Annotated in this window: 59 protein-coding genes and 3 tRNA genes (2 of these 62 only partly in view); 24 read left to right on the plus strand and 38 right to left on the minus strand. The window is 38.3% G+C overall.

What is annotated here, in order from left to right; translation table 11 throughout:
- The 6 genes from AC1M89_RS01370 to AC1M89_RS01395 form a co-directional block, all read left to right on the plus strand.
- Window positions 1-1,110: the 3' portion of a M48 family metalloprotease gene (locus tag AC1M89_RS01370; protein ID WP_481613744.1), read on the plus strand. Its footprint begins 780 nt before the window's first position; only the last 1,110 of its 1,890 coding nucleotides appear in the window; its start codon lies beyond the left edge, outside the window; the stop codon is at window positions 1,108-1,110.
- 106 nt (window positions 1,111-1,216) lie between these two features.
- Window positions 1,217-1,945, plus strand: coding sequence for a hypothetical protein (locus AC1M89_RS01375; RefSeq protein ID WP_481613745.1), 729 nt, complete (start codon window positions 1,217-1,219; stop codon window positions 1,943-1,945).
- Between the two features lie 29 nt (window positions 1,946-1,974).
- Entirely contained in the window at window positions 1,975-2,934 is a 960-nt protein-coding gene (locus AC1M89_RS01380; RefSeq protein ID WP_481613746.1) for a 2-hydroxyacid dehydrogenase, read from the plus strand.
- A 96-nt stretch (window positions 2,935-3,030) separates the two neighbouring features.
- The gene (locus AC1M89_RS01385; protein WP_481608367.1) at window positions 3,031-4,470 is read left to right on the plus strand and encodes a M48 family metalloprotease; all 1,440 of its coding nucleotides are present in this window, start codon (window positions 3,031-3,033) and stop codon (window positions 4,468-4,470) included.
- A gap of 9 nt (window positions 4,471-4,479) precedes the next feature.
- On the plus strand, window positions 4,480-4,851 hold the full coding sequence (locus tag AC1M89_RS01390; protein ID WP_481613747.1) for a GFA family protein: 372 nt from the start codon (window positions 4,480-4,482) through the stop codon (window positions 4,849-4,851).
- A gap of 63 nt (window positions 4,852-4,914) precedes the next feature.
- Window positions 4,915-5,277, plus strand: a complete 363-nt coding sequence (locus tag AC1M89_RS01395) for a hypothetical protein (protein WP_481613748.1) — start codon at window positions 4,915-4,917, stop codon at window positions 5,275-5,277.
- A gap of 113 nt (window positions 5,278-5,390) precedes the next feature.
- Here AC1M89_RS01395 and AC1M89_RS01400 read toward each other — a convergent pair whose 3' ends face one another.
- A complete protein-coding gene (locus AC1M89_RS01400) occupies window positions 5,391-5,837 on the minus strand; it encodes a GatB/YqeY domain-containing protein (protein WP_481595494.1) in 447 nt (148 codons plus the stop codon).
- Window positions 5,838-5,870: 33 nt separating this feature from the next.
- Window positions 5,871-6,086: a 30S ribosomal protein S21 gene (gene rpsU / locus AC1M89_RS01405; RefSeq protein WP_001136722.1), complete on the minus strand. Its 216-nt coding sequence runs from the start codon at window positions 6,084-6,086 to the stop codon at window positions 5,871-5,873.
- Window positions 6,087-6,230: 144 nt separating this feature from the next.
- On the opposite strand from rpsU, the gene tsaD reads away from it, so the two are divergent.
- Entirely contained in the window at window positions 6,231-7,247 is a 1,017-nt protein-coding gene (gene tsaD, locus AC1M89_RS01410; RefSeq protein ID WP_481595493.1) for a tRNA (adenosine(37)-N6)-threonylcarbamoyltransferase complex transferase subunit TsaD, read from the plus strand.
- Window positions 7,248-7,294: 47 nt separating this feature from the next.
- Here the strand turns inward: tsaD and AC1M89_RS01415 are convergent, their stop codons facing one another.
- The 3 genes from AC1M89_RS01415 to AC1M89_RS01425 all read right to left on the minus strand — a co-directional run bounded on the left by AC1M89_RS01415 (window position 7,295) and on the right by AC1M89_RS01425 (window position 9,628).
- A complete protein-coding gene (locus AC1M89_RS01415; RefSeq protein WP_481596882.1) occupies window positions 7,295-8,242 on the minus strand; it encodes an aldo/keto reductase in 948 nt (315 codons plus the stop codon).
- A gap of 151 nt (window positions 8,243-8,393) precedes the next feature.
- On the minus strand, window positions 8,394-8,921 hold the full coding sequence (locus tag AC1M89_RS01420; protein WP_481613749.1) for an Ail/Lom family outer membrane beta-barrel protein: 528 nt from the start codon (window positions 8,919-8,921) through the stop codon (window positions 8,394-8,396).
- Between the two features lie 152 nt (window positions 8,922-9,073).
- The gene (locus AC1M89_RS01425) at window positions 9,074-9,628 is read right to left on the minus strand and encodes a DUF4385 domain-containing protein (protein WP_481613750.1); all 555 of its coding nucleotides are present in this window, start codon (window positions 9,626-9,628) and stop codon (window positions 9,074-9,076) included.
- Window positions 9,629-9,956: 328 nt separating this feature from the next.
- Here AC1M89_RS01425 and AC1M89_RS01430 point away from each other — a divergent pair, with 328 nt between their 5' ends.
- Entirely contained in the window at window positions 9,957-10,835 is an 879-nt protein-coding gene (locus AC1M89_RS01430; RefSeq protein WP_481613751.1) for a LysO family transporter, read from the plus strand.
- On the opposite strand, the gene AC1M89_RS01435 is transcribed toward AC1M89_RS01430, so the two are convergent.
- Both AC1M89_RS01435 and AC1M89_RS01440 read right to left on the minus strand, forming a co-directional pair.
- The gene (locus AC1M89_RS01435) at window positions 10,764-11,528 is read right to left on the minus strand and encodes a hypothetical protein (RefSeq protein ID WP_481613752.1); all 765 of its coding nucleotides are present in this window, start codon (window positions 11,526-11,528) and stop codon (window positions 10,764-10,766) included. The two genes, AC1M89_RS01430 and AC1M89_RS01435, sit on opposite strands and share 72 nt — an antisense overlap.
- A gap of 389 nt (window positions 11,529-11,917) precedes the next feature.
- Entirely contained in the window at window positions 11,918-12,790 is an 873-nt protein-coding gene (locus AC1M89_RS01440) for an ATP-binding protein (protein WP_481591202.1), read from the minus strand.
- Window positions 12,791-12,995: 205 nt separating this feature from the next.
- On the opposite strand from AC1M89_RS01440, the gene AC1M89_RS01445 reads away from it, so the two are divergent.
- From AC1M89_RS01445 to AC1M89_RS01465, 5 genes are all read left to right on the plus strand, one after another.
- Window positions 12,996-14,540 carry a DUF3336 domain-containing protein gene (locus tag AC1M89_RS01445; protein WP_481596886.1) on the plus strand — a complete coding sequence of 515 codons (1,545 nt, stop codon included), beginning with the start codon at window positions 12,996-12,998 and terminating at the stop codon, window positions 14,538-14,540.
- Entirely contained in the window at window positions 14,485-15,333 is an 849-nt protein-coding gene (locus AC1M89_RS01450; protein WP_481613753.1) for a protein kinase domain-containing protein, read from the plus strand. Before AC1M89_RS01445 ends, AC1M89_RS01450 begins: the two co-directional genes overlap by 56 nt.
- A 108-nt stretch (window positions 15,334-15,441) precedes the next feature.
- Window positions 15,442-15,526: transfer RNA gene (locus AC1M89_RS01455), tRNA-Leu, on the plus strand.
- 38 nt (window positions 15,527-15,564) lie between these two features.
- Window positions 15,565-15,638 (plus strand) — tRNA-Trp (locus tag AC1M89_RS01460).
- 38 nt (window positions 15,639-15,676) lie between these two features.
- A tRNA-Leu gene (locus AC1M89_RS01465) sits at window positions 15,677-15,761 on the plus strand.
- Window positions 15,762-15,916: 155 nt separating this feature from the next.
- Here AC1M89_RS01465 and AC1M89_RS01470 read toward each other — a convergent pair.
- Window positions 15,917-16,120, minus strand: coding sequence for a hypothetical protein (locus AC1M89_RS01470; protein ID WP_035267651.1), 204 nt, complete (start codon window positions 16,118-16,120; stop codon window positions 15,917-15,919).
- 255 nt (window positions 16,121-16,375) lie between these two features.
- On the minus strand, window positions 16,376-17,107 hold the full coding sequence (gloB, locus tag AC1M89_RS01475) for a hydroxyacylglutathione hydrolase (protein WP_481613754.1): 732 nt from the start codon (window positions 17,105-17,107) through the stop codon (window positions 16,376-16,378).
- Window positions 17,108-17,332: 225 nt separating this feature from the next.
- Here gloB and AC1M89_RS01480 point away from each other — a divergent pair, with 225 nt between their 5' ends.
- Window positions 17,333-17,719, plus strand: a complete 387-nt coding sequence (locus tag AC1M89_RS01480) for a DUF4951 domain-containing protein (protein ID WP_143047387.1) — start codon at window positions 17,333-17,335, stop codon at window positions 17,717-17,719.
- A 40-nt stretch (window positions 17,720-17,759) separates the two neighbouring features.
- On the opposite strand, the gene AC1M89_RS01485 is transcribed toward AC1M89_RS01480, so the two are convergent.
- From AC1M89_RS01485 to AC1M89_RS01500, 4 genes are all read right to left on the minus strand, one after another.
- A complete protein-coding gene (locus AC1M89_RS01485; RefSeq protein ID WP_481591197.1) occupies window positions 17,760-18,455 on the minus strand; it encodes a methionine ABC transporter permease in 696 nt (231 codons plus the stop codon).
- Window positions 18,452-19,477 carry a methionine ABC transporter ATP-binding protein gene (locus AC1M89_RS01490; RefSeq protein ID WP_179998301.1) on the minus strand — a complete coding sequence of 342 codons (1,026 nt, stop codon included), beginning with the start codon at window positions 19,475-19,477 and terminating at the stop codon, window positions 18,452-18,454. Before AC1M89_RS01490 ends, AC1M89_RS01485 begins: the two co-directional genes overlap by 4 nt.
- A gap of 71 nt (window positions 19,478-19,548) precedes the next feature.
- Window positions 19,549-20,418: a MetQ/NlpA family ABC transporter substrate-binding protein gene (locus AC1M89_RS01495; RefSeq protein ID WP_035267639.1), complete on the minus strand. Its 870-nt coding sequence runs from the start codon at window positions 20,416-20,418 to the stop codon at window positions 19,549-19,551.
- Between the two features lie 363 nt (window positions 20,419-20,781).
- Window positions 20,782-21,867: an AraC family transcriptional regulator gene (locus AC1M89_RS01500; RefSeq protein WP_481613755.1), complete on the minus strand. Its 1,086-nt coding sequence runs from the start codon at window positions 21,865-21,867 to the stop codon at window positions 20,782-20,784.
- A gap of 216 nt (window positions 21,868-22,083) precedes the next feature.
- On the opposite strand from AC1M89_RS01500, the gene AC1M89_RS01505 reads away from it, so the two are divergent.
- Window positions 22,084-23,493, plus strand: coding sequence for a cytochrome P450 (locus AC1M89_RS01505; RefSeq protein ID WP_481613756.1), 1,410 nt, complete (start codon window positions 22,084-22,086; stop codon window positions 23,491-23,493).
- 191 nt (window positions 23,494-23,684) lie between these two features.
- Complete coding sequence (locus AC1M89_RS01510) at window positions 23,685-23,927, plus strand: hypothetical protein (RefSeq protein WP_481613757.1); 243 nt, start codon at window positions 23,685-23,687, stop codon at window positions 23,925-23,927.
- A 76-nt stretch (window positions 23,928-24,003) separates the two neighbouring features.
- Here the strand turns inward: AC1M89_RS01510 and purD are convergent, their stop codons facing one another.
- From purD to AC1M89_RS01545, 7 genes are all read right to left on the minus strand, one after another.
- Window positions 24,004-25,287: a phosphoribosylamine--glycine ligase gene (gene purD / locus AC1M89_RS01515; protein ID WP_481613758.1), complete on the minus strand. Its 1,284-nt coding sequence runs from the start codon at window positions 25,285-25,287 to the stop codon at window positions 24,004-24,006.
- Between the two features lie 136 nt (window positions 25,288-25,423).
- Window positions 25,424-26,998 carry a bifunctional phosphoribosylaminoimidazolecarboxamide formyltransferase/IMP cyclohydrolase gene (gene purH, locus AC1M89_RS01520; protein WP_092766164.1) on the minus strand — a complete coding sequence of 525 codons (1,575 nt, stop codon included), beginning with the start codon at window positions 26,996-26,998 and terminating at the stop codon, window positions 25,424-25,426.
- An 88-nt stretch (window positions 26,999-27,086) separates the two neighbouring features.
- Window positions 27,087-27,356, minus strand: coding sequence for a DNA-binding transcriptional regulator Fis (gene fis / locus AC1M89_RS01525; protein ID WP_001086304.1), 270 nt, complete (start codon window positions 27,354-27,356; stop codon window positions 27,087-27,089).
- A 375-nt stretch (window positions 27,357-27,731) separates the two neighbouring features.
- Window positions 27,732-28,586 (minus strand): DUF3426 domain-containing protein, encoded by an 855-nt coding sequence (locus AC1M89_RS01530; RefSeq protein WP_481596893.1) that lies wholly within the window; start codon window positions 28,584-28,586, stop codon window positions 27,732-27,734.
- 19 nt (window positions 28,587-28,605) lie between these two features.
- On the minus strand, window positions 28,606-29,505 hold the full coding sequence (gene prmA, locus AC1M89_RS01535; RefSeq protein ID WP_035267660.1) for a 50S ribosomal protein L11 methyltransferase: 900 nt from the start codon (window positions 29,503-29,505) through the stop codon (window positions 28,606-28,608).
- A 135-nt stretch (window positions 29,506-29,640) separates the two neighbouring features.
- The gene (locus AC1M89_RS01540; protein WP_092766166.1) at window positions 29,641-30,540 is read right to left on the minus strand and encodes a bile acid:sodium symporter family protein; all 900 of its coding nucleotides are present in this window, start codon (window positions 30,538-30,540) and stop codon (window positions 29,641-29,643) included.
- 132 nt (window positions 30,541-30,672) lie between these two features.
- Window positions 30,673-31,029: a hypothetical protein gene (locus AC1M89_RS01545; RefSeq protein ID WP_035267631.1), complete on the minus strand. Its 357-nt coding sequence runs from the start codon at window positions 31,027-31,029 to the stop codon at window positions 30,673-30,675.
- A gap of 258 nt (window positions 31,030-31,287) precedes the next feature.
- On the opposite strand from AC1M89_RS01545, the gene mnmG reads away from it, so the two are divergent.
- A complete protein-coding gene (gene mnmG / locus AC1M89_RS01550) occupies window positions 31,288-33,168 on the plus strand; it encodes a tRNA uridine-5-carboxymethylaminomethyl(34) synthesis enzyme MnmG (protein ID WP_481613759.1) in 1,881 nt (626 codons plus the stop codon).
- Window positions 33,169-33,560: 392 nt separating this feature from the next.
- Here the strand turns inward: mnmG and AC1M89_RS01555 are convergent, their stop codons facing one another.
- Complete coding sequence (locus AC1M89_RS01555) at window positions 33,561-34,559, minus strand: helix-turn-helix transcriptional regulator (RefSeq protein ID WP_035267629.1); 999 nt, start codon at window positions 34,557-34,559, stop codon at window positions 33,561-33,563.
- Between the two features lie 226 nt (window positions 34,560-34,785).
- Between AC1M89_RS01555 and AC1M89_RS01560 the strand changes: the two genes are divergently transcribed.
- The 5 genes from AC1M89_RS01560 (at window position 34,786) to AC1M89_RS01580 (ending at window position 39,018) form a co-directional block, all read left to right on the plus strand.
- Complete coding sequence (locus AC1M89_RS01560; RefSeq protein ID WP_481613760.1) at window positions 34,786-36,336, plus strand: circularly permuted type 2 ATP-grasp protein; 1,551 nt, start codon at window positions 34,786-34,788, stop codon at window positions 36,334-36,336.
- A gap of 21 nt (window positions 36,337-36,357) precedes the next feature.
- Window positions 36,358-36,960, plus strand: coding sequence for a hypothetical protein (locus AC1M89_RS01565; protein WP_481613761.1), 603 nt, complete (start codon window positions 36,358-36,360; stop codon window positions 36,958-36,960).
- Window positions 36,957-37,736 carry a transglutaminase family protein gene (locus AC1M89_RS01570; protein WP_481613762.1) on the plus strand — a complete coding sequence of 260 codons (780 nt, stop codon included), beginning with the start codon at window positions 36,957-36,959 and terminating at the stop codon, window positions 37,734-37,736. The genes AC1M89_RS01565 and AC1M89_RS01570 overlap by 4 nt, the downstream gene beginning before the upstream one ends.
- A 25-nt stretch (window positions 37,737-37,761) precedes the next feature.
- Window positions 37,762-38,496, plus strand: coding sequence for a proteasome-type protease (locus tag AC1M89_RS01575; RefSeq protein WP_481613763.1), 735 nt, complete (start codon window positions 37,762-37,764; stop codon window positions 38,494-38,496).
- 78 nt (window positions 38,497-38,574) lie between these two features.
- Window positions 38,575-39,018, plus strand: a complete 444-nt coding sequence (locus AC1M89_RS01580; RefSeq protein WP_179998266.1) for a BLUF domain-containing protein — start codon at window positions 38,575-38,577, stop codon at window positions 39,016-39,018.
- Window positions 39,019-39,042: 24 nt separating this feature from the next.
- On the opposite strand, the gene alr is transcribed toward AC1M89_RS01580, so the two are convergent.
- From alr to ppsA, 12 genes are all read right to left on the minus strand, one after another.
- Window positions 39,043-40,113, minus strand: coding sequence for an alanine racemase (gene alr, locus AC1M89_RS01585; protein ID WP_481613764.1), 1,071 nt, complete (start codon window positions 40,111-40,113; stop codon window positions 39,043-39,045).
- 111 nt (window positions 40,114-40,224) lie between these two features.
- A complete protein-coding gene (dnaB, locus tag AC1M89_RS01590; protein WP_035267619.1) occupies window positions 40,225-41,670 on the minus strand; it encodes a replicative DNA helicase in 1,446 nt (481 codons plus the stop codon).
- Window positions 41,671-41,873: 203 nt separating this feature from the next.
- Window positions 41,874-42,320: a 50S ribosomal protein L9 gene (gene rplI, locus AC1M89_RS01595; RefSeq protein WP_035267617.1), complete on the minus strand. Its 447-nt coding sequence runs from the start codon at window positions 42,318-42,320 to the stop codon at window positions 41,874-41,876.
- Between the two features lie 9 nt (window positions 42,321-42,329).
- Entirely contained in the window at window positions 42,330-42,557 is a 228-nt protein-coding gene (rpsR, locus tag AC1M89_RS01600; protein WP_004719336.1) for a 30S ribosomal protein S18, read from the minus strand.
- Between the two features lie 11 nt (window positions 42,558-42,568).
- Complete coding sequence (rpsF, locus tag AC1M89_RS01605) at window positions 42,569-42,955, minus strand: 30S ribosomal protein S6 (RefSeq protein WP_035267614.1); 387 nt, start codon at window positions 42,953-42,955, stop codon at window positions 42,569-42,571.
- Window positions 42,956-43,259: 304 nt separating this feature from the next.
- Window positions 43,260-44,138, minus strand: a complete 879-nt coding sequence (gene cyoE / locus AC1M89_RS01610) for a heme o synthase (protein ID WP_481613765.1) — start codon at window positions 44,136-44,138, stop codon at window positions 43,260-43,262.
- Between the two features lie 10 nt (window positions 44,139-44,148).
- Window positions 44,149-44,481, minus strand: coding sequence for a cytochrome o ubiquinol oxidase subunit IV (gene cyoD, locus AC1M89_RS01615; protein ID WP_171076771.1), 333 nt, complete (start codon window positions 44,479-44,481; stop codon window positions 44,149-44,151).
- Window positions 44,478-45,095 carry a cytochrome o ubiquinol oxidase subunit III gene (gene cyoC / locus AC1M89_RS01620; protein ID WP_035267060.1) on the minus strand — a complete coding sequence of 206 codons (618 nt, stop codon included), beginning with the start codon at window positions 45,093-45,095 and terminating at the stop codon, window positions 44,478-44,480. Before cyoC ends, cyoD begins: the two co-directional genes overlap by 4 nt.
- Window positions 45,096-45,099: 4 nt before the next feature.
- Window positions 45,100-47,088, minus strand: a complete 1,989-nt coding sequence (gene cyoB / locus AC1M89_RS01625) for a cytochrome o ubiquinol oxidase subunit I (RefSeq protein ID WP_035267062.1) — start codon at window positions 47,086-47,088, stop codon at window positions 45,100-45,102.
- A 3-nt stretch (window positions 47,089-47,091) separates the two neighbouring features.
- The gene (gene cyoA, locus AC1M89_RS01630) at window positions 47,092-48,156 is read right to left on the minus strand and encodes a ubiquinol oxidase subunit II (RefSeq protein ID WP_481595475.1); all 1,065 of its coding nucleotides are present in this window, start codon (window positions 48,154-48,156) and stop codon (window positions 47,092-47,094) included.
- Window positions 48,157-48,445: 289 nt separating this feature from the next.
- Window positions 48,446-49,207, minus strand: a complete 762-nt coding sequence (locus AC1M89_RS01635; RefSeq protein WP_481613766.1) for an RDD family protein — start codon at window positions 49,205-49,207, stop codon at window positions 48,446-48,448.
- Between the two features lie 82 nt (window positions 49,208-49,289).
- Window positions 49,290-51,668, minus strand: a complete 2,379-nt coding sequence (gene ppsA, locus AC1M89_RS01640; RefSeq protein WP_035267067.1) for a phosphoenolpyruvate synthase — start codon at window positions 51,666-51,668, stop codon at window positions 49,290-49,292.
- Window positions 51,669-51,823: 155 nt separating this feature from the next.
- Between ppsA and ppsR the strand changes: the two genes are divergently transcribed.
- Window positions 51,824-52,660, plus strand: coding sequence for a posphoenolpyruvate synthetase regulatory kinase/phosphorylase PpsR (gene ppsR, locus AC1M89_RS01645; protein WP_035267069.1), 837 nt, complete (start codon window positions 51,824-51,826; stop codon window positions 52,658-52,660).
- 167 nt (window positions 52,661-52,827) lie between these two features.
- Here ppsR and AC1M89_RS01650 read toward each other — a convergent pair whose 3' ends face one another.
- The 5 genes from AC1M89_RS01650 to AC1M89_RS01670 all read right to left on the minus strand — a co-directional run bounded on the left by AC1M89_RS01650 (window position 52,828) and on the right by AC1M89_RS01670 (window position 56,897).
- Complete coding sequence (locus tag AC1M89_RS01650) at window positions 52,828-53,385, minus strand: NAD(P)/FAD-dependent oxidoreductase (protein ID WP_092766179.1); 558 nt, start codon at window positions 53,383-53,385, stop codon at window positions 52,828-52,830.
- Between the two features lie 20 nt (window positions 53,386-53,405).
- Window positions 53,406-54,335, minus strand: a complete 930-nt coding sequence (locus tag AC1M89_RS01655; RefSeq protein ID WP_481608388.1) for a ferritin-like domain-containing protein — start codon at window positions 54,333-54,335, stop codon at window positions 53,406-53,408.
- Window positions 54,336-54,624: 289 nt separating this feature from the next.
- Window positions 54,625-55,629 carry an LLM class flavin-dependent oxidoreductase gene (locus tag AC1M89_RS01660; protein WP_481608389.1) on the minus strand — a complete coding sequence of 335 codons (1,005 nt, stop codon included), beginning with the start codon at window positions 55,627-55,629 and terminating at the stop codon, window positions 54,625-54,627.
- Between the two features lie 131 nt (window positions 55,630-55,760).
- Entirely contained in the window at window positions 55,761-56,267 is a 507-nt protein-coding gene (locus tag AC1M89_RS01665) for a hypothetical protein (RefSeq protein WP_092766182.1), read from the minus strand.
- Between the two features lie 201 nt (window positions 56,268-56,468).
- Complete coding sequence (locus AC1M89_RS01670; RefSeq protein WP_092766183.1) at window positions 56,469-56,897, minus strand: glycine zipper domain-containing protein; 429 nt, start codon at window positions 56,895-56,897, stop codon at window positions 56,469-56,471.
- Window positions 56,898-57,297: 400 nt separating this feature from the next.
- Between AC1M89_RS01670 and prfA the strand changes: the two genes are divergently transcribed.
- Window positions 57,298-57,671: the beginning of a peptide chain release factor 1 gene (gene prfA / locus AC1M89_RS01675; RefSeq protein ID WP_035267080.1), read on the plus strand. 715 nt of this gene lie beyond the right edge of the window; the window shows 374 of its 1,089 coding nt (coding positions 1-374); it begins with the start codon at window positions 57,298-57,300; its stop codon lies beyond the right edge, outside the window.

Raw genomic sequence — 57,671 nt, forward strand, 5'->3', positions numbered from 1 at the left:
TTGAGTAGTAATGCAAATATTCAAACCTTATTAAGAATCTATGTTCATCACGCAGGATCACAGATTCATAGTGAATATTCTGAAGCTATTTCTCATATGTGCTTTGCTAACTCACTTAGTCCTCAAAGTTGGTTGAATATCCAACCTTGTATTCAAGATCGTATATATGAATTAAATCCGAATTTACTTGAAGATATTCAATTAGAAAATTTACAAAAATTACGAAATCAACCACTATTTAGTTTAATGCGTTCTTTAGAGGAGTCTATTGCTGAAGAATATAATCCATGGATGTCACCACAGCCACTTCCATTATTAAGATTATCACCGATCAGCTTTGCAATTAAGGATGCCATCAAACCCTTAAATAGTGAAGTTAGACAGCAGATGAAACGTCCAGAACTCATTCAAAGGGCTTTGCAAACTTCGACTGGTGCGCGTGAAGTGATGGTTGCGATTTTAATGATTCGGCAGTACCGTGAATTTATTCCTTCTGATGCGCCTGTGAGTCGTGCAATTGTCGACTCACTGTTAAATATAGATGGTCGAGTGCATATTCAAATTTTTCATGAGGCATGTAAGCAGTTGGGAAATATGCCTGCTACAAGTGCGCGTCAGTTTATTACTAAATTGGCTAAAATTATTCAAGAAGATGGTGAAATTGGGCTTTTGGATGCTTTACTGATTGAAAAGGTGAAGTCTCAACTGGATTTATTGCCAATACATCGTCCAACCTCAATTGAGGATGCTAAGCCGCAAATTGTTAGGCTAATAGATGCGTTATTACATGTTCAGCAGTTAAATACTGCTAATCAGCTTGAAGTTAGAACCCAAATCTTAGAACGAATTTTAACTCGTGATGAAATTGAGTTTTATGAAGAAATTTCAGACGAACCTATCGACTTAGGTGAAATTCTTAATGATATTGCTGGATTGTTGCTGAGAGATCGGTTGAGTATTTTGGGTGTTGCTGAATTATGTTTATGGAATGATCGAATCATTACACAAGATGAGTTAGATGTACTTGAATTATTATATTGGCGACTTGGATTTGAAAGTGATGAAATAGTGGATCAAATGCATAAGAAAAATAGCGTCATTATTGTTTAGCTATCAATGTATTCTGAATTTAAAAGGTGCAAGGATATTAATGCGTCAGAAATGAAATTAAGTTATGATTGTTAGCGGATTAAAAGTTCAGTAAAAGATTAAAAAAGTGGGTAGAATACCCAGCCCTCATGCCAGTCCATCTGTAATGAATGTGAATATGTTAGAGCATCAAAGAAGCCTCTTAGCTGTGATGGGAATCGATATATGGATTCCACAAAATACGGCACAAACACGTCATTACAAACCTTCCTTATATCGCGATCAAGTTGAAGAAAATCATCCAACAGATGTATCTTTTCCTGAATTTGCGCAAGCTCAATTAGAACAGTTCATCACAAAACCAGCTTCACAAGCTGAACAGCTAAATAAAGATGATTCTTCGCTTCAGTTAAAAAGTAATCCAGACGGTGTGCAGCTTCCTCGAGAGTTTGTGGAAAATGACAAACAGTCTCAAGATGAAGTTGTTGAGCGTCAACCGCTTGTAATCGATGCTTTTGAAATTCAAGCGATGATCACTAAAACACATACTATTCTGCTAGATGCTACAGCGCTCACCACAGAACAAGAAAAATTATGGGTGAATATCCAGCGTAGTGTGAGTTCACAGTTTTACGATTTAAAATGGCCATTTAATTTCGCACAATTCCAAGATGGAAGAGGTGCTCAAGTATTTATACAGGGTTTTATCGATGCATTATCTGTTGATAAAAAAATATTGAGCTTAGGGTATTTGCCGCATATATCGACGACGCAGTATATGCAGATTGCAAGCTTAAAAGACATGATTGAGCAGCCATTGTTAAAGCGTCGCTTGTGGAACTTAATTAAAAATTAAATCGATACTGGATCTAAAGAGGGAGTTTTATGAATAAAAAGGTTGTGGTATTTAGTCAGATAGATCCGAAAATATTAAATCAATTAGAATCGAAATATCAGGTCGTTCAAATTAATCCAAAACAGGGTGACATTAATGAGCAACTTTTAAGAGAAGTTGCGGATGCAGATGGGATGATAGGCGCTGGGCGTCGTTTAAATCAAGACAACTTACAGACCGCAAAAAAACTTAAAATTATTTCTTCGGTCAGTGTGGGCTATGATAATTACGACGTTGAATATTTAAAACAACAGGGTATTTGGTTGACCAATACGCCTCATGTGTTGACAGAGACGACTGCTGATTTGGCTTTTACCTTATTGATGAGTGCGGCTCGTAAAGTGACACATTTAGATTCTTGGACAAAGCATGGACATTGGACGCGTACCGCTGGTGTTGCACAATTTGGTCAAGATTTTTATGGGAAAACGCTCGGTATCATTGGCTTAGGTCATATCGGTGCTGCGATAGCTCGACGTGGTTTTTATGGATTTAATATGAATATTCAATACCATAATCGAAAACCATGTATAGAGCGAGCTGAGCCTTTAAAGGCGAAATATTGTGATCTTGATACTTTACTTTCAACGTCTGATTTTATCGTCATTGCAGTCGATTTAAATGAGCAATCGAAAGCGCTGATCGGTCAAGCTCAATTTGAGAAAATGCAAAAACATGCTGTGTTTGTGAATATTGCCAGAGGATCAGTTGTGGATGAGTCGGCCTTGATTGAGGCGCTTGAAAATCACAAAATTTTTGCTGCTGGTTTAGATGTTTATCAGAAAGAGCCGCTCCAAGAATCACCATTGTTTCAATTGGAAAATGTAGTGACATTGCCGCACGTAGGTTCGGCGACAGCAGAAACCAGAATGAAAATGGCAAATCTTGCTTATGATAATCTGGTAAAAGCCTTAGATGGGGATGAGCCTCAATATATTGTGAATAAGTAAAGTCTGTTGAGCATGATAATAAACGTAACAGTTCATCATTAATCTTCACATTATTCAATGTTATAGTCGATGAAGTACACGTTTAGGAATACAGGTTTGAAGAAGATCATTTTGGCTTTATTGATAGCGAGTTCGAGTTTTTCAGCGGCGGCTGATGAACTCTACAATGCCAATAAAATTCAATTTGAAGTGCCTGATATTAATAGTGGTGTTGGATTTATCGATCAACAAAAAGAAAAAATGATCGGTGAAAAAGTCTATCGTCAAGTACAGCAACAACTTCCAGTGTTAAACAATGTTTGGTTGGAAGATCAATTTATGGCTGTATTCCGAAAAATTATTGCGCAAACACAGTTGGGTCAACCAATTGCTTTGGTGATTGTAAACGATCCGCAAATTAATGCCTTTGCTGTACCTGGCGGTTTATTTGCATTGAATAGCGGATTAATTACGTCGGCAAAGAACATGGATGAAGTTGCGGGTGTAGTTGCTCATGAGGTGGCACACGTCTCGCAAAGACACTACAGTCGTTCTCAAGAGGCTTTTAAAGGGCAGGGATTGCTTGCACTCGCTGGTATCATTGTGGGTGCTGCAATTGCATCACAAGCTGATGGTAATGCAGGTGCTGCCCTGATGATGGGAACTCAAGCTGCATTGGTGGATCGACAGTTAAGTTATAGTCGTAATCAAGAGCGTGAAGCAGACCGTATTGGAATGCAATTGATGTATCGTGCTGGATATAACCCGTACAGTATGTCTGAGTTTTTTGAAACCATGAATCGTGCGACTCCAAAAATTAGTTATCTTCCTGATTTTTGGTTAACACATCCTTTGACTACTCAGCGTATGAGTGAGGCTCGATTACGTGCAGATCAACTTCCTAAAGTTCCATATAGCAACACACTCTCTGAGTTTGATCAGATCAAGTGGTATACCGCAGTTGTGACCAATCAAACCAACGAGGAACAGTTAAAGGGAGTGGTGAGAGCAAATGCATTGGCTGGAAGAATTGCACTGTCTGCTTTTTATTTAAAGCGTGGTGATTTTGATCTAGCACAAAAAGAAATTGAGCTTGCTAAGAAAGTCCAGCCAAATCATCAGCTTATCGCGCTTATTCAAGCAGATATCTACTTGGCGACCAATCAATTTGATTCTGCGCAGGAAACGATATTGGTGCGTCAACGAATAACGCCTGAAAATCGCGCTCTAAGCTATAAATTAGCTGAAATTTATATTCGACAGGGAAATTTTGTTGCTGCTGAAAGGTTGGCGAATAAATTTATCCAAATCAATAATCGTGATGCGCAAGCATGGTTCATCCGACAACAAGCGGCAAATTTAGATATTAAAAATCCTTTACGTACTGTAAATGTTTTGCGATATCGGGCTGAAGTTGAATATTGGAAGGGGGCGGAAGAGAATGCGATACGCTCACTCATTCATGCTCAGCGTTTAGCTAAGGAAAATAACTCTATGAGTGCAATCATCAATCAAAGACTGCGGATGATGCAGGATGAACGTCAACAAAAATTATAAGAGGTTTAAATGATAAAAGGTCAATGCTTATGTGGGAAGATACAATATATTTATCATGGCGTTCTTGAGAAAAGTATTTTGTGCTATTGCAAGCACTGTCAGTTGGCTCAAGGCGGTTTTGCTGCATGGAATAGCCCGATCCCGCTTGAAAACTTCGAGTTAATTTCTGGTGAAGATGTGCTTAAGTCTTATTTTCATACCGAGTTAAAGGCAAGAGTATTTTGTGGTGAATGTGGAAGTCCTTTATATTCACATCGACTTGATTTACCAGGAGTTATACGTTTAAGGCTCGGTTCTGTGGTTGAAGGGAAAATACCGCCACCTTATGAAGATTTTTTCCAGGAATATAAACCTAACTTTATTGAAATTATTCACTCTTAATGGTTAGATTGTTTGAGAATGATGAATGAATAAATATTTTAAATTATGTGATTGAATCTAATAATGAAATTGCCACTATTTTTTATGATGTTGTTTGGGGTAGGTGTGTTCACTCATGCGGAAACACTTCCTGTTAAATTTACACAAGAAATTGAAGTTGTATCACAAAAATATAATGCCGATATGAGGCATTTTCTAAAAATGCTAGCACCAAATACAACACATTTTAGCGATGATCAGACTCAAAGATATTGTGTCATTGTTGGAACTTATGTCGATGGCTTTTATCAGGTGGTGGATAAATATCGAAAGGATTTACCATTTTCCTACTCTAGAATGAGTAAGCAGGATGTTGTTGTGAAAGTGAAGCAATCGAAAGAAATGCAGATTTTACAAAGATATAATATTCAATGTGAGCTTAAATAATCAGAAAGTGAAAAACTAAAAAGTATTGTTGTAATAATATCGGGGATACGTGATTTAGACTGGACTATTTAATGACATTATTAAATAGACCAAATCAAACATAATACGAAAACTTAAGAAAGTTGAGCTTTAATTTTACTCGAAACTTGTGCAGGATCGGCACGTCCGGCTATGATCGGACGTAGAGAATTCATCACCTTACCCATATCTTTCATGCTAGTAGCTTGTTGCGCAGCAATCGTTTGCGCAATAATTGAATCAAGTTCTTCCTCAGTCATAGCTGCTGGTAGAAATTGAGATAAAACCTCAACCTCGGCTTGTTCCTTACTAGCTAAGTCTTGTCGATTAGCGCTTTCAAAAGCTTTAATCGATTCTTTACGTTGCTTGATTTGTTTTTCAATGACCGCGAGAACTCGATTATCATCTAGCTCTACGCGTTCATCGACTTCGATTTGCTTAATTGCTGCTTGGAGACTACGAATCACCGTTAACTTATCCATTTCTTTAGCACGCATTGTTGCTTTCAAAACGTCAGTAATTTGGTTTTTTAAAGTAGTCATTTATATATCCGAGCAGTCAATCACAAATTAATCTTAGTAAAGGCGAGTAGTACGTACTGATTCACGCGCCAATTTCTTTTGGTAGCGTTTAACAGCAGCAGCTTTTTTGCGCTTACGTTCTTGAGTTGGTTTCTCGTAGAATTCACGTTTACGAACGTCAGCTAAAACACCCGCTTTTTCGCATGAACGTTTGAAACGACGGATAGCTACGTCTACTGGTTCGCCTTCTTTCAATTTAACTTGTGGCATGAAGAATCCTCTAGTTTATGGATAAGACTAAGCGCCGAATTGCGCTGAGTCACAAGTGAAGGTCAGTATTTTACTCATTTACATCTCATATCACAAGTCTATAATAGCTTTAGCAATATTTTGAAATGGGTTAAAGGCAATTTAATGATCGTTTTAGGCTTAGAAACGTCGTGTGATGAAACTGGTCTCGCACTCTATGACAGCGAAGTCGGCTTAAGAGGACAGGTGTTATATAGTCAGATTAAATTGCATGCTGAATATGGTGGAGTGGTACCTGAATTGGCATCACGCGATCATGTTCGTAAATTAATTCCTTTAATCAATCAATTGCTTGAAGAAAGTCAAATCAAAAAATCTGAGATTGATGCGGTGGCTTATACACGTGGTCCAGGCCTAATGGGTGCACTCATGACTGGAGCATTATTTGGTCGTACGCTTGCATTTGCGTTAAATAAACCAGCGATTGGTGTGCATCATATGGAAGGGCATATGTTGGCGCCTCTTTTATCAGCCACTCCACCGGAATTTCCGTTTGTCGCCTTGTTAGTCTCGGGTGGGCATACACAATTAATGGCGGCATATGATATTGGACATTATGAAATCTTAGGTGAATCGATCGATGATGCAGCGGGTGAAGCATTCGATAAAGTTGCTAAGATGATGGGGCTGCCTTATCCAGGTGGTCCAAATATCTCTAAACTTGCTGAGCAAGGTGATGCCACTGCTTTTGAATTTCCACGCCCTATGTTGCATCAAGGTTTGGAATTTTCATTTAGTGGCTTAAAAACAGCGGTTTCTGTCCAAATGAAAAAATTAGGTGATGAAAACCGAGACGCTGATATTGCTGCGAGTTTTCAAGAGGCTATTGTTGATACATTGGTCAAAAAATCAGTTAAAGCATTAAAGCAAAGTGGTCTTAAGCGTTTGGTTATTGCTGGTGGTGTGAGTGCCAATAAGCGTCTTCGTGAACGTCTTGAAGCAGATTTAGCTAAAATAAAAGCTCAAGTATATTATGCTGAACCGGCTTTATGTACGGATAATGGCGCCATGATTGCTTTTGCTGGATATCAACGCTTAAAAGCAGGACAGCATGATGGCTTAGCCGTGACAACGACGCCACGTTGGCCGATGACGGAACTCAAAAAACCGACTGAAGCATAGATGTTTGGTCACGAGAAAAAAGAGGCTTATAGCCTCTTTTTTTATATTTACATTATTGAAAGAATTTGCATGTCTTCTGGTGAGAGTTGAAGATTCACTGCATTTGAAAATTGGGTAATTTGTTCAAGGTTTGTTGCACTGGCGATTGGTGCTGAAATATGCTTTTGCGCAAGTAACCAAGCCAAAGCTACCTCAGCAGGTGCCGCATTGTGGCGCGATGCCACTTCTCTGAGCTTATCTAAAAGGTTTAAGCCTCGCTCATCAAAATATTTTACAAGCGTATCTGCACGTTGACGCCCTTGAATATTGTCTAATGACGAATATTTCCCAGATAGAAATCCACTAGCCAGACTATAAAAACTTACGACACCAATTTGATGGCGTTCACAAATGGGTTGCAGTGTTTGTTCGAATACATCGCGATCGTAAAGATTATATTCAGGTTGAAGAACCTGATAATGTTGCACACCAATCTTTTGTGCAGCTTGAATAGAAGCGTCTAATTGATCAGCTGAAAAATTAGAAGTGCCATAGGCACGAATTTTTCCTTGATCTTTGAGCTTTGAAAATGCTGATAATGTTTCCTCATGAGGTGTGTTTTCATCAGGCCAGTGTGCAAAATAAAGATCAAGATAATCTGTTTTTAAACGACTAAGTGAGTCTTCAACTGCTTGCATAATCCATCGTTCAGATAAACCTTGATGGCCGGGAATCCCCATATCTAAACCGACTTTAGTAAATAGCACGATGTCTTCACGTTTACTTGGATTTTGTTTTAACCAATTACCAATGATTGTTTCTGACTCGCCACCATGATTGCCTGGTGCCCAAATGGAATAGAAGTCTGCTGTATCAATGGTGTTAAATCCACGCTCATACAGTGCATCTAAAATTTTGAAACTTTGTTTTTCATCAACCGTCCAACCGAATACATTTCCTCCGAATACGATGGGTGCGATGAATAAATCAGTTTGTCCAAGTTTTCTTTTTTGCATGAAACATCCTAAGTAGAATAATAAGACTTACTCTAGCTATATAGGATTTGTCTATTTATCGCTATCCAAATAATGTATAAACATTATCCAATGATTTTGACAAAAAAGAGGCAAAAAGCCTCTTATTAATTCTCTATGTATTCAAGCAGAATCAGAAACGGTAACCTGCGCTGATGTTGAACCCATCAAATTTAGCCCCATCAACTTTAGTACCTTCATAACCGATATTGATCGCATATTGCGGAGCAGGATTAATATTAATACCAACACCATACGCAAACGCTGTTTCACTTAGATCCATGTTTTCGTATATGTTCAAGGCGCGATATGAACTTTCAACTTTTGAATGCGCGAACCCGACAACACCATAAACACTGAAATTCTCATTAAGACGATATGCAGGGCCTGCTAGCAAAGAAAAATGCTTTACATCTGTATCTTGGCGTTCACCTGGTTCAATCCAAGTTTCATCACCAGTTTGATACGACATTGTTGCCATAACGCTTAAAGGAGTCTCTAGTTCATAGCGATATTGAGCGTGAACACCACGAATATCAAACGCATTTTCAATTTCAGACTGAGCATAACCCAATGAAACGGTGTGTTGTTGGGCAAAAGTTGTCGTTGTTAAAGTGGTCATTGAGAGGATTAAACCCAATTTAAAAAATTTAGTTATCATGGCGCATGCTCATTATTTGTGATTTATTTATCATTAAATGCTAAAAATGGCGATCATTTTTTGGCAAACTTTATTGTACTGTCTATTTTATTATTGTAAATAAAAACTAAACAAATAATATTATTTGTATTATAAATGGTGTGAGAATGTATTTATTGACTCGCAATTGAGTTTTTAAATCGTTCTTTTAATGCAATATAGTGGGAATGCTGTTTAGCTTCATCCCATTTCACTTTAAAAATTCGTGCTGCTGCAGCCTTAATAGGGTCTTCTTGTTGGCGTGGTAGTTCTTCACGCCCGTGAGCACCACTTAAACCTTTTTTGTCATTAGGTACAGGACCTTTATATTTTTTTCCACCTTTATGGTTTGCATAGCGTCTCGCTCGGGTATAACCCATTTGTAAAAATTTACGAGCCATATCTGCACCAACAAAATCATCGACTGCTAAATATTCAAGAAAGAGTTGATAAATCTTATTAGAACTTTCTCTAGCTTTATCTTCATCTGCAAATTTCCAAAAGGGCAGAATTTCAGATTTGTAAGGTTCGACGAGTAATACACCCTGTTCACCACGACCAATTCGATAGAGTTCCGGTCTCTCTCTGAAATTAATTTTTTTAAAGTCCAAAGAGTAGTCAAAACTTTGAGAATAAACACGAGTGCTTCTATGTGGGATGGTATCAAGGTCTTTATGATTGTAAGCCATCACGTTCTCTTTAGTACTTTTAAAAATATATTAGGTGATTTGAAATGAAAAACGATTATAGAATTGTGAGTGAAATTTTAAAAATCTGATTAGTTGTTTTAAAGAGATGCGCTAGCACGCTGAAAGATTGAAATTGAACTTTATTAGAATTCAACGCCACGAAGTCAACTATGGTCGATAGTTGGGCGAAATTAAGTTTTAAAATTAAAACCTAGCAGCCAAAAGTGATGAGACATGACGATGCTCTATAAGAAACATATTGTCATATTAATTTTATATCTATGGATTAATCTAAGCGATACGTATAAAAATAATTTTGGAAGTCTGATTGGATCTTATCATCATCATTTTTGGCTATCTATATGGTCGTAAATTTCATCCCAACAAGTACATTGAACAAATATTTTTTTTAGCCCTGATTTTATTTATATTTTTTTGCACTGTTTACGCAGCGCCAAACCTACTCGCATTAGAAAATCCTAAAGCTGTTTTGAGCAAGTTAGTTATTCTCGCACTCGGGGTATGCGCATTTACTTACTGGTTTAGTTCACTATTTTATAAGAAGAAACAGCAGGAAAACAGCAAACGTAAAACAATCCAAATTAAGGATATCATTAAAATATTGACAGTATATCTTTTGCTTATTTTGGTGTTTGTGGGAGGGATCTTCACTTATCGAATGGATTTAATAGATGAGCAAATAGCTTTAAGTATTCAAAACGTTCTGATCTACATTATTCTATTTTTGATCGGAGTCTTTATATCAGCATTTAACATCAAAACATTGCAATGGCATGATTTTAAACTCCCAATCATAATGGTATTGGCAAATACAATATTTGCCTGCTTTATGCTGATAATTTGGAAGGAAAGTGCTGTATTGCTTTCTGGATTCGGTTGGGCAAGTCTGTCTGCTGCTATGATTTCACAAAAACTAAATCCCTTATTGGCAGTTCAAGCTTTAATTGTGGATATGATTCGAGGGATGTTTTCCATCATTTTTCTACAGCTTTTTGGAAGACATCAACCACAAGCAGCCATTAGCACCACAGGTGTACTGTCCTGTGATGCATTCTTACCGATTATTAAGCAACATTGTGGTGAGCAATATGTGCTAGATGCGTTTAAAGCGGGACTATTGTTGTCGCTGTTTTGTCCATTGAATATATTTATTGCGATTCATTTTACCCAAAGTGTGACAAGTTAAACGGTAAAACACCTCAAAGACAGTGATTTTGGCAATCACTAACATACCATCACCATTGATATATCCGGCATTGTGATTCAAAAAAAATGCAGCATCCTCATTCATATTATCGTGTTCGTGCTTACAACCGCGTGTTCCTCCAAGACCATCGTTATAAATAAAAACATGGCCAGATTTTGAAAGTTGATAATTGAATTGCTGAGAGAATAGGGTGCAAAGGTCTTGCATTTCTGTATTGTTATCGAGGTTTAGGCGAGTAGGCCATGTATTTTTTTTGAAAGCATAACGTGTAATTGCACGATAACTTGAGGGATGTAAACACACAGCAAAAAAATATGATGGAGCTGGGTGGCGGATCATTTGAGAAATGATGAAGTAAATATATTGGAATTTTAATAGATTTGATTTTCGATAGGCGCTAAGAAGACCTGCTTGACCACGAAAAACATTCATTGTCTTGTCATTCTTTTTGACTTCATAACGTTGCATACATAAAAATCCAACAGGTTTTTTTTCATCAAAATAGATCAAAACCCGTTTGCTTGCAGCATCATCGGGGGCATAGGCTTGAGCAATGTCATTCAAATCACAACCCTCTGGTGTCATGAAGATCGCTTGATGAAGCGTTTTTAATATATTTTGAACTTCTGGGAATTGTGTATGTTGGTTACTATATTTTTTAATTTGAAGCATGGATGCAGCCTTTTTCTATAATTATTTGCGTCCCTCATACTATTTTTGAATTGTTAAGTTTGGGTTACATTAATTTTTTTGAAAAGCAAAAAATGGTTGTTATGTTATATTGTTTTAAATTTAAATTATTTTTTTAATTCTTATTTAGTTAATAAATTTTATTTAAATTAATAACCTAAAGTAATATTTGAGCTTTTTTTTATTTAAAATTTTTTGATATCGATAGAGAGCAATGAGTTAAATTATTAATTTTATCTTTATAATTATTCATGAATAATTTATCAACTTTTATCGTAATAAAAGCTAATAACTTAGATTAAAGAGTGAAAGTCGAGAAACTAAGACGTTATTCCATCTTAGTTTCTTATTGCAGAAGCTGATGTAAATGCTTAATCACGCTTTAATTGAGTAGAGCCGATCCAATGTTTTGAAAATTGGAATGCAGAACGACCTGAGCGTTGACCTCTGGCTTGGCACCAACGTAGCGCTTCAGCACGTACTTCAGGTGTCATTTCAATACCAGATTTTTTTAAATAGTGCTCTACAATCTCTAAATAAAGATTTTGATCCATCGGGTAGAATGAAAGCCAAAGACCAAAACGATCAGACAATGAGATTTTTTCTTCGATCGCTTCTTGCGGATGTAATTCAGTATATTGAGGCACGTCCACTTTTGTGATCGGGGTGTTTTCATGCATAAATTCCGGGAGTAGGTGGCGGCGGTTACTGGTCGCATAAATAATAAAGTTGCCAGAACCTGACTCTAGTGAACCATCTAACACACTTTTTAAACTACGATAATTTTCGTCTTCAGCATTAAAGGCTAAGTCATCGCAATACACGATAAATTTTTCAGGACGACCTTCAATAATTTTTTGTATTTCTGGTAGGTCTGACAGATTATCACGCTCAATTTCAATGATGCGTAAACCACGGTCAGCATATTTTGACAGTAAAGATCTTACAATAGATGATTTTCCGGTTCCACGAGATCCAGTCAATAAAATATCGTTTGCAGGTAAACCTTGTAAAAATTGTTCAGTGTTTTGCAGTATTTTTTCTTTTTGTTTTTCGATACCTTTTAAATCATCAAGATGAATTATTTTAGGTTTTTGAATGGGGATCAGCCGTTTATTTTGCCATTTGTATCCTAGTGCTGAGAAATCAATTTCCTGACTCGGTTCAGATAATGTGTGATTAAGTTGGTCAATAAGTTGAGAAATTTTTGTTAACAGTTGATCTGGTAGTTCTAGAGTCGCCATAGTTGTTTGTGAAATACAATTCAATAAAATCAAGTTTAATCTACATGATGACGATAGCGATGTGAACTGATCTAAGGGATAAATCTATGATGACTGGTCGATACAAGAAATAAATTTTATTAAGTTGATTATTTTGTGCTTTTTTTGCATAGTTTAAAAACTGAATAAAACTAATTGAACTAATAAAAATCAAAGGACTAGCTCAATGATTTTAGGCAATCGTAGTCAAATTAATCCGCATCAAGCGTATCGAATTAAAAAAATGCAACATGAGCTTGAACGTGCGGAGAGCTATGAAGAGTGGAAAGACATTGCCTTAAAGCTGGATGAGGAAACGGGCGCTCAGGAATGGAAGTTTAATAATACTTCACCGTATTTTGATGCTGAAATTATATCGCATCGTTTAAATCTCTTACGCCGTTACAAGCTGAATCATCGTGTAATTGATCTTATCTATATTTTGCGAGAAGGCCTGAGTCATGATGTCGCTAATATTGGTCATCCTATGCTGTTCACACAAACATATATTGGCACTAAAAAACTTATTGAGGACTATATTGAAGAGGTTTCACAGAGTTTAATTTATATCGCTTCAGATGAATGTTCGGGTTTGACGCATCAAGAAAAATTTGATTTTTTTAAAAATTGTCAACTGACCTATGGTCAACCAGCAATGATGTTTTCTGGTGGGGCCTCATTAGGTTTGTTTCATACAGGCGTGTGTAAGGCGCTGATGGAACAAGATTTGATGCCGAAAGTTTTATCAGGTTCGAGTGCTGGTGCGTTGATGACGGCGATGTTAGGCGTTTCTGATCAAAAAGATATTGATCAGCTGCTGACAGGAGAGAGCTTTTATAGTGAAGCATTCCATTTTAGAAGTTTCAAAGAGTTGCTTAGAGGAAATGGTGGTATTGCTGATGTGCGATATCTTAAGAAATTTTTAGTGGAAAATTTAGGGGACTTAACGTTTCAAGAAGCGTATGAAAAGTCTGGACTTGATATCAATATCAGTGTTGCACCTTATGATGTCGCTCAGGAAGATGCTCGTATCATGAATAAATATACTGCGCCAGATTTACTGGTGTGGAGTGCAGTTTTGGCATCATGTGCCGTTCCCATCTTATTTCCTCCAGTTCGACTGACCAGTAAGCGTTATGATGGAGTGCATACACCATACTTGGCAAGTATTCGTTGGGTGGATGGCAGTGTGAGAAGTGATTTTCCACAAGAGAAAATGGCTCGTCTTTACAATATTAATTACACCATTGCCAGTCAGGTGAATCCACATATTGTGCCATTCATGCAAAGTGATGCGGAACGTTTTAGAACAGATTTGCTCAGCTGGCCGCAACGTTTAGTGCGTAAACATGGTAAAACGATTGCGATGGATGTCATGAATTTCACTCGTGACCGAATGGGCAGTGTGCCGACGATTAGACGACTATTGGATCACGGTTATGGTATTGTTGATCAGCGTTATTATGGGGATTTAAATATTGTAGGTAATTATAGTCTGCGACATTATCATTATATGTTACAAAATCCGCGACCTCATTTGTTTAAAGTCCTTCAAAGAGAAGGGGAACGGGCAACTTGGTCAAAACTGTCCAGTATTGAAACACATGCGCGTATAGGAAAAACCATTGAACATTGTTTGGATATGCTGACGCAACTGAAACAGCAAAATGAATCTCTTGAAAAACAATCTACAGTGGCAAACCATTCAGCCTCTGCTCAGGCAACCAGTTAATTCTCAACAAAGTCAGCAGTATGGTCGTCTAATTTATTGTATCGAAATAGATGACCAAACTTATTGGGTTAAGCGACAACAGCAGGGTATCAGTTCACAGCATGAGCAGTGGTTCGACAATGAGATAAAACACTACCAATCACTCAGTACTCGCTCTTCAAAGATCTTAGTGCCGTTTGAGATCGTGTATGACGAAAACAGTAGATTCAATACCCGTATATCAAAACATGATTCTTCATCATTGATTCTGATAGAAAATGCGGCGCCGTTATTTGAAGTAGAAAATTCTGTCTATATTCAAATGCAGACCTTCCCACACAATGAGTTTTCAAATGTGGTCAATTTATTATTACATAGTCTAGATGCATTACTATCGATTCATGAGCAAGGATTGGTCCATGCAGATCTCAAAAGAGAACATTTTAGAATATTGAATGGTCAACCCAAATTAATTGATTTTGAACAGATGTTTCACTTGGAGTGCCATCCTAAAGTTTCTACACATGGAACACCAAGGTATATGGCGCCTGAGTTGTTTCATGGTGAGTCAAAATCACAAGCATCAGATATATATGCACTCGGTATTATTTGGTTAGAATGGTTAAATCAGTACTCAATCCGTAAAAAAAGCTATATAGATTGGGCAAAATGGCATTGTCAGCAATTAAAAGTTGAAATTATTAGGCCTTTTTCTGACTTAACACCAGTACTCCAGCAGATGTTGATGAAAAATAAATCACAAAGATTGAACAATATTTATCAATTAAAACAGTTATTAAGCGAACTTGTTTAAAGAAAAACCAGTAAAATGGATAATTGTTTTATATTTAGTCAAACAATAAGGTTTTTCAAAAAAAGGGCTTGTCATGAGATAATGATCTCTATAATATACACAGCCATCGGGGACGTGGCGAAATTGGTAGACGCACTGGATTTAGGTTCCAGCGCCGCAAGGTGTGAGAGTTCGAGTCTCTCCGTCCCCACCAAGTAATTTACTAGGTGGAACGACCGAAGTAGGTGAAATAGAGGATTGGTGTAATGGTAGCATGACGGTCTCCAAAACCGTTCGTCAAGGTTCGAATCCTTGATCCTCTGCCAAGTTTTATGAAGCTCAGTAATATGATTGAGTATTCAAAGGGGACGTGGCGAAATTGGTAGACGCACTGGATTTAGGTTCCAGCGCCGCAAGGTGTGAGAGTTCGAGTCTCTCCGTCCCCACCATATTAAGGCAAGGTTTGATACCTTGCTTTTTTATTGCCTATATTTTTATATAAAAACAGACTGAAATATATAAATATAAAAAAATCGCCTACAAAGAGGCGATGTTAATATTTAGATGATCTATTTAGTATTCATTCCGTTGAATTAAGGTGAGATTAAGCTTTTAAGTGATCCTCGAATTCTTCACCTAATTGCATTGCCAGAGTATTTCCAGATAAGTCACATGTCACTAAACCATATTCTTTTTTAAAGCTGAAAGTGAAGCCTTGGTTATCCTTTAAATTTCGAACGGAATAACCTAATTTTTCTAACCAAATTCTGAATGCGATTAAATTTTTTGCTTTGACCACTTTCTTCATGAGACAACTCCTTTGACTAATGAAATATTAATAAGGTTAATGATGGTCTTTTTAAAGGGCTTGACCATAAATTAATGTAAATTTATTGTATTTTAATAAAAATGTATATATTTCATGCGATTGAAAGAAAAAATTTGATCAATTTTTTATGAAGTGTTGAAGTAAAGAATAGAAAATTTTATCTGAAAGGGATAAAAAACTGAGCGAATGTCGCTCAGTAATAAACATCTGTAATTTGAATAGATAATGCTAAATTTAGAAATTATCTTTCATTTCCCGAATACGTTTAAATTCTTCAGCACTGTTGACGCGCAAGAAAGGATTGGTCTCAAGTTCAATTTCAATGGTGGAAGGTAAGGTTATTTGATTTTGATCTCGAAGTTTCTGAACTTGCTCAAATCGTTCTTGCAGTGCCTTATTCTCAGGTTCTACATGTAAAGCGAATTGGGCATTTGAGAGCGTGTATTCATGGGTACAGTAGACTTGAGTTCTTGGAGGGAGCGCTGACAGTCGGTTAAGTGATTGATACATTTGTTCAGCCGTTCCTTCAAAAAGGCGTCCGCATCCCATTGCAAATAAGGTATCTCCGCAGAATAAACTGTCGATTTCATCTGCAAATATTGCGATATGACCTAAGGTGTGGCCAGGAACAGCGATGACGTCAAGCTTTAAGTCATTAAAATAAAATTCATCATCATGATTGAGTGGACAACTGATAAATGGAATTTTAGATAATTCTTCGCGTGGACCATAAACTTCAATATTTTTTTCCGCGATTAACTCTGGTACACCACCAATATGGTCTTTATGCCAGTGGGTAAGCCATATTTGCTTAAGTGTTAAACCATTCGAGTCACAATAATTGACCACCAAATTGGCTTCTGTAGGGTCTACCACTGCAATTTCTTGGGTTTCAGTATCTTCAATAATCCATATATAGTTTTGTAGCGCATTGTTAACATCAATTACGCGAACTTGATAACGCATCCTAAACGATCCTAAAGCATGTGACTTATTTGATCTCATCCTAGATCAAGCTTATCAAATTGTAAAATTCACCCAAATTTTAAACAGCGATGTATTGTAAATATTGATTTCGAATTTGATGAGGTGCATTGTTGTTAGCTTAAGATTGTCTGATCTGATGAACTAATTTCGAGTAAAAAGTAAATGATGATAAAAGTGAGATTGAGTGCTTGCATCAGCGCAGTGATGAGTTCGATTGTTCTTGTTGGTTGTATGCAGAACTCTCAAGTTGGTCAACTGCAAAAGTCTCAATTATACGAGCGTCCAAGCAGCTGTAAGGTCAATGAGACAATCGAACGTAAAGCGGTTCCTCAAACACCCAACCAAATGAGCCTTCCGAGTTTTGGGCAAGGAGTTATTGGTTGGGCAACAGGGCCAGAAGGTGCTCAAGCACGCTTAGAAAGTGTATCTAAGCAAGACATCCATCAGTTTAAAGCTCAAGGTGTTAGTTTGGAAATGATACGCGAATGGCAAGCGTTTTATAAGCATGAAGCAAAGCGTAATCCATGCAATCCAACTGCGCCGTTACGTGCGCAATTAATGGAAAAAATCGCTTCACTCTGGATGGATTGATATTAAAAAAGATCTCAGTTGAGATCTTTTTTTAAATTTACTATCGCATTTTGGCGAGTTTTTCACCTGACATTTGCACCAATTGAACTAATACTAAAAGCACAATAACGGTGAGTATAACGACACTGGTATCAAAGCGTTGATAACCATAGGAGATCGCAAGATCACCAATGCCACCTGCACCGACAGCGCCAGCCATGGCTGTTGCACCAATTAAGCTGATTGCAGCTGTAGTTAAATTGAGAATGAGAGAGCTACGTGCCTCAGGCAGAATAAATTTGAAAATAATTTGCAGGGGTGTTGCGCCCATAGCTTGCGCTGACTCCACGATACCTTCATTGACTTCAAGGAGTGAAGTTTCAACCAGACGACCAATATAAGGTCCTACATAAATGGTTAAAGGAACAATAGCTGCCCATGTCCCAATAGAAGTACCCACAATCATTTTTGTCAGTGGAATAACCGCGATCAGGAGGATAATAAACGGGAGGGAACGTAATGCATTCACAATAGGGTTTAATCCATAGTAAATCACACGATTGGCTAAAATCCCGTTTGGTCGTGTAACAAGTAGGGTTATCCCTTGAATTAAACCCCAAATCGTACCGAATAGCATTGCAAAGAAAACCATATGAAAAGTTTCTTGCAGGGCTGTCACAAATTGATCAATTGAAAGTGAGCTTTTCCAAAAAGGTTCAGTAATTTCTGTTAGCCATTGAACAATCATATCTCTCATGCACGTACTCCTGATTGCTCAACTTTAACGCCATGTTGTTGGAAAAAGCTGATGGTTTCTTGAATAATGTCTGGATCACCCAGTAATTGCACAAACATTTGTCCAATCACAGCGCCATTAATTTCGGTCATGTTGGCAAATAAAATATTGAGACTAATATCAAATCGTTTGATGGCAGCTTGTACAACAGTTTCTTGTGCTGAAGTACCTAAGAACTGCAAGCTATAAATACTGTGGTGATTTTGATTTTCTAAGTTATTTAAAATATTGATAGGTAACTGCTGCTGTAAAACAGTTTGAATAAATGTTTTGGTCGTCGGGTGTTGAGGTTGACTAAAGATATCGAGAGTACTGCCGTGTTCAATCACTTTGCCTTGCTCCATAACTGCAACAAAGTCGCAAATCGACTCAATAACATCCATTTCATGCGTAACCATAACAATGGTGATTCCTTGCTCTTGATTAATTTTTTTCAAAAGGGCAAGTACAGACTTTGTCGTTTGAGGATCAAGCGCTGATGTTGCTTCGTCACAGAGTAGAATTTTTGGATGATTGGCAAGTGCCCGAGCGATACCTACACGCTGTTTTTGACCACCAGAAAGCTCATCTGGAAAAGCATCGCGTTTATGTTTTAAATCGATAAACTCAAGTAGCTCATCTAAGCGTTTTAGACGCTCAGCTTTACTCCAGCCAAGGAGTTTCATTGGCATTTCAATATTGGCTGCAACGGTTTTGGTTTGTAGTAAATTGAAATGCTGGAAAATCATACCAATATTGGCGCGTTCTTGACGTAATTTTGAAGCGCTCAAAGCAGTGAAATCTTGACCGTGGATGATCATTTGACCTTGATTGGGTCTTTCTAGTAAATTGATCAAACGGATCAGTGTACTTTTACCTGCACCACTATAGCCTATAATTCCGAAGATACTTCCATCTGGAATCGTCAGATTAATATTGTCTAAGGCGTGAATAGTTTGGCCTTTAAGCTGATAATGTTTACTAATATTTTTAAATTCAATCATAACGTCAAGAACTATTAAAAATGAAAAACAGGCAAATTAAATTTGCCTGTTAAAAATACAGAAGTCTAGAGTTATTGAGCTTCTGTGAGATATGTCGTTGGTTTATCAACATTAACTTTAGTGCCACCAAAGTTCTCTTTCACATATTGCTTAACCGCATCTGTATGATATAGCTGACCTACCTTTTGCAATACAGGATCATTCTGACGGCCTTCAGCTACAGCCAGTACATTCACATTCATTTTTGTACTTTGATCGATTGGCTCGTAGTAGATCGCATCTTTTAATACGTTCAAACCACCTTCCATTGCTAAGGTGTTGCCTAATACAATGGCATCCACTTCATCTTTCACACGTACCGCAGTTGCCATTTGAATCGGTTTGATGGTGATTTGTTTAGGATTCTCAGTTACATCAGAAGTAGTGCCTTTGACATTGTCAAATTGAGGTTTTAACTTTACTAAACCAGCAGATTGCAATAATAAAAGGGCACGTGATTCATTAGCACCATCGTTTGGAATTGCAATGGTCGAACCTGTTTTGAAATCATTTAAATTTTTAACTTTGCTTGAGTAAATCCCCATTGGCTCAAGATAAGTCGTAGATAATGGCGCAATTTTTTGAGTATTAGCATCATTGTATGCAACCATATATGCATATGATTGGAAGGCATTGATATCAATCTCTTTATTGGCTACCGCAGTGTTCATTGAAACATAATCAGTAAAGTTTTTAACATCTAACTTTAAACCTGCAGCTTCAGTTTCTGGCAATTTTGCAATGAACTTCCAGATATCTGCATCTGAACCTGTAGAAGCGATTGTAATGGTTTGAACTGAATCTTTATTCGTGTTGTTTGCAGCGGTTTCTGGAGCATCTTGTTTTGAGCATCCAGCGATACCCACTGATAGGCCCAAAACTAAACCAAGAATTTTCTTCATGATATTTCCTGAGTATGTTGAAACAATCTTCAACTTACATATGCAGTGAGGTGAATAGTGAAATGAACTGTCCTTGTTTAAAGAGCATTTCAACCTATTCATCTGTTAGAGATAATTCGGTATTTAGCTATCAATTATTTAAGCATTGATAACAAAAAAGTTGGTTGATGATAACAATTTTTTTTTATTCAATATAGTGATGTTAATGAACTAGCTTAGCATAAAGCGTCATATACAATTTATGAGAATGTATAAATAAACTTTAAATATCATACTTATAATTTGAGTGTTTAAAATTAGCAAGATCTGTTACCAGTCGAACACCTTATAATGATTTAATATATCAATATGAAAAATATGGATTTAATTTAATTTAGAAATTTGCTTGGTAAGATCATTATTGTATTTCTGCCGATATTGGCTAGGGGTCATACCAAACCAACGCTTGAATGCTCGTCTGAAATTTGAGGCATCGTGATAATTAAGAAGCATACCAATTGTTTCAATCGTGAGTTGCGTATGCTCAAGAAAATAAGCACTTTGCTGTGCAAGAACTTGATCTTTGACTTCTTTAAAGGTTAAACCTTCTTTTTCTAAATGACGAGCTAAGGTTCGTTTGCTCATGAATAATGAAGCGGCAATCTCAGATTCATTTTTGGGATCTGATAAATGCTCAATCAGTATTTTTTTGACACGAAACTGATAAGTATTTTGGGGTGTAAGAAGTTCCTTAAGTACATTTTCACATTGTTTTTTTGCAATGAGATAGTTCTCCTGACTTGCTGAAGCATTCGGGATTTTACACACAGATAAAGGTATCTGAATGCCATCAAAAGATTGTGAAAATGCGAAATCACATTGAAAAATTTTTGTATAAGCAGCATGGTAAGCAGGTTTAGGATAGCTAAAAAGCAACTTCGGCTCAGTTAATGGCTTACCTAAAATAAATTCAGCACACTCTTTAAATACCACCATGCAAGACTCGATCATGCTTTGATATACAAGGGTGGAGCAATCGATATTAAATTGAATTTTACAATTCATCTGCTGATCACGCATTTCGAGAATGACTTCTGCAAATCCAATTCGAGTAGGTAGATAATGTTGAATCGCTTCAAGTGCAGCATAAAGGTTTGGGCAACTGTGCATCAAAAAGCCCATTGCGCCATGAGTCGTTGGTTTAAGGCGATGTCCAAGTTCTAAACCGAAGTCGGGAACATCTGCCATGTTCAATGCATTTTCAAATATACGAATAAAATCAGATGCTGAAATCCGAGAATCTTCTTGTTGAATAAATTCAGCAGTCAGTGATGTGCCATTCAATAAAGTTGGGAATACACGCAGCCCACCTCCCAATTGTTGCGCAATAATTCTGACATAGGCGCAGGGAATCAATGCCCGAATTGCATTATTGTCCTGATTGCTATGTTCTATTCCTTTAGAAATCATACTCAAGTCCAGATAGCGTGATATTTATCTTTCTTAAATCTAGCCTCATTAGAGCTGCTAATTTGAATAAAAAGAATGTCAAAAAATGACTTATTAATGTCAAAAAATGACCTGATTGTGTATTTTTAAAATTCTATGCTCAAACACAGATCATCAGCTTAATGGAATAAAGGCTGAATATAAATTTAAAGATGAGATCACATAGGACACATTGTCATGAATAATTTAGTCAAAAAAATGAATGCTGTTCGAATAGATTTGGTGAATTTTAGCGCTCGCTATATTCCCTTAGAAAATCACATCAAAGCTGCCCATGTATACCATAAATTAAAAAGTAGCCTATTTAAGAATCCTGATTTTGATCAAATTGAAGAAATTCAACTTCCAGATCCAAATGTTTGCCCCTTACAAGAGCTTGATGTCAGTAGCCCTTTTTTATACAAGCAAGGTGTATGGAAGGATACTTTTAAGCGATTACGTAAAGATGCGCCGATACATTATCAATCAAACAGTTTATTTGGTCCTTTTTGGTCGATGACACAGTACGAAGATGTCATGTACGTCGATAAAAATCATCAGCTCTTCTCTTCAGAACCGATCATTATGTTGGGTGAGCAACCGCAAGGTTTAGAGCTTGAAATGTTTATTGCGATGGATCCACCGAAACATGATATTCAGCGTAAAGCTGTGCAGGGGGTTTTCGTACCAAAAAACTTGAAAGACATGGAAAGCTTGATTCGGACTCGTACCCAAGACGTACTTGATCACTTGCCTTTAAATGAAGCTTTCGACTTTGTAGATCGAGTATCAATTGAACTGACCTCAAGAATGTTGGCGACGTTGTTAGATTTTCCTTACGAAGAACGCCGTAAATTGGTCTATTGGTCTGAAATTGCATCCTCATCACCAGGTACGACAGGCGGTACGATGACTATTGAAAATACTTTTGATGGTTTAAAAGAGATGGTGAGAGATTTGTCTCAACTTTGGCATGATAAGGCTGCACGTATAAACGCAGGTGAGGCTTCAAGTTTTGACTTGATGAGTATGCTTATTCGGAGTGATGAGACAAATGATCTGATTCAGCGACCATTAGAGTTTCTGGGGAATTTGGCATTATTAATCGTAGGCGGGAATGATACGACTCGTAACTCGATGTCGGGCGGGGTTTACGCAATGCATTTGTTCCCTCAGGAATTAGGCAAGCTGAAGAATAATCCTGATCTGTTGCCTAATATGGTTAGTGAGATTATTCGTTGGCAGACACCATTGGCGTATATGCGCCGTGTAGCGACTCAAGATCTAATTTATAAAGGTCAGTATATCCGTAAAGGTGACAAAGTTGTTATGTGGTATGCGTCTGCTAACCGTGATGAAACTGTGTTTGAGAATGCGGATGAATTTCTCATTGATCGTGAAAATGTGAAAAAACATCTATCATTTGGTTATGGAATTCATCGCTGTATGGGTAGTCGTTTGGCTGAGATGCAACTGACCATTCTGTGGGAGGAGATTCTCAAACGTTATGACAGAATTGAAGTGCTTGAAGAACCCGAAATTGTTCAGTCTAATTTTGTTCGTGGATATTCTAAGATGATGGTAAAGCTGCATCCAAAAGTAAAATAGGAATAAATATAACTCAAGGCAGTTAACCTTATTGGGGCTTAAGGTTTATCTGTTTTGAGTTTTTAAGATTTTAGAGGCTAAACATAACTTGGCTTTATTTTTATTATTTGATTTAAATGTATAATTAGAAAGAGATTAATATCTTGTCAAGCTAATAAATATTTTTCGATATTATAATACGGTGATAATAAATGAAAGTTAAAGAACTAATTGAGCAGTTAAAGAAATTGGATCCTGAGCAAACAGTGTTAGCTATTTGTGAGGATGAAGATATTGTACGTAAAAACGAAGGATTTGAAACTTTTTGGGTTGATTCAGTATCTTCTGTTCGTGCTGAGTCAAAAAGAGAAGACTTTGGGGAAGTTAAATTTAAATTTGGTGAATTTCCTGAAAGTAGGGATCATGTATTTATTACGTTAGAGCATAAATTTTAATTTTTTGAAAATATGTATTTTAAGCATTTAAAAACCCCGCGCTTAGCGAGGTTTTTGTTCAATCTAGTTTACAAGATTAAGCATTTTCACGAGCAATTGCGCGGTAACCAATATCTTTACGGTATTGAACGCCGTCAAAAGTCACTTTTTGGCAAAGCTCTAACGCTTTTGCTTGTGCTTCACCAATGGTATCGCCAAGTGCAGTCACGCAAAGTACACGACCACCAGCAGTTACGATGTCACCATTCTCATTGGCTTTCGTACCTGCATGGAACACTTTCGCATCTGCCATTTCCGTGTCTAAACCAGAAATCACATCGCCATTGCTAGACGTTTCAGGGTAGCCCTTGGATGCAAGTACGATACCAACCGTTTTACGCTCATCCCATTCGGCTTCTGCAGGAAGTTTACCTTCAATACCAGCTTCAACTAATTCAACTAAAGATGATTTTAAACGCATCATAATCGGTTGAGTTTCAGGATCACCGAAACGACAGTTAAACTCGATCACTTTTGGTTGACCTTGTTCATCAATCATCAAGCCAGCGTATAAGAAACCTGTATAAATGTGACCGTCTTTTTTCATACCTTCAACGGTAGGACGCATCACTTCATTCATGGTTTTTTCAAAAACTTCAGCCGTTACAACAGGAGCAGGAGAGTAAGCACCCATACCACCAGTGTTAGGACCTTGATCACCTTCAAAGATACGTTTGTGATCTTGTGAAGTTGCCATAGGTAAAATGTTGTCGCCATCAATCATACAAATGAAAGATGCTTCTTCACCTGCCAAGAACTCTTCAATGACAACGCGTGAACCTGCATCACCAAATTTGTTGCCTTCAAGCATGTCATCAATCGCATCAAATGCTTCTTGATTGGTCATGGCAACAATTACGCCTTTACCCGCAGCAAGACCATCTGCCTTGATTACGATCGGTGCACCATTTTTCTCAACAAATGCCTTAGCAGCATCGACTTCCGTGAACACGTCATAGAAAGCCGTTGGGATGTTGTGACGTTTCAAGAAGTGCTTGGCAAATGCTTTAGAGCCTTCTAATTGCGCTGCAAATTGAGTTGGACCCCAAATTTTTACGCCAGCTTCACGACAAGCATCGACTACACCGTTTACAAGTGGTGCTTCAGGACCAACTACAATCAATTCAACTGCATTGTTTTTAGCAAATTCGATGATTGCAGGATTGTCTAAAATGTTAAGTGCTACATTTTCACATTTTGGTTCAGTTGCTGTGCCCGCATTACCCGGTGCAACAAAAACTTTAGTTACTTTTTCATCTTGAGCGATTTTCCATGCTAACGCATGTTCACGACCGCCATTACCCAAAACTAAAATATTCATCGGTTCATACTCCATGAATCGAAAATGACATAAAGTCCTCAACTAAATGAATAGAAGAGGACTTTAGGCAAGATTAAAAATCTCTTATCAGTGTTATAGGTGACTTATGAGAAGTCATCATGACACGAACCATTAATTAATGACGGAAATGACGCATGCCAGTGAACACCATTGCAATACCTGCTTCGTCAGCAGCAGCAATCGTTTCTTCATCACGCATTGAACCACCCGGTTGGATAATACATTTGATACCTGCTTTAGCGGCGTTATCAATACCATCACGGAATGGGAAGAATGCGTCAGATGCCATTACTGCACCTTCAACGACTAAGCCTGCATGTTCAGCTTTGATCGCAGCAATACGAGCAGAGTTTACGCGGCTCATTTGACCTGCACCCACACCAATCGTTTGACGGTTTTTAGCATAAACAATCGCGTTTGATTTAACGTATTTCGCAACTTTCCAAGCAAAGATCATGTCATCAATTTCTTGTTCAGTTGGGGCACGTTTCGTCACAACTTTAAGATCATCTTTAGTAATCATACCTAAGTCTTGATCTTGAACGAGTAAACCACCGTTTACACGTTTGTAGTCCATTTGTGGAGCACGTTCGTCAATAGCTGGTAATTCGCCACATACAAGTACACGTACGTTTTTCTTCGCGCCCGTTACTTCAAGTACGCCTTCAGCAACGCTTGGTGCAATAATCACTTCAACAAATTGACGATCAACAATAGCTTGTGCAGTTGCAACGTCTAATTCACGGTTAAACGCAATGATGCCACCGAATGCAGATTCTGGATCAGTTGCATATGCAAGGTCATATGCAGCTTTAATACCGTCTAAAGAGACTGCAACGCCACATGGGTTAGCGTGTTTTACGATTACACATGCAGGTTTCGCAAATGATTTAACACATTCAAGTGCTGCATCAGTATCTGCAATGTTGTTATAAGATAATTCTTTACCTTGCAACTGTTTAGCAGTAGAAACAGAGGCTTCAGTTGCAGCAGGGTCAACATAGAATGCAGCAGATTGATGTGGGTTTTCACCGTAACGTAAATCTTGAGCTTTATTTAATTGCGTATTGAATGTACGTGCAAATTGATCAGCTTGACCTTCTTCTTTACCAACGCGAGCGCCTAAGTAAGATGCGATCATACCGTCGTACTGAGCAGTATGTTCAAATGCTTTAACTGCTAAGTCAAAACGAGTTGCATAAGAAAGTGAGCCTTCAGCTTTAAGCTCAGCAACTACAGTCGCATAGTCAGATGCATTTACAACGATACCTACAGACGCATGGTTTTTCGCAGCAGCACGAACCATCGTTGGACCACCGATGTCGATATTTTCAATCGCATCAGCAAGTGAGCAGTTAGGTTTTGCAACAGTTGCAGCAAATGGATAAAGGTTTACCACAACTAAATCGATCGCATCGATGTTGTGTTCAGCCATCACAGCTTCATCTAGACCACGACGAGCCAAGATACCACCGTGGATTTTCGGATGAAGTGTTTTTACACGTCCGTCCATCATCTCTGGGAAACCCGTGTGCTCTGAAACTTCGACTACAGCAATATTGTTGTCACGTAACAACTTATAAGTACCGCCAGTAGATAAAATTTCTACCCCTAGAGCAACAAGGTCTTGGGCAAATTCAACAATGCCTGTTTTATCAGAAACAGAGATTAATGCGCGTTTAATAGTCATGATTTAGTCACAGTTATCAAGAATTAAAACAAAAAAGCTAAATAGCAGGTAAAAAAAATGCCCGCGGAAGCCGCAAGCATTTTATCATTTATTCACTCATTAAACCGTGAGCTTTCAACTTTTTACGTAAAGTACCACGGTTAAGGCCTAGAATCTCAGCAGCGCGAGTCTGGTTGCCACGTGTATATTCTAACACTACAGATAAAAGAGGTTTCTCCATTTCTGCTAAAACCATGTCATAAACTTGAGATGGTTGCTCGCCTTGCAATTGTGCAAAATAATGGCGAACTGCGCGATCTACGTGAATACGAAGAGCGACATCAGATTGTGCAGTAAAAATAGGAGATTTGCTATTCATGCGAGTTAATCCGAGAATCAATAATCACTTAGGGTAAAAGTGATTTTGTGGTCAAAATAAAAAAAACGAGCTCCGTTTTAGGTCCTAAAACGGTCGACTCTAAAACAAGAACAATTAGCTTGCCACAACTAGAGCAATTGAGTGAAAAATAAGCGTAACAATAGTTTAATATTTGTTACGGTTCCACATAAAACAAAAAACATCCCTGATGCGCTGAATAAAAAAATTAAGCACATGAACAGAACTGTATTTATTTTGAGAAATTGCGAGGAGTTTGCGGTACAAAGCTTTCGTGGCGCGTATCATACCATTGTCTATGAAAAAGTGAGCAAGAAAACTACATTTTTTTTAATTTTTTTATCGTTTTTTTTGATCTTATGGTCGTATAACTTCCAATTTATAATTGTCAAACTCAGATTGAGAAAAATTTATACTAAATTTGAAACCAAATGGACTGTCTTGAGGAATTCGTGTAATTCCATGCAAACTTTCTACTAAATATTCATTGGGTGCTTTAATAGAGGATGAAATCAATTTACCTTGTTGAAAAATGCTTATTTTCAACAGAGGCAGTTTTAGCCCTTTGCTATATTGGTTCACCAAGTGACCTGAAAAAACAGTGGAGATCGCTGATGTTGACTCAATATTGAGGTCTTGTACTTTTATATGGGTATAGCGTTCATCAAGCGTGTCACAATTAAATAAGTTACATGCTGATATAAATGCCTGATTTAGCGCAGGTGAGCGTTGCAATACATTTGGGTTAAACCATAAAAATTGAAAAACCAGTAATAACGCTAAAATTGTATTTACGATCGCCCATGTCGCAATATAAAGCCTAGTTCTTGGTTTCGATTGGCTATTGGCATGGATTGATGATGAAAGATTTAAAGAAGGGTAGTTGGTAATCGGATCATGATTGAACGTATTTAAGTTATTTAAATACGTACGCAAGGTTATGTTTGAATTTGCAACTTTACGATCGAAAATATCCAATAGGTGTTGTTCTTGTTTAGGTTCAATCACATCTTCAGATGGTGCTGTACTGTCTTGGGCTTCTGTGATTAAAGGTTCAATCACTTTCGGTTGAGGATTGAATAGATGTAGAAGCGCATTAAACTCAGCAGAACATTTAGGACAACAAACCATACCCTCGGCAACAGTTAACTGGGTGACTGATACCTTGTAAATTGTGGAGCAATTTGGGCAGCGGGTTTGTTTATCACTCATATCTTAAATTAAGCTCTACTTATTTATGGCGTTTCCCAGAAAGACGGTACCAATTTTCATCACGCTTTTCTTTGTCTAATATATCAAAAAATTCAGCATAAACACGAGAAACATCATCAACTTGCTCTTCAATAATACCGGCTAGTGCGAATTCACCCTCAGGTTGAATGAGTGTTGAAAACTCCTCAGCAAGTGCCATCAGTGGGCCAGCAAGAATATTTGCGACAAATACATCTGCCTTTTGCTCACCGAGTGCTTGATTAAATTCTTCAGGTAAGCCGACATATAAATTTTCGAGAACGCCATTTAATTCAGCATTTTGTTGTGTAGCGAGTACAGCTTGAGGATCAATATCCGTCGCATATACTTTTTTTGCACCAAGCAGTAGGGCAGCAACACCTAGAATGCCAGAACCACAGCCGTAATCGATGACGATTTTGTCTTTTACATCGGTTTTACCTAACCATTGTAGGCAGAGGAATGTTGAAGCATGATTACCTGTACCAAAAGCTAGGCCTGGATCTAATTTAATATTGACCGCATCCGCTTCAGGTGCTTCCATCCACTCAGGCACGATCCAATATTTTTCACCAATTTGAATTGGCTCATATGCATCCATCCAAGTGCGTTCCCACTCTTGATCTTCGATAAACTCATAACGTAAAGGCGCTTCAGGCATCTGGTCTTTAATGAAAGTTTCTAGTGCGACGACATCGATTTCTTCATCATCTTCTTGAGCGTAAATACCCGTTACGATGACTTTGTTCCAAAGCGGAGTCTCACCTGGAAGTGGTTCTAATAACGCTTGATCTTCTGCATCATCTAGCGTCACACTGACTGCACCAAGAGATAATAATAATGTTTCAGTAAAATCAACTTGTGCTTGATCGACAGTAATATGGATTTGTAACCACTTCACAGTAAAAAAACCTAAATATGCAATACGAGAGTTAGCATTGTACTGTATTCGCTTTAAGAATGCAGATAAAACCTGAAGCATAAATAAAGGCACGATTACAGTGCCTTTAAGATGAGTTGGTTAACTCAATTAATATCAGTTAATTTGTGAGTGGTTTCGAGTTAACTCAGCCGGATGGTCTAATGGTGCAAAACGATTCAGCAACATGCCGAAAATAGCAGCGAAGATATACATAAAGATTGAATAAACAGCTGCTGGCATCGCAATTTCGCTGCTATTCATTATCGTGATTGCAATCGCCATGGCCAAAGTACTGTTATGGATACCAATTTCAAAAGCACACGCTCTTGCTTGAAAGCTCGGTACACCAAAGAAGCGTGGTAGAAAATAACCAACGCTAAGACTTGCGATACAAAATAACGCTGTTGCTAAACCAATTTGAGCAAGATAATTCATAATGTTGGCACGTTCAGAAAGTACTGCACCAACAATAATTAACACTAAGAATACAACGGCAAAAATACGCACTGGTTTTTCTAGTTTGGTTGCAACATTTGGAAATTTGTAGCGCACAAACATACCGAGGGCAACTGGAATAAGAATAATGGCGAACACTTGTAAAATTTTACTAAATTGCAGACCAATTTGAGTTGAATCCTGAATGAAATGTGTAATTGCAAAATTCACGATCAGCGGCAAGGTCACTGCAGCAATAATGGCATTAATCGCAGTCAAGGTGATGTTGAGAGCAACATCACCTTTATATAAATAGCTAAACAGATTGGCTGTCGCACCCCCTGGTGAGGCAGCAAGCAACACTAAGCCGACAGCTAAGTAAGGCGTAAGATTGAGTATTTTACATATAATAAATGCAACGCCAACCAAAATGACGAGTTGGGAAAATAATGCGATGAGCACTGCTTTAGGGTGTTTGCGAACGCGTAGAAAATCTTGAACAGTGAGTTCAAGTCCTAAACCCGCCATCACAATTGCAAGTGCTAAAGGTAAAAAAATCGTAAGGATCCCTGTGTCCATAAATTCATCCTGAATTTTGTTGTGTTATTTGTAAATAGATCGTTATTTTTAATTTGGTTTTATCGTTATCAATAAATAAAAGCAACCAATTTTTCAATTGGTTGCATAAATGGTCAAATTTAAAAAATTGGATTAAGACGCTTTTGGCATCGGTGGCGCATATCCGAGTGCACATTTGCCTTTATATTCTTGACCTTCAATATTCACGGAAACACTCGCTGCATCAGACTTACAAGCTGAATTAAGCTGCTCTTCATTTCCTTTTAAATCTTTACTTTGGGTTGGGAAAAATTGAGTTTGGCAAGTACCATTCCAAATGATTCCTTTATACGGGAAACTGACAGCATCGCCTTCGCTTTTACCCTTACATACACTTTGGAATTGTTTGGCATTATAGGCATTATCAACTTTGTCATTCGCAATACTCATACTACTTACGCTTAGACCCAAACAACATAACATTGACATCGTAAATAACTGGACTTTCATGTTCGTATACTCTTGTTAAAAAATATGACTTGAATATGTTGAAAAAATAGTCGAATCAATGGAAGGGCAATGCTGTAAATAAATTTTCTAAATTGTTAAAAAATCGCTTAAATCTGCAAAATTTATAAATTTTTATATCAAAATGGTTTATATTATTGGACTTCAAAAAAATTAGAATTAAATCGTTCTCGATTGTCTCAAGGCAAACAAAATTTGCTATAATTTTCTGTCATTATTTTTATCTCCTCATATACCACTATGCATTATCCTAAAGTTTACGATGTCATTGTTATCGGTGGCGGACACGCTGGTACAGAAGCAGCGCTTGCTGCGGCACGTATGGGTCGACAGACTTTACTCTTAACTCATAATATTGAGACTTTAGGGCAGATGAGCTGTAACCCAGCGATTGGTGGTATTGGTAAATCACACCTTGTTCGCGAAATTGATGCCTTAGGTGGTGCGATGGCACTCGCAGCAGACAAGGGTGGTATTCAGTTCCGTATTCTGAACTCACGTAAAGGTGCTGCAGTTCGTGCAACGCGTGCGCAGGCTGACCGTGTACGTTATAAAGCGGCTATTCGCGAAACATTAGAAAACCAAGCCAATCTTGATATTTTCCAACAAGCAGCAGATGATCTCATTGTTGACGGCGATACCGTTAAAGGTGTGGTAACACAAATGGGGATTCGCTTTGATGCGAAAACTGTCGTGTTAACCGCTGGTACATTCTTGGGTGGCGTGATTCATGTTGGTCTTGAGAAATCAAGCGGCGGTCGTGCAGGTGATCCACCTTCAATTTCTTTGGCGCACCGTTTACGTGAGCTTCAATTGCCAGTAGGTCGTTTAAAAACAGGTACGCCACCACGTATTGATGCACGTTCTGTAGATTTCTCTGTGATGACACCACAGCCGGGTGATTTCCCATCACCAACGATGTCATTTATGGGTGATGCATCTATGCACCCAGAGCAAGTCAACTGCTATATCACGCATACCAACGAAAAAACTCATGATATTATTCGTGGCGGCCTAGACCGTTCACCGATGTATACTGGTGTGATTGAAGGTGTAGGACCACGTTACTGTCCGTCAATCGAAGATAAAATTCATAAATTTGCCGATAAAGATTCTCACCAAGTATTCTTAGAGCCTGAAGGCCTAGATACACATGAACTTTATCCAAATGGTATTTCTACATCTTTACCGTTTGATGTCCAGTTTGAATTAGTACGCACAATCCGTGGTATGGAAAATGCGCATATCCTGCGCCCGGGTTATGCCATTGAGTATGATTATTTCAACCCACAAGCTTTGAAATTCACTTTAGAGACTAAAGCGATTAATAACTTGTACTTTGCGGGTCAAATTAACGGTACGACAGGTTATGAAGAAGCCGGTGCACAGGGTTTACTTGCAGGTTTGAATGCTGCACGCCGTGCGTGGGATCAAGAACAATGGACACCGAAGCGTGATGAAGCGTACATGGGTGTATTGGTCGATGACTTAATCACTTTAGGTACGAAAGAACCTTACCGTATGTTTACCTCACGTGCGGAATACCGTTTGATGCTTCGTGAAGATAATGCAGACCAACGTTTGACACCAATCGGGCGTGAAATGGGTCTTGTGGATGACGAGCGTTGGGCAGCGTACTGCGAAAAAATGGAAGCGGTTGAGCGTGAAACAGGTCGTTTACAACATCTTTGGGCTGCACCTAACAATCCAATGGGTAAAAAATTCGTTGAAATGACAGGTGCGGATCTTTCTAAAGAATGTTCTGCGATTGATTTGTTGAAACGTCCGAACATTACTTTTGCTCAAATTGCGGAACTCACTGGTTCTGATGTTTCTGCTCAAGTGGGTGACCAAATTGAGATTGCAGTTAAATATGAGGGTTATATTAACCGTCAGCATCAGGATGTAGCGCAAATGAAGCGCTTAGAAGAGACTAAGATTCCAGCTGATTTTAATTATGACGTGGTATCTGGTTTATCTCGTGAAATTACTTTGAAACTCAAAGAAGTTCGCCCTGAAACTCTCGCTCAAGCAAGTCGTATTCCGGGCGTTACACCTGCTGCTGTTCAATTGGTGATGATTACGATTCGTAAGAATGCACAAACTAAAAAATCTGCTTAAGCATGTTGCAGTCCAAAAAACCCGCTTGATGCGGGTTTTTTTGATCCTCATATAACGATTTATTCATAAATAAGAGAAATAATTTATTATTTACGTTTAACAAGAATAGAGATTAATAAAGAAATTATGATTATTTCTCAATCCAAGTTAATGTCGTTATATTGATTCTACGTTCACAACAAAGAGGAAAGGCCATGACGATGAAGCGTATTCGTTATAATGGTTATGAAATTGCATGCTGCACGATGTAAATCATAATCCAACGACATTGAAAAGTGTACGTGAGCTAAAGGGGAGTTTAGTTCACGTATTTAAACTCAACACAATAAGAAATCAGCGCAATACTGAAAATATGATAATAAAAAAATCTTCAGAGCCAATTTGGCTCTTTTTTAATTTTCAATTTCATGAACGGCGTTAAATACATCGAGCGGTTCAATACGAATGATTTTTTTGCCGAAGCTTCTGAGCCACCAAACCAATTGTGAAGTAAAGGGCACATTAGCCACCACTTTAAAGAGATCATCAGATACTTGTGTGATGGATTGATCTTTACTGAGTTGGCTTTCGGAAAAGTAAAGTGCATCAGCTTTATTCATAAAGAGTTCGAGTTGAACGAGCTCAGTGGGTTTATTGAAATCAACTCTGAAGCCGAGCGCACCAGATTCAATGTAAGCATCAATATCAAAGTCAACAGGGTGTAAGGCGCGTTGCTCTAGAACTTTTGCAGATTTAAAACGATGTAAAGCAAAGGTTTGAACTTCTGATTTGTCATGTCGAGTACAAATCAAATAAATGATTGAACCCTTTTGAACCAATGCAAGCGGGTTTAAGGTATAACTACGTTCTTCACTTTCAGGTCCACGCGCACGATATATGCATTCGATCTGTTTATCTTGCAATAGACCTTCATAAATGGCTTGCTGCGCATGTTTCTCTACAACAGGAGGGATCAAGGGCTGGCTTGCTGGAACAATACGGACACGGTTAATCCATTGACGTACATTGTTTTGTGTAGATAAGCTGCGTTTTGCAAGCTCGAACCAAGGGTTCATCTCCTCAATTAAACTTGGTGGAAGCAAATGCTTCAAATGTTCTTCAACCATCATAAAGGTGACCGCTTGAGAGCTGGTCATATGCGGCAAGCTTTGAATTGGGGCATCTGATCGCCAACGCCAACCTTGTGGTACAGTTTTATTACTCTCAATAGGAAATCTTTGAGAAATTTGATTTAAATCACGTTGAATGGTTCTTAAACTGATTTCAATACCTTCTCTTTGCAGGGTCTCTTGCAACTCTCGTGTACCCATCCATTTGCCAGTGGTTAAACGTGAAAGAATTTGCCACTGTCGATATAAGCTATTCGATGTTTCTTTTTCTTGAGAGGACATAATCAACTAATGAATAAAGAGAAAATATTTTTCAAACACACAATAAAAAATCTTTAAGAGATAAGCAAGCATGGAAAGTGAAGCTGTTGAGTATATTTCGATACATCTTTAGGCCATTTTTCGTTGTGAATGCTTCAAAAATGGGGCATTAATAGATGAATAGGTAAATTTTTGGCATTGAAATTGCTTAATTTTGTTTACAATTGATAACAATTAAGAGGTATGTATGCTAAAAGAGGAAAAAGATACCACTTCAATTCTCGCAAATTTTAAGGCTGATCATACCGTCGAAGCTTTTGAAAAATCTAACCAGATCGAAGTTAAACAAAACAGCACTGCGTACTTGTTCGATCAACTTAAATCTGAATTTTATAATGAACTTTTAGATGATAAAACGATTGGCTTAGAGGCATCTAGCAAAATCGAAAATTGGTTATGTGAAAGAAGCTTGGATGAGCTGAAATCATTAAATCATCAAGCGAAGGAACATTTCCTCTATCACGGCATTACATTTACAGTCTATGGTGATGCTGAGGGTACAGATCGTATTATTCCTTATGACTTAATTCCACGTGTAATTGCCAAACAACAATGGCACAAAATAGAGCAAGGCTGTGCACAAAGAGTGCAAGCATTGAACTTTTTTTTAGATGATATTTACCATAATCAGGCGATTTTAAAAGATGGTTTAGTGCCTGAGCTGCAAGTGCTCACTCATGAGGCATACCAACCATTGATGTATAAACATTCATTGAAAGGTAAAGTTTATAGTCAAATTAGCGGAATCGATATTATTCGTGATCAGCAAGGTGACTTCTTTGTATTAGAAGACAATTTAAGAACACCATCAGGCGTGTCTTATATGTTGGAAAGTCGAAAAATTAGTGAAAAAATGATGCCCGAACTTTGTAAGTCATCAAATTTACAAGGTGTAGAGCAATACCCACAACTTTTAAGACAAATACTCGAGGAAAATGCTGAAGTAGATAATCCATTTATCGTGGTGCTTACACCGGGTCGATATAACAGTGCATATTATGAGCATTGCTTCCTCGCACGTGAGATGGATGTTCCTCTAGTTACAGGTCAGGATTTATTTGTTGAAAATGCTAAGGTCTATGCCAAAACCGTTTGGGGTAAAAAACAAGTCGATGTAATTTACCGACGCCTAGATGATGGATTTCTTGATCCTCTGTGTTTTATGCCAGACAGTACATTAGGTGTACCAGGTCTGATGTCTGCATACTTACAACACAATGTCGTGATTGCAAATGCGCCTGGCACGGGGGTAGCAGATGACAAATCAATCTATCCTTATGTCGATAAAATGATTGATTACTATCTAAACCAGAAGCCAATTTTAAATAACGTACCGACTTACCAATGTCGTGAACGTGAAGAACTCGATTATGTACTTTGTAATTTAGAAAAGTTAGTGGTTAAAGAGGCGCAAGGTTCAGGCGGTTATGGCATGTTAATTGGTCCTAAAGCGACCGAACAAGAAATTGAACAATTTAGATTAAAGTTAATTGCACAGCCGCATGCTTACATTGCACAACCAACTTTAGCGCTTTCAGTCGCTCCCACTTTAACTGAATTCGGCATCGCTGAACGCCATATTGATTTAAGACCGTTTATTTTAAGTTCACCGTATCGTACAGAAATCGTGCCGGGAGGTTTAACCCGAGTTGCGATGCAAGAAGGGGCATTAGTTGTAAATTCATCGCAGGGTGGTGGCATTAAAGATACGTGGGTTATAGATCCGCTACATTCATAAATATACAACCAGGAGCTTGTCATGATTATATTAAACAGCAATGCACAAAATATTTACTGGGTTGGCCGTTATTTATCTCGTATTCAACATTTATGTGGTCAGTTTCCATTTCAAGATGATGTTCAAGCATTGCAGTATGCCCATGCTTTTTGCTTACCTGCTTTTAATGCGTGTTCGCTCAATGAGCTGATTCTGAGTAATGATCAGCCTGCTTCTTTTTTTCAACAATTTGAATGTGTGAAAAATAATATTCAAGATTTACGTGGTGTATTGTCAGTTCAGGCTTATTCAGAATTAAAACAGATGGTGGATACAGCGACACAAAATGCAGGATTAATTTGTACTGTTGTTGATGAGTGTAGCGATATTCTAGAAGCTGAAAATGAAGACATTTTTCTGTTTTTTAGTCTAGGACATTATTTCGAAAATCTTGATCGTGAAATAAGATTGAATCAGGATGTTAATTCTACAATCAATTCTTTAAGTGTTGTGATTGAACTGTTGAAGTCTAAAGGATGGGACAGTTTAGATGAGGCTTGGCAACATCTTTTAGCGCATCCAAATGCTAATAGCTTTTACCAATTGAATGATCAGGTGCAATGTTTATTTGAGGTGGATGCATGAAATTGATGATTAATCATCAAACCCATTATCAATATACGGAAACAGCAAAAAATAGTATCCAATATATACGAATGTGTCCTCAAAGTAATGCTCACCAAAAAGTAGATGCTTGGTCAGTGAGTATTCCTGGTCATAAGGTCGAAGCAAAAGATGCCTTTAATAATATTTGGATCACTTCGACTCAACGCTATGCATATCAAAATTTAAGTATTATGGCGCAGGGCATCATTGAAATCGATACAGTTTCAGAACAAGCTATTGAGTCAGAAGTGCCAGTCGGTATTTTTCTACAAATTACCCCAGCGACTCAATGTGATGCTGAAATGAAAGCTTTTGCAGCTCAACATGTAAGTAAAAAGACTCGTGATGAATTAAAACATTTAAGTTCTGCATTGCTTGAGCATATGCCATATATTTCAGATTCTACTCAAGTGAATACTACAGCAATAGATGCATTCCATCATCAACAAGGGGTATGTCAGGATCATACTCATGTATTTGTAGGTATGTGTAGAGAGTTAAATATTCCTGCGCGCTATGTTTCTGGATATCTTTACGTTCCGGAAATGAGTCATTTGGCGAGCCATGCTTGGGCTGAAGCTTATATAGATGGACTTTGGTATACATTTGATGTTAGCAATCAGCTCTATACGCCAAGTTCACACATTTATATTGCATTAGGGCGTGATTATTGGGACGTTGCACCTATCAGAGGTGTGCGAGAAGCTGGTGGCGTGGAGAGTATGACGACCATCGTTCAGGTATTACCGTGTTAGAACAAAATTTTGAAGAGATATTTCAATGACCTATTGTTGTGCTATGCGTTTACGTGATGGCTTAATTTGTATCAGTGACACGCGAACAAATGCAGGTGTAGATCATATCTCTGTATTTCGTAAACTCTATCTTTTCGGTGTTGAGGGTGAGCGTTTTATCTGTATACAAACTGCGGGTAATTTGGCGACGACACAAGCCGTTATAGGACATTTGCAGAATCAGCTAGATTTAAAACACGAACCTAATTTGTATAGTGTGAATAGCATGTTCGAGATGGCTGAATTGGTTGGTCATACTTTAAAACGAGTCATTATGGATGTGACTACTGATCAACTAGAGCAAAGTAATTATCACTGTACGATTTTACTTTCTGGTCAAATTCAAGGGGAGGATATTCAGTTATATAATATTTATCCTCAGGGTAATTTTATCAATGCGACGTCAGATACGCCCTTTTTTCAGATTGGGGAAAGTAAATACGGTAAACCAATTTTAGATCGTGCATTAAATTACAATACTGAGCTAGATGAAGCATTAAGATGCGGTTTAATTTCATTTGATTCAACCCTTAGATCTAATGTCTCTGTGGGCTTACCACTAGATGCATGTATTTATAAAAAAGATAGTTTTGCGATTCCATTGTCTAAACGTATTCATGATGATGATCCATATTTCTCATCTATTAGTAAACTTTGGTCAGATACTTTGCGTCAAGGATTAAACGGTTTGCCACGTCCAACAGAAGACTATTGGCAATAATTTTGCTTTAAGGTTAAGTTTAGATTAAATTGAGTTGCATTGAATATTAAATCATTACTATAAAAATTAGGGGAAGCAATGCAACAGTTCAGTTATGCGAGTGTGTCAACTGCAGATGCAAGTCGGTTATTGATTGATGTTCGTGAAATCTTGACTGAAGCCCGTCATTTCAATTTTGAGCATCAAATTTCTGGAGCACTTTATTATGCAGATGGGCACTATTTTCAATGTCTAGAGGGTGATGAAGCCACACTAGATATATTGCTGCAAAAGCTTCACAAGGATAAACGTCATCATCAAATTCGCCTATTTCAGCGAAAAAATATTGAAAAAAAACAATTTCAAGAATGGTCTATGAAGTTTGTAGGACGACAAAGTCCAGTGAAGCAGGCTTTAATAGATATGGGATTTAGTCAATTTACGCCAACACAGTTTACTCAAGATCAAGCTGATTATCTAATTCGATTTTTGACACGCGCTCAGGATACGGATTTTAATGAACTACAACGTAATGCTGTTTAGCATTACGTTGATTGAATTCGCTCATTACATTTTGACACGCTTCGGACGTTGGCTTAATCGACATAACAACTCATAACCAATCGTACCATTCGCTTCAGCAACATCATCCACTAAACGATGTTTACCCCATAATTCTACTAGATCACCAATTTTTGCGTTGAGATCAGTGACATCTATGGCAATCATATCCATGGCAACCCGACCGATCACTGGGGTCAATTGACCTTTAAATGAAACTGAATTCTCACGAATAAAAGCTCTTGGATACCCATCACCATATCCGATCGAGACAATTGCTAATTGCATAGGTCGCTGTGTAACAAAGGTTGAGCCATAACCTACAGCTTCACCTGATTGAATGGCGTTAAGTGCAATAATCTCAGCACTGAATGTCATGACAGGTTTTAAATCTAGAGCGTGGACGTCACGATCTGCAAATGGCGTTGCGCCGTACAGCATAATACCAGGACGAACATAGTCAAAATGCAATTCAGGGTATTTATAAATTGCTGCTGAATTACAACACGAAGCTAAAATTGGTGCACAATCTTGTTTTACTTCAAGAAATTGAGATATTTGTTGTTCATTTAAAGGGTGATCAACATCTGCATTAGCAAAATGCATTGCAAGTACACAGGTAAAACCTTCATTTTTTAATTGATGAATAATCGATTTGATTACATCAATTTTGAAGCCTAAGCGGTTCATTCCGCTATTTAGTTTAACCCATACTTTTAGATTTCGGGCGATATAAGCATCTTTAACTTGCAACAACCACTGCAGTTGTTGATGATGATGAACGATTACTTCAATATGTTGCTCAATCGCAATTTGCATTTCATCTTCAGAAAAAACACCTTCAATTAAGGTGATAGGTTGTTTAAAACCTAATTCACGTATTTCAAGTGCTTCTTCTAAACATGCAACGCCAAAAGCATCAGACTGGCTCAATGCGGCTAAGCAGTCTGAGACTCCATGACCATAAGCATTTGCCTTTACCATACTTACAACTTTAGAGTTTGGTGCAAGTTGTTTCACGCGATTTAAATTGTATTGCAATGCGTGTGTGTCAATACAAACCGTTGCTTGGCGCACTCTAATTTACTCCTAGAGGCATGTGGAAAGGTTAAATCTTTTAAACTGAAAAAAGATAATTGAGGTCAGATCAATTCGTGCGTTCTCAACTACGAATTGATCAAAGCAAAATTACTCTTCTTCTTGGTTTTGCGCATAATATTCAGGTGATAGGTTACTGAAACGCGTATATTGACCTTCAAAAGCGAGTCGAACGGTACCAATTGGACCATTACGTTGTTTACCGATAATGATTTCAGCAGTTCCTGCTTCTTTAGATTCTTTGTTATATACCTCATCACGGTAAATGAACATGATCAAATCGGCATCCTGCTCAATTGCTCCAGATTCACGTAAGTCTGACATCACAGGACGTTTATTTGGACGGTTTTCGAGTGAGCGGTTAAGCTGCGAAAGTGCAATCACAGGGCAATGCATCTCTTTCGCCAATGCTTTCAAGCTTCGAGAAATTTCACCAATTTCACCCACACGGTTATCACCCATACCTGGTACTTTCATTAACTGCAGGTAATCGACCATGATGCAACCGAGTTTACCACCGTGTTGTTTGGCTATACGTCTTGCACGTGCGCGCATTTCAGTCGGTGGAAGGGCAGAAGAATCATCAATATAGAGATGCTTCTCTTGCAGTTGAAGAATCGTTCCTGTGACCTTGTTCCATTCTTCGCCATCTAATTTGCCAGATCGTAAATGTCCTTGATGCACTTTACCAAACGAGGAAATTAAACGCATGGCAATAGAGTCAGCAGGCATCTCCATGGAGAATACGAGAGCAGGAAGGTTGCAATTGAATAGCACACTTTCGACTAAATTCATTGCGAAAGTTGTTTTACCCATTGATGGACGGGCAGCAACGACGATCATATCTCCAGCTTGCATACCTGATGTTTTATTATCAAGCTCCACAAATCCTGTGGTCAGACCTGTAATATTCCCATCAAGTTGTGATAATTCGTTGAGTTTATCGAATACATCTGCGACAACGGTATTAATTGCTTTTGGTCCTTGAGCTTTAGCATTGTTATTGTGTTGTTCAGCCAAAGAAAAGATACTGGTCTCAGCTAAATCTAAAATTTCACTGACTTCTCGACCTTTCGTGTCATACGCATTTTGTAGAATTTCATTACCAACTTTGATCATATTTCTCAAAGTTGCAAATTCACGTATTTTATTGGCATAAGTTTCAAGGTTATAAAAGCTTGATGGAGAATCCGCCATCAATTGCATTAAATATTCTTCACCACCAATCGCATCAAGCAGGTTCTGTTTGATTAACCAATCATTGACCAATACGGCATCATAAGGTGAACTTTCTTTAGAAAGTTTTTCAATTGCTCTAAAAATATATTTATGTCGAGTCGCGTAAAAATCATTCTCGGTTAATATATCGCTGACCTGTTCGAATGACTCAGCTACTGTCATGAGTGCGGCAAGAACAGCCTGTTCAATAGCAAGATTGTGCGGAGGCGTACGAAACTCTTTGAGTGCTGAAGATTCACTCTTTAGCAAATCTAACTCAGTGTTATTCGTATTTTTTTTGGCAGTCGCCTGAGACATATAAAACCTTGATTTACAATAATTACGAAAATGAATAGGGGAGACTTATCTTAATGCAAAATGCACAAGCAAGACAGTGCAACAAATAATATCGATAACAAATAAAAAACTAAGTCTAAATTTCAGCTTGCTAAATCAAATTTTATAATTATTAGGGATAAAAAAAGAGCATGCTGGTGCATGCTCTTTTTCTTTGCATAAAATTACTCAGATACGATAGTAACGAGAACTTCAGCAACAACATCATGGTGCAATTGGATTGCGATGTTGAATTCGCCAGTGTGACGAAGTGCACCGTTCGGTAAACGAACTTCAGCACGGTCAACTTCAAGACCAGCATTTGTCAACGCGTCAGCGATGTCACGAGTACCGATAGAACCAAATAGTTTACCTTCGTCACCAGCTTTCGCAGTGATTACGATATTTACTTCGTTCAATTGGTCAGCACGTGCTTGAGCAGCAGCTAATACTTCAGCTTCTTGCTTCTCAAGTTCAGCACGACGAGCTTCAAATGCAGCAGTATTAGCTTCAGTAGCAGCAACTGCTTTACCTTGAGGGATTAAGTAGTTGCGGCCGTAACCAGCTTTAACTGAAACTTTATCACCTAATTTACCAAGGTTCTTAATGCGTTGTAATAAGATAATATCCACAGCTCAACCTCACTTATGATTGTCAGTGTAAGGAATCAACGCTAAGTAGCGAGCTTGTTTGATAGCAAGAGCTAATTGACGTTGGTAACGAGCTTTAGTACCTGTAATACGGCTAGGAACAATCTTGCCGTTTTCAGTGATGTACTGTTTTAAAGTATCGATATCTTTATAGTCGATATATGTAACGTTCTCAGCTGTAAAGCGGCAGAACTTACGACGACGGTAGAAACGTGCCATTGATGTTCTCCTTATGCTTCAGCAGAGTCTTGAGCTTGTTGTGCTTCTTCACGTTGAGCTTTACGCGCACGTTTTTCTTCAGCACTCTTAGCCAATAAAGACTCTTCAGTGATTGCGTTTTCACGACGAATAATAACGTTACGAAGAATAGCATCGTTGTAACGGAATAATTCTTCCAATTCATTAAGCGTAGTTTGGTTACATTCAACGTTCATTAAAATGTAGTGCGCTTTGTGAATTTTGTTAATTGGGTAAGCCAATTGGCGACGGCCCCAATCTTCAAGACGGTGAATTTGACCTTCAGCATCTTTAATGTGAGAGATATAGCGTTCTACCATACCTACCACTTGATCGCTTTGGTCTGGATGTACCAGAATTACGATTTCGTAGTGACGCATTGTCAGCTCCTTACGGTTTTATGCAGCCCCTAACGCATTTGTTAGAAGCAAGGAGTCACAAATAAATTTTATTGGTTTCAAAAAAACTTAATGTGTCGCAAAAAAATGCGAAGCTGTATTGTAAGGATGTCGGCAGGGGATTACAAGAAAAATAAAGCAAAATATAACGACGAAGAAAATAAATTGGACTATTCAATTTTGAAAATTAACTTACTTTTAGAAAGTATTTGAAGGTAGTGTTGAGTATAGATATTTATAGACTGCTTGAAGCGAAGATAAAAAAAGATAGAGGTTTCTCTATCTTTTAAAAAATGACAAGATTGTTTATTGGTGCAGTAGCAGTAAAACTAAAGCAAATACTGATAATCGTAATTAGGACAACAGAGAATAAGAAATATTTCTTTGCCCATAATTGATCATTTTCAGCTTTAAATCCAATGATATTTAAATAAAGCCAATAAACAGTCAATACATTGAGAATTATACAATAAAGCCAATTTGCATAGCCAAATACAAATAAAGCGTTCATTGAGATTGCAAATAGCACAATGTAAATCAGCGATTCGATCTTGGTGCGAACAATCGAGCGCGCAACAGGAAGAATCGGAATACCCGCATTTTTGTAATCATCAAAACGATAAATTGCAATTCCCCATGAGTGAGGCATTTGCCAAAATGCATAACCCAAGAAAATGAGTAGCGCACCTAAATCGAATTGATTCGCGACCGCTGTATATCCAATGACAGGGGGGGCTGCACCAGAAATACTACCGACCACAGTTTGGTGGATCGTTGTTCGTTTTGTCCATAAGCTGTAAAAACCAACATATACAACAAAACCAATAACTGCGAATAAAAAAGCGTACGCATTTACCCAAAACCATAAAATACCAAAACCGAGTATGCCTAATAGCAAAGCAAAAGCTAATGCAATTTGAACAGAAATGGTTTTCTTAACTAACGCACGATTTTGAGTGCGCTGCATTTTTTGGTCGATGTCTTGATCAATAACGTTATTAACCACACATCCGGATGCAACTACGAGGGTAGTGCCAATGAGGGTAAGAAGCAGGAGAAGGAAATCTACTGAACCTTGAGTAGCTACAAAGTAGCCACCCAAAGTGGTAACAAAGTTACCAAAGAGAATTCCTGGCTTAGTCAGGAATAAGTACTTTTTAAACATGACAATCAGTTTAGATCATCATGTTTGAATGTAAGTAGTTCATGATCCATACAGAACCAACTAAAAGAACAGCAATAGTTAGAATTGTATAGATAAATGCAATCACGTTCCAACGTTGCTCTGAAGATGAGTTCATGTGCAAGAAGTAAACTAATTGTACAAGTACCTGAGCAACAGCTGTAATACCGATAACAGCAATAATAGCACCACGGCTGAAGCTATCAGTATTCATTGCCATGTAGAATGGAACTACAGTCAATAAAACAGAAAGTACAAACCCGATTGTGTATTGCTTTACGTTACCGTGTGATGCACCAGCAGCATTATGATCATGACTCATTATAATACTCCCATTAAGTACACTACGCTGAATACGCAGATCCATACGATGTCAAGGAAGTGCCAGAACAAGCTTAGGCAAGCAAGACGACGAGTATTGATTGTAGTCAAACCATATTTTTTGATTTGAATCATCAACACGATCATCCATACCAAACCAGAAGTTACGTGAATACCGTGCGTACCAACTAAAGTAAAGAACGCAGATAAGAACGCACTCACGCTTGGTCCATGACCAGCATGAACTAAATGATTAAATTCATAAAGTTCCATGCCGATAAAGATTGCACCGAATACAAATGTAACTGCTAACCAAGCTAGAACTTGACCAACATTTTTCTTGTAAGAAGCAAGTACCGCAAAACCAAATGTCACTGATGAAATCAAAAGTGCGAAAGTTTCAGTTAAAACGAAACCTAAAGAATCTGCAAAAAGATCCTTTGCACTTGGAGTGCCAGGTGGAATATGACTGCTTAATACAGCGAACGCGATGAAGAGTGTACCGAATAAAATCAAGTCACTCATCAAGTAAGTCCAAAAACCAAAGACCGTGATGTCTGTATCATCGTGATGATGTTCATCATGCTCGTGGTTTTCGTGATGAAGTACTTCAGCCATATCCTTAGTCCTTCTTCAAGTGTTTTTCGAGTAACGCATAACGTTCATTTTCAATACGTTCTACTTCAGCAGCTGGAACATAGTAATCCACTTTCTTCGTGAATGAGCTCCAGATAAAGCCGATGATTGCAGAAACGAAAGAAACAATCGCTAACCACCAAATGTGCCAGATAAGTGCAAAGCCCATAACAGTGATGATCAGTGCAATAAGTACACCTGCAGCACGGTTAGTTGGCATATGAACATCTTCATATTTAGCAGGACGTGCGTAAGCTACACCATTTTCTTTGTCAGTCCAGAAGCGGTCGATACCGTTCGCTTGAGGCAATACTGCAAAGTTATAGAATGGAGCTGGAGATGAAGTCGCCCATTCAAGCGTACGTGCATCCCATGGATCGCCTGTAACGTCACGAGTTTGTTCGCGTTGTAAGAAACCAACAATGATTTGCATGATGAAACAAGCAATACCAATTGCGATTAATACAGCACCGAATAATGCGATACCAACATATGGATCCCAGTCTGGGTTGTCATACGAGTTTAGACGACGAGTCATACCCATGAAACCTAGGATATACAATGGCATGAACGCGAAGTAGAAACCGAAGAACCAGAACCAGAAGCATGCTTTGCCCCAGAATTCACTTAACTGCCAACCGAACATTTTCGGCCAGTAGAAAGTAATACCAGCAAACATACCAAATACAACACCACCAATAATTACGTTATGGAAGTGAGCGATTAAGAATAGTGAGTTGTGTACAAGGAAGTCCGCAGGTGGAACCGCCATAAGTACACCAGTCAAACCACCGATACCGAAAGTCACTAAGAAGCCAACTGTCCAGTACATTGGTGATGTGAAGGTAATACGACCCTTATACATTGTGAATAACCAAGAGAAGATTTTCACACCTGTAGGAATCGCAATAATCATGGTCATGATACCGAAGAACGCGTTAACGTTGGCCCCTGAACCCATTGTAAAGAAGTGGTGTAACCATACAACGAATGCAAGAACTGTAATCGCGATCGTTGCATACACCATTGATTTGTAACCAAACAATGTCTTACGAGAGAATACAGAAGTAATCTCAGAGAATAGACCGAATGCAGGTAAGATCAAGATATAAACTTCTGGGTGACCCCATGTCCAAATCAAGTTTACATACAACATTGGGCTACCACCCATGTCATTTGTAAAGAAGTGGAAACCGAAGTAACGGTCAAGCGTTAACATTGCAATTGTTGCAGTCAACACTGGGAATGATGCGATGATCAATACTGCAGTACATAAAGATGTCCACGTAAAGATCGGCATATCCATAAGACCCATGCCAGGAGCACGCATTTTAATGATGGTAACGAAGAAGTTAACACCAGTAAGAAGTGTACCAAGACCAGAGATCTGAAGTGCCCAGATATAGTAGTCAACACCAACACCAGGAGAGTATTCGATACCTGAAAGAGGAGGGTAAGCCATCCAACCAGTTGCCGCAAACTCACCAAGCGCAAGAGAAACCATCATCAAACCAGCAGCACCAGCGAATAACCAGAAGCTTAAAGAGTTTAATAATGGGAATGCTACGTCACGCGCACCAATTTGTAGTGGAACAGAAATGTTCATCATACCCACTACAAGACCCATCGCTACGAAGAAAATCATAATTACACCGTGTGCGGTGAAAATCTGATCGTAGTGTTCAGGGTGTAGATAGCCTTCGCCGCCGCCTTTTGCAAGGAACAATTGAAGACGCATCATAATCGCATCCGCGAAACCACGTAATAACATGATCACAGAAACGATAAGGTACATAATACCAATTTTTTTATGGTCTACAGATGTGAACCATTCGTTCCACAAGTAGCCCCATTTTTTGAAATAAGTGATACCAGCAAATACTGCAATACCACCTAAAATCATCATTAACACTGTTACCTGTACGATTGGATCGTACGGGATAGCATCTACACTTAACTTACCTAAGAAGCTCATGTCTTATTCCCCTACAACTGAAGAAGCAGGTTCAGCATTTACATCAGCAGCTACAGCATGACCTTCAGCTTTAGCTGAGTGATCTGCACCGTGGTAGTTTGCCATGTATTTGTTGATAATTGATTCAAACAAGCCTTTTTCAACAGAAGAGTAGTAAGTCACAGGATGAGGATGTGCCTTATATGGACCTTCTTTTTGAGCAATTTCAGCTTGTTGCTTCTCTAGATCGGTTTTAGCGTTACGAACCATCGCAGCGATTTGTTTCTCTGAACGGTTACCATCACGCAAGGTTGCAAATTCAGCTTGGTCTAAAACTGTTTTTTGAACAGCTTCAGGGTTAATTGAAGTACCGTTACCAGCTTTTACTGCAGACACCCATTCAGCGAACTTAGCTTCTGAAACAGAATGAGCTTGGAAGCGCATTTGTGTGAAACCATAGCCTGAATAGTTCGAAGAGAAACCACGGTATACACCTTCATTATCCGCAAGGACATGAAGTTGAGTTTGCATACCCGCCATTGCATAAATCTGACCAGCTAACTGAGGAATGAAGAAAGAGTTCATTGTGAAGTTAGAGGTGATATTGAAATTAATCGGAGTTTTTTCTGGGAAACGAACTTCGTTAACTGTTGCAATTTCTTGTTCAGGGTAAACAAAAACCCATTTAAACTGTTCAGCAATAACTTGAATAGTTAAATGCGATTTCTCTGATTCTAGCGGACGATAAGGGTCATACTTGTGTGAGCCCCACCATGTTAAATACGCTAAAATACCAATAATAATACACGGGATACCCCACACTACGATTTCAATAATAGTAGAGTGCGCCCATGTAGGTTTATAGTCTGCATCTTTATTTGACGCACGATATTTCCAACTAAACCATAAAGCCATCAATGCTGATGGAATTACTACCAATAGCATGAGGTAGATCGCAGTCATCATAAGATCAGACTGACCTTGTGCTACTGGACCTTTTGAGTTTAGAAGTACTATATCACCGCCACACCCTGTTAAGAGCACGGCAAGCGTTGATAAAGACAATACAGCTAAAATTGTTTGTCTCATTTTACAACCTCGGTGAAGAGTCCCATTCCCTAATAAAATTATGGGATAGCGATTATAGTGTCACATGATTGAAAAACAGAAAATTACATTTACTGAATTTCAGTCATATGACACCGCTACGTTGTAGGGCATTATGCCCTATAACGACCAACTAAGCTATATGTAAAGTGCCTTTAAATATAAGGATTAAACCCAATTTGTTTGGTCGGAATTGGTTGAAGAATTAATTACTTTTAGTATGAAAACAGAGGCAAAACAAAGGGGAGCATTTGCTCCCCTAAGATAAAAATTATCGTTTTATGACTTTAGTCTTTGCTAATTTATCGTGCAAAGTTTGTCTTTTTTGACTTAGACCGAAGGCATGATCAATGATGGTAATGAATGGCATAAAGAGTAAATTCAATACAATAAAAATCACACTACGCAATGTGAATGCGCGCATTAAGTTTACTTGCTGTCCATTTTCAGCATCAACAATTTGAATTTTTGCTACTTTTTTTCCTAAACTCTGACCACTTTTCGCAATTAAAAATGCTTGAGCAGCTAGCATTAATACAATGTAAACCAACATTGCTTGCCAAGCTTCCATTGGAATAAGTGTAAATAACTGTTCCTGTAATTTGATTGCTTGATCTGATGAGCTAGCATTCTGCATTTTTTGCTGAAGTTCAGTCAATTGAGCAACTTGTTTTTCTTGCATAAAGAACGAAGGAATCACCATGGCAGGCAACCAAAGCGCCAGATCAACGAGTTTAGCTAAAAATCGAGATCCAATTGAGGCAAGTTCTTGATGAGCAGTATTTTTTTGAACATTGACACTCGAAATAGAAGCATTTGAATAGCTTTGTTGCACTGGTGGAGTGGGTTGATAGCCTTCAGGTTGGTAATATAATTTTCCTTGAGTGAGTTCACCTAAAGCTTTCCATTCAGTCATACCTTGATGCCAGACCAAGTCTGTGAGTAAAACTTGTTGGCTCGAGAGCATTTGATTTAACTGCTCTACCGTATACGGTCCAGCTTGTTGATTATTTCTCGCCAAGTAAATTTGCATAAACCTAATTTCTCAAAAATTACTAAAAAATAATGGGGTAAAAAAAAAGACCCACGAATGGGTCTTTTTTTAACATAGTTTATTAAGCTTGTTTAGTCTTTTCTTCAGATAAGAAGAACCATGTATCTAAAACAGAGTCTGGGTTGAGTGAAACAGATTCGATACCTTGTTCCATTAACCAGCGAGCAAGATCTGGGTGGTCTGATGGTCCTTGACCACAAATACCCACATATTTACCTGCCTTACGACATGCATGAATCGCCATTGAAAGAAGAGCTTTTACTGCTGGATCACGTTCATCAAATAAATGAGAAACGATACCTGAGTCACGGTCAAGCCCAAGCGTTAACTGAGTTAAGTCATTTGAACCGATTGAGAAGCCATCAAAATGCTCTAAGAATTGTTCAGCAAGTAGAGCATTGGTAGGTAATTCACACATCATGATCACTTTAAGACCATTTTCACCACGTTTTAAGCCATTTGCAGCAAGAAGTTCAATAACACGTTTTGCTTCAGCAACTGTGCGGACGAATGGGATCATGATTTGAATGTTAGTTAGACCCATTTCATCACGAACTTTCTTCAATGCACGGCATTCTAATTCGAAGCAGTCACGGAAGTTGTCAGAAACATAACGGCTCGCACCACGGAAGCCCAACATCGGGTTTTCTTCTTCAGGTTCGTATAACTTACCACCGATTAAGTTCGCGTATTCATTCGATTTGAAGTCTGACATACGTACTATGACAGGTTTATCAGCAAATGCAGCAGCAAGTGTAGAAATACCTTCAACGAGTTTTTCAACGTAGAACTCGATCGGTGAAGAGTAACCTGCAGTACGGGTCATCACAGCTGCACGTGTTTCGCGAGGTAAGCTGTCAATATTGAGTAATGCTTTAGGGTGAACACCAATCATACGGTTGATGATGAACTCTAGACGTGCCAGACCAATACCTTCGTTTGGAATTTGAGCGAAGTCAAATGCGCGATCAGGGTTACCAACGTTCATCATGATTTTGAACGGAAGTGTTGGCATAGATTCAATCGAGTTACGTTGAACTTCGAAATCTAAAGCGCCTTCGTAAATGAAACCTGTATCGCCTTCAGCACATGAAACAGTCACTTCTTGACCATCGACAAGTACTTCTGTTGCGTTACCACATCCAACAATTGCTGGAACACCGAGTTCACGTGCAATAATCGCGGCATGACAAGTACGACCACCACGGTTTGTAACGATCGCAGCAGCACGTTTCATAACTGGTTCCCAATCAGGATCGGTCATGTCAGAAACAAGAACGTCGCCATCTTGGACTTTGTCCATTTCTTTGATTGAATTAACAATACGGACTTTACCAGAACCGATACGTTGACCGATTGAGCGACCTTCACAAAGAACTGTACCTTTTTGTTTTAATAGGTAGCGTTCCATTGTGCCGACATTCTCACGGCTTTTCACAGTTTCAGGACGTGCTTGAACGATGTAAATTTGACCATCATCACCGTCTTTCGCCCATTCGATATCCATTGGCGCACCGTAGTGTTGCTCAATGATTAACGCCTGCTTAGCAAGTTCTTGTAATTCTTGATCATTTAAAGCAAATTGTTGGCGTTCAGTTTTTTCAACATCCACAACAACAACTGATTTACCTGCAGAGCCTTCTTCACCATAGATCATTTTTTGGTGTTTAGAGCCGAGGTTACGACGCAATACTGCGTGTTTACCTGCATTTAAAAGTGGCTTAGATAAATAGAATTCATCAGGGTTTACAGCACCCTGTACGACCATTTCGCCTAAACCGTAAGATGCAGTAATGAATACAACGTCACGGAAACCAGATTCAGTGTCCAGTGTAAACATTACACCAGCAGCACCAGTTTCTGAACGAACCATACGTTGCACACCAGCAGAAAGAGCAACGATGTCATGATCGAAGTTTTGGTGTACACGGTAAGCAATTGCGCGGTCGTTATAAAGTGAAGCAAAAACTTCCTTAATCGCGATTAAGACGTTGTCAATACCGCGGATGTTTAGGAAAGTCTCTTGTTGTCCTGCAAAAGATGCGTCTGGTAAATCTTCTGCAGTCGCAGATGAACGAACGGCAACCGCGATCTCAGGGTTGCCGTTAGAAAGAGTTGCGAATGCATCACGAACTTCTTTTTCAAGTGCTGGAGTAAGCGGAGTATCAACGATCCATTGACGAATTTTAGCACCAGTTTCAGCAAGTGCATTTACGTCGTCAACATTAAGTTGTTTGAGCTCGGCTGAAATTTTGGCATTAAGACCACTTTGCTCAAGGAATTCACGGTAAGCTGCAGCAGTTGTTGCAAAACCACCTGGAACTGATACACCAGCATTTGCTAAATGGCTGATCATTTCGCCTAGAGATGAGTTTTTACCGCCCACGATTTCTACGTCGTGTTTACCTAATTTTTCCAGACCGATTACGCGTGCTTCCAAAGTTGTTACTCCACTTTTGCAGTATTAATCACTATCTTGGCATGATATTTTTCTGTGAAAACTTAGCAAACTTTCATTACTAAGCGACAGTCATGTAAGATCGGTTTACTATAAAGATTATATAGTACTTAGACAAATATTTGAGGATTAATTTAATGGCAGAAAGTAAAGATATTAAACGAAGTGTTTTTTTTATTTCCGATGGTACTGCCATTACGGCTGAAACACTCGGGCATTCTTTATTGGCTCAATTTCCTCATGTCGATTTTGATATTCATATCATCCCGTATATCACTACAGAAGAAGCCGCAATGAACGTCGTTGCAGAGATTAACGCGCGCGCAGAGTCTGATGGCCAACAACCTCTGGTCTTTGATACTCTTGTGGATCCCTATGTTCGGGATATCATCAATACGGCAAATGCGGTTAATTTAGATGTGTTTGAAGGGTTAATTAGTAAGCTATCTGAGGTGCTTGGAACAGCTCCTACAACTTTAGTCGGACAAACACATGCTGTGACTGATTCTGAGTCTTATAAGGCACGTATTGATGCTGTACATTTCGCGCTGGATAATGATGATGGCGCACGTACAAGACACTATGATAAAGCGGATTTAATTTTGATTGGAGTTTCGCGTTCTGGTAAAACACCGACCTCAATTTATTTGTCATTACAATTTGGTATTCGAGTTGCGAACTATCCGTTAACTGAAGAAGATTTGGATGACAACCGTTTGCCAGCAGTTTTACGTCCACATAAGCATAAATTGTTTGGATTAATGATTGACGCTGATCGTTTGGTGGCAATTCGATCTGAACGCAAAGCCAACAGTCGTTATGCAAGTTTTAGCCAATGTCAGATGGAATTGCGTGCAATCGAAGGTATTTATATTTCTGAAGGGATTAAATATCTAAATGTTTCAGAAATGTCGATCGAAGAAATTTCAACACGAGTATTGCAAATGACTGGCTTAAAACGTCGGATTGGTTAAATCTGTAAATTTAATTTAAAAAAAAGAAGCACTAGCTGTGCTTCTTTTTTATTAAGCGATTAATCGTCATAAATACTCATAAAATTCAAAAATTATATAATTCAAATGTCTATAATTTCATCATAAAATGTCATTTAGAATCGCATTTATCTACAAAATGATGATCACTATTCGTACGTTGTAATAATAATATCTACTAAGTGTTCGATTCCTTCCATACTTTGAACGGCATTTTCAGTAATTTTCACGACTGGCCATGTGATCAATTTACAGTTTTCTCGCTGTAAGGCGTTGTAATAATGATCGGATTTAAAAAATATTTTTTGCGACGAAGCTGGATTTGGCATCAATTGTCTTTTTAACCAAGTATCTGAAATCTGAGAATCTAAATATCGTATTGCCAATGTCGTCTTAATTCGCTGATTAAATAATCGTTTATTTTTAGCGATGAGGGGATGAGCAATAATTTTTTGAATCCCTTTTTCAGTGTGTGGCAAAACGAAATGAGGTGTCATTTGAAATACTTTGACGAATAGCGCATTTTGACAAACCACATCTAAATGTGAAACTGACATTTGATTGGCACCAATAATCGCGACCTTTAATCCTGAAAAATCGGTTTGTTTGATGTCCTCAGCTGAGATAATTTTTCCTTTAAAGTTGGAAAAATACTCAGCTTCATTATGAAAGAACGAATCCGTGTGGGCTTTATTCCTTTTTTTCATTTCTGTACCTAATTATTGTTTTAGTGGGTTGCTTTTGGTTCTGCAGTTAATTCATATATCCAAGATGGGATTTTAGGTAAAGATTTTTCTGGAATCTTATCAGTCATTTTTACCATAGTGTCGACAGGGATATGAAACCATTTATTACGTCGGTTCATGGCACTTCGTGCATGGAAGTTAATAATTTGATACCAAGGATTACGACGACCTTCTGCAGTACGTCCACCTATTCGAGCAAATTTGTGCATCGCTGCATAGAGCTTTTCTTCTGGCAAGCCTAGTTTAATCACATTATCACGCATTTTATTAATGAGTGGTAAGTAGGCAAGAATACCAAGTAATAAACGTGGATCTACAACTCGCGCTGCCATTTTAGAAAGCTCAATAAAGGTTTTATTGTAGCCTTGATCTTCCATGACACTAAATCCAACACCTAAATGACGAGCTTCATCACCATTAATTAGTTCAAAAGCTTGATGACAAACTGGGTCTTCTACAGTATCCAATAGGAATGTACAAAGTGCGCCATCAAGAGCGACTTCTAGCATCGGAATGACAGCACCTAGAATATAGAAGGGCATTTCATCAGCATAAGTGTCGAGCCATTCGATGATCAGTCTTAAATTTTTATTGGGTTTAGGAATATCGCCTTCAAGCATACCCCATCTTTTCATCAGTGCCATTTCGGCATTGGCGTGACGCTGTTCCTCAGCGTGGAAAATGGCATACATTTCGCGAAGCGTATCTGTCGGTGCTTTTTTTGACATCGCAGAAAATGCACGAGCACCTACATGTTCGATCCACATTAGATCAGCCATAAAATCTTTAAGCTTGGGCCACTGTTCTGCGGTGACTAATTCTTTGCCAGGAGCATCCCAGGCAATATCCGAGAGTGTCCATTGAGTATGTTTTACTTTATCCAACATTTTTTCTAAGTCGATAGAGGCCATGTTATACATCCGTATTTATTTTTTAATCATGAAATTTTATCGCTTAAAAATGTGATGTGTTTTGCAGAAGTGCTTATTTTAGTTTGATATAAAATGCCAAATTTTAAGTATTTGATTATGAATAACTAATATTGTTGGTTAAAAGAATTTTTTCATTGGAATAGTCTTTTAGGGACATTTGATGTCATTTATTGCCAATAGTTGTTTGACAAACTCAAGAAATGAAAGAGTAATTAATTATAGATTTGAAATCAAAACCATTACTCAATCATTTCAGGATTTTTTTGATCTAAGCATTTTGCTTAATTTGCATTAAATACTCAAAGTTTTGAATGCGTTTGTCTGTATCGTAGATATCACAGGTAAAAATAAACTCATCTACATCATAAGGCACCAGTAGTTGTTCAAGACCTTGTTTCACTGTTTCTGGTGATCCGATTTGAGCCATTGCGTAAAAACTGTCAACTGACATCTTTTCTGGAGCAGACCAAATTCCATCCATTGATTTAACTGGAGGTTTGAGTTTTAAGCTTTGCCCACGCATTAAGCCTAATACACGTTGATAAGCGCTAGTAGCCAAGTATTCAGCTTCTTCATCAGTGTCAGCTACAACAGTTGGAACGCCCATTGATACATAAGGACGATCCAAATATTCAGAAGGTTCGAAGTTTTCTCTGTAAAGTTGAATCGCTTGACCCAGCATACGAGGGGCAAAGTGAGAGGCAAAAGAATAAGGTAAGCCAAGTTTAGCTGCCAATTGTGCGCTAAATAAGCTAGAACCTAACAGCCATACGGGAACATGTGTTCCTTGACCTGGTGTCGCTTTGATTCTCTGATGTGGCGATGGTTCCCCCAAATAGCTCAAAATTTCGAGCACGTCTTGTGGAAATTGATCTTCAGTCTCTTGACGACCTCGGCGTAAGGCACGCATGGTCAATTGATCTGTACCTGGTGCGCGTCCTAGTCCGAGCTCAACTCGATCAGGATAAAGCGTTGCTAGTGTTCCAAATTGTTCTGCTACAACAAGTGGTGCATGATTAGGCAGCATGATTCCGCCAGAACCTACTTTTAAAGAGGAGGTGTTAGCAAGGATATAGCCTAATAACACAGCTGTAGCTGAGCTAGCGATACCATCCATATTATGGTGCTCTGCAAGCCACAGTCGTTTAAAACCCAATTGTTCGATTTTTTGTGCTAACTCCAAAGCATGCTGTAGTGAAAAAGCAATCGTTTTATCATCACGTACAGGAGCGAGTTCCAATACTGAAAACTCGATATCTTTTAAGCTTCGCATAACTTTCTACTCTTTTGAACACTCATAAAGATGTTAATACGAACTCGAGTATTTGTATATTGAAAAAAAACGATATAAGTGTAAATAAAAAAGCGCTCTAAGTTGAGCGCTTGAATTCTAAGAGTTTGGAATTAACGTTTACCGTTTTTATACCAGCCTAAATGACGACCATTGTCACTTCTGTAATTACGGTCATTATAACGATAGTTTGAATTGCGATAACCGCTTTCACGGCGATCATAACGATCTCTATAGTCATCTTCGCGACGATCTTCAGCCACTTTTTTACCTAAAACTGAACCACCAGCTGAACCTAATGCAGCCCCAGCATAACCAGCATTTGTTCCGCCCATATTATTACCAACGGTGTAACCACCAGCACCACCTAATGCAGCACCAATTGCAGCAGCATTACGATCTTTTTTGTTCGCTGATGCAGCTGCGCCACCAGCACCACCAATCGCTGATCCGATCATTGCTCCAGTCGAGCCACCCATTTGTTGACCAATCGCAGCACCAACGACTCCACCTAAAGCAGATGTGAGGGCAACTCTAGACGAACTATCAGCATAAGCAGTTGTTGTACTCAAGGCCGCAGTTGCGATCGCAGCAGCAAATAACTTTGAATTAAATTTCATGGTGAACTCCTTGTCGAAGTCTTATATTTGATGGTTTTAATTTAATCCAAATTTCTGCAATCATTTTGGAGAGCAAGTTGCTGGTTTGTATTTTTCTCTCCCTAATTTATCCATAATTAATTTGTTAATAAAAAAATGCGCCCTAAGGCGCATCGAGGTGAATACAGAGTATTCAAAGGGGAAACGATCAATCAGATTATATTAACGACGGCTATGTTTTTTCTTTTTCCATTTACGATCTTGACGTGAATCATATGCTTTGTCTTTCGCAATTTTGTTACCAAGAGCAGCACCACCAGCAGCACCTAAAGCAGAGCCGATATAACCGCCATTGGTTCCACCCATACTATTACCTACGGTATATCCCGCACCGCCACCTAATGCACCTCCGATGGCAGATTCAGTACGGTTACGTTTATTACTAGCAACAGCAGCACCACCAGCACCACCAAGTGCTGCACCTAAAGTTGCACCTGTTGTGCCACCCATGTTTTTACCAATTGCTGTACCTGCTACACTACCTAAAGCACTCGCAGCAGCGACACGCGCTGTACTGTCTGCATGTGCAGATACCGTGAACATTGATGCAGTGGCTAAGGTGGCTGACATTAATAGGGTATTTAATTTCATGTGTGACTCCATGTCCTTGTTCGTGGACGAGTAATAATTCGTTGAGCACAATGTAACAAGAATTGAAGCGCTAAATATGTAGAAGTTAACCTAGAGTTTTACGTTTTGGTTGCACAATGTTGTTTTTATATTACAACTGATCATTCAATATGCATTATTGGGCTGATTAAGAAGAAACTATGGAGAGTTGATTCAGTAAACAGTTTTTAAACTTGGCAGTTATGGAGCTAATTTTTGATTATCCATTAATTGGGTGTGACAAGGAATGAAAATGGTTTTGCAAAGTCATTCTATATAAATATGTTAATTGAATGTCAGAGTCGTTAAACTACTCGCAATTTTAGAAATATTAATTTAAGGCAGTCCTTAAATTAATCCAGTATTAGAGATTTTATTTAACATGAAAGAATCGTTACGTTTACGATTAGACCAACTTTGTGATCGTCATGAAGAATTAGAAGCGCTATTGGCTGATGTTGAAGTCATTTCCGACAATAAGCGTTTCCGTAATTTGTCACGTGAACACAATGATTTGACTGAAATCACCACTGTTTGGAAAAAATATACCCAAGCGGAAGAAGATATTGTAACGGCTGAAGCAATGTTGTCAGATCCTGACTTTAAGGAAATGGCACAAGAAGAAATTAAAGAGAATAAAGCATTAATTGAATCTTTAGAGGCAGAATTGAATATTCTGATGATTCCGAAAGATCCAAATGATGCGAACTCTGCATATCTGGAAGTACGTGCAGGGACAGGTGGCGATGAAGCTGC

The organism is Acinetobacter sp. ANC_7635, assembly GCF_056779945.1.

Coding starts and splice junctions, on each gene's coding strand:
- AC1M89_RS01490 (WP_179998301.1), bottom strand. CDS start 19,477: ATGATTGAATTTAAAAATATTAGTAAACATTATCAGCTTAAAGGCCAA.
- AC1M89_RS01425 (WP_481613750.1), bottom strand. CDS start 9,628: ATGGCTTACAATCATAAAGACCTTGATACCATCCCACATAGAAGCACT.
- purD (WP_481613758.1), bottom strand. CDS start 25,287: ATGAATATTTTAGTTTTGGGTAATGGCGGTCGTGAACATGCGTTAGCA.
- rpsU (WP_001136722.1), bottom strand. CDS start 6,086: ATGCCACAAGTTAAATTGAAAGAAGGCGAACCAGTAGACGTAGCTATC.
- AC1M89_RS01495 (WP_035267639.1), bottom strand. CDS start 20,418: ATGAAGAAAATTCTTGGTTTAGTTTTGGGCCTATCAGTGGGTATCGCT.
- AC1M89_RS01530 (WP_481596893.1), bottom strand. CDS start 28,586: ATGAGTGATAAACAAACCCGCTGCCCAAATTGCTCCACAATTTACAAG.
- AC1M89_RS01440 (WP_481591202.1), bottom strand. CDS start 12,790: ATGGCGACTCTAGAACTACCAGATCAACTGTTAACAAAAATTTCTCAA.
- cyoC (WP_035267060.1), bottom strand. CDS start 45,095: ATGGCTGAAGTACTTCATCACGAAAACCACGAGCATGATGAACATCAT.
- AC1M89_RS01505 (WP_481613756.1), top strand. CDS start 22,084: ATGAATAATTTAGTCAAAAAAATGAATGCTGTTCGAATAGATTTGGTG.
- AC1M89_RS01395 (WP_481613748.1), top strand. CDS start 4,915: ATGAAATTGCCACTATTTTTTATGATGTTGTTTGGGGTAGGTGTGTTC.
- dnaB (WP_035267619.1), bottom strand. CDS start 41,670: ATGTCTCAGGCGACTGCCAAAAAAAATACGAATAACACTGAGTTAGAT.
- AC1M89_RS01510 (WP_481613757.1), top strand. CDS start 23,685: ATGAAAGTTAAAGAACTAATTGAGCAGTTAAAGAAATTGGATCCTGAG.
- AC1M89_RS01655 (WP_481608388.1), bottom strand. CDS start 54,335: ATGGCCTCTATCGACTTAGAAAAAATGTTGGATAAAGTAAAACATACT.
- AC1M89_RS01435 (WP_481613752.1), bottom strand. CDS start 11,528: ATGCTTCAAATTAAAAAATATAGTAACCAACATACACAATTCCCAGAA.
- AC1M89_RS01400 (WP_481595494.1), bottom strand. CDS start 5,837: ATGACTACTTTAAAAAACCAAATTACTGACGTTTTGAAAGCAACAATG.
- AC1M89_RS01445 (WP_481596886.1), top strand. CDS start 12,996: ATGATTTTAGGCAATCGTAGTCAAATTAATCCGCATCAAGCGTATCGA.
- AC1M89_RS01470 (WP_035267651.1), bottom strand. CDS start 16,120: ATGAAGAAAGTGGTCAAAGCAAAAAATTTAATCGCATTCAGAATTTGG.
- fis (WP_001086304.1), bottom strand. CDS start 27,356: ATGAATAGCAAATCTCCTATTTTTACTGCACAATCTGATGTCGCTCTT.
- AC1M89_RS01540 (WP_092766166.1), bottom strand. CDS start 30,540: ATGGACACAGGGATCCTTACGATTTTTTTACCTTTAGCACTTGCAATT.
- AC1M89_RS01415 (WP_481596882.1), bottom strand. CDS start 8,242: ATGCAAAAAAGAAAACTTGGACAAACTGATTTATTCATCGCACCCATC.
- rpsF (WP_035267614.1), bottom strand. CDS start 42,955: ATGCGTCACTACGAAATCGTAATTCTGGTACATCCAGACCAAAGCGAT.
- AC1M89_RS01650 (WP_092766179.1), bottom strand. CDS start 53,385: ATGAAAAAAAGGAATAAAGCCCACACGGATTCGTTCTTTCATAATGAA.
- AC1M89_RS01565 (WP_481613761.1), top strand. CDS start 36,358: ATGATTATATTAAACAGCAATGCACAAAATATTTACTGGGTTGGCCGT.
- AC1M89_RS01555 (WP_035267629.1), bottom strand. CDS start 34,559: ATGTCCTCTCAAGAAAAAGAAACATCGAATAGCTTATATCGACAGTGG.
- gloB (WP_481613754.1), bottom strand. CDS start 17,107: ATGCGTTATCAAGTTCGCGTAATTGATGTTAACAATGCGCTACAAAAC.
- rpsR (WP_004719336.1), bottom strand. CDS start 42,557: ATGGCACGTTTCTACCGTCGTCGTAAGTTCTGCCGCTTTACAGCTGAG.
- purH (WP_092766164.1), bottom strand. CDS start 26,998: ATGACTATTAAACGCGCATTAATCTCTGTTTCTGATAAAACAGGCATT.
- AC1M89_RS01380 (WP_481613746.1), top strand. CDS start 1,975: ATGAATAAAAAGGTTGTGGTATTTAGTCAGATAGATCCGAAAATATTA.
- AC1M89_RS01480 (WP_143047387.1), top strand. CDS start 17,333: ATGAGTTCGATTGTTCTTGTTGGTTGTATGCAGAACTCTCAAGTTGGT.
- tsaD (WP_481595493.1), top strand. CDS start 6,231: ATGATCGTTTTAGGCTTAGAAACGTCGTGTGATGAAACTGGTCTCGCA.
- AC1M89_RS01570 (WP_481613762.1), top strand. CDS start 36,957: ATGAAATTGATGATTAATCATCAAACCCATTATCAATATACGGAAACA.
- AC1M89_RS01580 (WP_179998266.1), top strand. CDS start 38,575: ATGCAACAGTTCAGTTATGCGAGTGTGTCAACTGCAGATGCAAGTCGG.
- AC1M89_RS01500 (WP_481613755.1), bottom strand. CDS start 21,867: ATGATTTCTAAAGGAATAGAACATAGCAATCAGGACAATAATGCAATT.
- AC1M89_RS01665 (WP_092766182.1), bottom strand. CDS start 56,267: ATGAAATTTAATTCAAAGTTATTTGCTGCTGCGATCGCAACTGCGGCC.
- AC1M89_RS01670 (WP_092766183.1), bottom strand. CDS start 56,897: ATGAAATTAAATACCCTATTAATGTCAGCCACCTTAGCCACTGCATCA.
- AC1M89_RS01390 (WP_481613747.1), top strand. CDS start 4,480: ATGATAAAAGGTCAATGCTTATGTGGGAAGATACAATATATTTATCAT.
- AC1M89_RS01560 (WP_481613760.1), top strand. CDS start 34,786: ATGCTAAAAGAGGAAAAAGATACCACTTCAATTCTCGCAAATTTTAAG.
- AC1M89_RS01545 (WP_035267631.1), bottom strand. CDS start 31,029: ATGAAAGTCCAGTTATTTACGATGTCAATGTTATGTTGTTTGGGTCTA.
- AC1M89_RS01575 (WP_481613763.1), top strand. CDS start 37,762: ATGACCTATTGTTGTGCTATGCGTTTACGTGATGGCTTAATTTGTATC.
- AC1M89_RS01420 (WP_481613749.1), bottom strand. CDS start 8,921: ATGATAACTAAATTTTTTAAATTGGGTTTAATCCTCTCAATGACCACT.
- ppsR (WP_035267069.1), top strand. CDS start 51,824: ATGGCAGAAAGTAAAGATATTAAACGAAGTGTTTTTTTTATTTCCGAT.
- mnmG (WP_481613759.1), top strand. CDS start 31,288: ATGCATTATCCTAAAGTTTACGATGTCATTGTTATCGGTGGCGGACAC.
- AC1M89_RS01635 (WP_481613766.1), bottom strand. CDS start 49,207: ATGCAAATTTACTTGGCGAGAAATAATCAACAAGCTGGACCGTATACG.
- AC1M89_RS01660 (WP_481608389.1), bottom strand. CDS start 55,629: ATGCGAAGCTTAAAAGATATCGAGTTTTCAGTATTGGAACTCGCTCCT.
- cyoB (WP_035267062.1), bottom strand. CDS start 47,088: ATGAGCTTCTTAGGTAAGTTAAGTGTAGATGCTATCCCGTACGATCCA.
- cyoA (WP_481595475.1), bottom strand. CDS start 48,156: ATGAGACAAACAATTTTAGCTGTATTGTCTTTATCAACGCTTGCCGTG.
- cyoE (WP_481613765.1), bottom strand. CDS start 44,138: ATGTTTAAAAAGTACTTATTCCTGACTAAGCCAGGAATTCTCTTTGGT.
- AC1M89_RS01485 (WP_481591197.1), bottom strand. CDS start 18,455: ATGAGAGATATGATTGTTCAATGGCTAACAGAAATTACTGAACCTTTT.